The 53964-nt window shown below is 68.2% G+C and carries 47 protein-coding genes, 1 tRNA gene and 1 rRNA gene; 34 read left to right on the top strand and 15 right to left on the bottom strand.

Annotated features, from left to right (window positions below; genetic code table 11):
* Nucleotides 1–50: 50 nt before the first annotated feature.
* A 5S ribosomal RNA gene (gene rrf / locus AHIS1636_RS15845) occupies nt 51–167 on the top strand.
* A gap of 172 nt (nt 168–339) precedes the next feature.
* Here rrf and AHIS1636_RS15840 read toward each other — a convergent pair.
* Nucleotides 340–1635 carry a hypothetical protein gene (locus AHIS1636_RS15840; protein ID WP_264796806.1) on the bottom strand — a complete coding sequence of 432 codons (1296 nt, stop codon included), beginning with the start codon at nt 1633–1635 and terminating at the stop codon, nt 340–342.
* Nucleotides 1636–1662: 27 nt separating this feature from the next.
* Here AHIS1636_RS15840 and AHIS1636_RS15835 point away from each other — a divergent pair, with 27 nt between their 5' ends.
* The 10 genes from AHIS1636_RS15835 to AHIS1636_RS15790 are packed head-to-tail and all read left to right on the top strand — an operon-like array spanning nt 1663 to nt 11434.
* Nucleotides 1663–2700, top strand: coding sequence for a tetratricopeptide repeat protein (locus AHIS1636_RS15835; protein WP_264796805.1), 1038 nt, complete (start codon nt 1663–1665; stop codon nt 2698–2700).
* Nucleotides 2693–3685 carry an HAD-IIA family hydrolase gene (locus AHIS1636_RS15830; RefSeq protein WP_264796804.1) on the top strand — a complete coding sequence of 331 codons (993 nt, stop codon included), beginning with the start codon at nt 2693–2695 and terminating at the stop codon, nt 3683–3685. The genes AHIS1636_RS15835 and AHIS1636_RS15830 overlap by 8 nt, the downstream gene beginning before the upstream one ends.
* A gap of 50 nt (nt 3686–3735) precedes the next feature.
* The gene (locus tag AHIS1636_RS15825; RefSeq protein WP_264796803.1) at nt 3736–3957 is read left to right on the top strand and encodes a hypothetical protein; all 222 of its coding nucleotides are present in this window, start codon (nt 3736–3738) and stop codon (nt 3955–3957) included.
* A 6-nt stretch (nt 3958–3963) separates the two neighbouring features.
* Nucleotides 3964–4815, top strand: coding sequence for a TlyA family RNA methyltransferase (locus AHIS1636_RS15820; RefSeq protein WP_264796802.1), 852 nt, complete (start codon nt 3964–3966; stop codon nt 4813–4815).
* Nucleotides 4812–5807, top strand: a complete 996-nt coding sequence (locus AHIS1636_RS15815) for an NAD kinase (protein ID WP_264796801.1) — start codon at nt 4812–4814, stop codon at nt 5805–5807. Before AHIS1636_RS15820 ends, AHIS1636_RS15815 begins: the two co-directional genes overlap by 4 nt.
* Nucleotides 5804–7543, top strand: coding sequence for a DNA repair protein RecN (gene recN, locus AHIS1636_RS15810; protein WP_264796800.1), 1740 nt, complete (start codon nt 5804–5806; stop codon nt 7541–7543). Before AHIS1636_RS15815 ends, recN begins: the two co-directional genes overlap by 4 nt.
* Nucleotides 7540–9237 carry a CTP synthase gene (pyrG, locus tag AHIS1636_RS15805; protein WP_275116384.1) on the top strand — a complete coding sequence of 566 codons (1698 nt, stop codon included), beginning with the start codon at nt 7540–7542 and terminating at the stop codon, nt 9235–9237. The genes recN and pyrG overlap by 4 nt, the downstream gene beginning before the upstream one ends.
* A 1-nt stretch (nt 9238) precedes the next feature.
* A complete protein-coding gene (locus AHIS1636_RS15800; RefSeq protein ID WP_264796798.1) occupies nt 9239–9916 on the top strand; it encodes an NUDIX domain-containing protein in 678 nt (225 codons plus the stop codon).
* Between the two features lie 4 nt (nt 9917–9920).
* A complete protein-coding gene (gene xerD / locus AHIS1636_RS15795) occupies nt 9921–10898 on the top strand; it encodes a site-specific tyrosine recombinase XerD (protein ID WP_264796797.1) in 978 nt (325 codons plus the stop codon).
* A gap of 59 nt (nt 10899–10957) precedes the next feature.
* On the top strand, nt 10958–11434 hold the full coding sequence (locus AHIS1636_RS15790) for an 8-oxo-dGTP diphosphatase (protein ID WP_264796796.1): 477 nt from the start codon (nt 10958–10960) through the stop codon (nt 11432–11434).
* A gap of 18 nt (nt 11435–11452) precedes the next feature.
* Here AHIS1636_RS15790 and AHIS1636_RS15785 read toward each other — a convergent pair whose 3' ends face one another.
* The 4 genes from AHIS1636_RS15785 to AHIS1636_RS15770 are packed head-to-tail and all read right to left on the bottom strand — an operon-like array spanning nt 11453 to nt 15695.
* Nucleotides 11453–12595 (bottom strand): bifunctional 2-methylcitrate synthase/citrate synthase, encoded by a 1143-nt coding sequence (locus AHIS1636_RS15785; RefSeq protein ID WP_264796795.1) that lies wholly within the window; start codon nt 12593–12595, stop codon nt 11453–11455.
* Nucleotides 12592–13521 carry a methylisocitrate lyase gene (gene prpB / locus AHIS1636_RS15780; RefSeq protein WP_264796794.1) on the bottom strand — a complete coding sequence of 310 codons (930 nt, stop codon included), beginning with the start codon at nt 13519–13521 and terminating at the stop codon, nt 12592–12594. Before prpB ends, AHIS1636_RS15785 begins: the two co-directional genes overlap by 4 nt.
* Nucleotides 13522–15042: an MmgE/PrpD family protein gene (locus AHIS1636_RS15775; RefSeq protein ID WP_264796793.1), complete on the bottom strand. Its 1521-nt coding sequence runs from the start codon at nt 15040–15042 to the stop codon at nt 13522–13524. It lies immediately after the preceding gene.
* Nucleotides 15039–15695 (bottom strand): GntR family transcriptional regulator, encoded by a 657-nt coding sequence (locus AHIS1636_RS15770; RefSeq protein WP_264796810.1) that lies wholly within the window; start codon nt 15693–15695, stop codon nt 15039–15041. The genes AHIS1636_RS15775 and AHIS1636_RS15770 overlap by 4 nt, the downstream gene beginning before the upstream one ends.
* 202 nt (nt 15696–15897) lie before the next feature.
* Between AHIS1636_RS15770 and AHIS1636_RS15765 the strand changes: the two genes are divergently transcribed.
* Nucleotides 15898–17793 carry a propionyl-CoA synthetase gene (locus tag AHIS1636_RS15765; protein WP_264796792.1) on the top strand — a complete coding sequence of 632 codons (1896 nt, stop codon included), beginning with the start codon at nt 15898–15900 and terminating at the stop codon, nt 17791–17793.
* Between the two features lie 11 nt (nt 17794–17804).
* On the opposite strand, the gene AHIS1636_RS15760 is transcribed toward AHIS1636_RS15765, so the two are convergent.
* Nucleotides 17805–18518 (bottom strand): response regulator, encoded by a 714-nt coding sequence (locus tag AHIS1636_RS15760; RefSeq protein WP_264796791.1) that lies wholly within the window; start codon nt 18516–18518, stop codon nt 17805–17807.
* Nucleotides 18511–20187 (bottom strand): ATP-binding protein, encoded by a 1677-nt coding sequence (locus AHIS1636_RS15755; RefSeq protein WP_264796790.1) that lies wholly within the window; start codon nt 20185–20187, stop codon nt 18511–18513. Before AHIS1636_RS15755 ends, AHIS1636_RS15760 begins: the two co-directional genes overlap by 8 nt.
* Nucleotides 20188–20307: 120 nt before the next feature.
* Here AHIS1636_RS15755 and AHIS1636_RS15750 point away from each other — a divergent pair, with 120 nt between their 5' ends.
* The 14 genes from AHIS1636_RS15750 (at nt 20308) to AHIS1636_RS15685 (ending at nt 32535) form a co-directional block, all read left to right on the top strand.
* Nucleotides 20308–21690, top strand: a complete 1383-nt coding sequence (locus AHIS1636_RS15750; RefSeq protein ID WP_264796789.1) for a cation:dicarboxylate symporter family transporter — start codon at nt 20308–20310, stop codon at nt 21688–21690.
* Nucleotides 21691–21923: 233 nt separating this feature from the next.
* Nucleotides 21924–22805 (top strand): ParA family protein, encoded by an 882-nt coding sequence (locus tag AHIS1636_RS15745; RefSeq protein ID WP_262104205.1) that lies wholly within the window; start codon nt 21924–21926, stop codon nt 22803–22805.
* Entirely contained in the window at nt 22805–23674 is an 870-nt protein-coding gene (locus tag AHIS1636_RS15740) for a segregation and condensation protein A (protein ID WP_264796788.1), read from the top strand. The genes AHIS1636_RS15745 and AHIS1636_RS15740 overlap by 1 nt, the downstream gene beginning before the upstream one ends.
* Nucleotides 23667–24308, top strand: coding sequence for an SMC-Scp complex subunit ScpB (gene scpB / locus AHIS1636_RS15735; protein ID WP_264796787.1), 642 nt, complete (start codon nt 23667–23669; stop codon nt 24306–24308). Before AHIS1636_RS15740 ends, scpB begins: the two co-directional genes overlap by 8 nt.
* Nucleotides 24309–24341: 33 nt before the next feature.
* Nucleotides 24342–25571, top strand: coding sequence for a pseudouridine synthase (locus AHIS1636_RS15730; RefSeq protein WP_264796786.1), 1230 nt, complete (start codon nt 24342–24344; stop codon nt 25569–25571).
* 3 nt (nt 25572–25574) lie between these two features.
* On the top strand, nt 25575–26693 hold the full coding sequence (locus AHIS1636_RS15725) for a prephenate dehydrogenase (protein ID WP_264796785.1): 1119 nt from the start codon (nt 25575–25577) through the stop codon (nt 26691–26693).
* A complete protein-coding gene (gene cmk / locus AHIS1636_RS15720; protein ID WP_264796784.1) occupies nt 26690–27406 on the top strand; it encodes a (d)CMP kinase in 717 nt (238 codons plus the stop codon). Before AHIS1636_RS15725 ends, cmk begins: the two co-directional genes overlap by 4 nt.
* A gap of 106 nt (nt 27407–27512) precedes the next feature.
* The gene (der, locus tag AHIS1636_RS15715) at nt 27513–29069 is read left to right on the top strand and encodes a ribosome biogenesis GTPase Der (protein WP_264796783.1); all 1557 of its coding nucleotides are present in this window, start codon (nt 27513–27515) and stop codon (nt 29067–29069) included.
* Nucleotides 29070–29162: 93 nt separating this feature from the next.
* Nucleotides 29163–29236, top strand: a tRNA-Pro gene (locus AHIS1636_RS15710).
* Between the two features lie 240 nt (nt 29237–29476).
* A complete protein-coding gene (gene gcvH, locus AHIS1636_RS15705) occupies nt 29477–29863 on the top strand; it encodes a glycine cleavage system protein GcvH (protein ID WP_264796782.1) in 387 nt (128 codons plus the stop codon).
* Nucleotides 29864–29941: 78 nt separating this feature from the next.
* Complete coding sequence (locus AHIS1636_RS15700; protein ID WP_264796781.1) at nt 29942–30421, top strand: FHA domain-containing protein; 480 nt, start codon at nt 29942–29944, stop codon at nt 30419–30421.
* 3 nt (nt 30422–30424) lie between these two features.
* Nucleotides 30425–31174: a transcriptional regulator FtsR gene (gene ftsR, locus AHIS1636_RS15695; protein WP_373875861.1), complete on the top strand. Its 750-nt coding sequence runs from the start codon at nt 30425–30427 to the stop codon at nt 31172–31174.
* An 11-nt stretch (nt 31175–31185) separates the two neighbouring features.
* Nucleotides 31186–31686 (top strand): bifunctional nuclease family protein, encoded by a 501-nt coding sequence (locus AHIS1636_RS15690; RefSeq protein ID WP_264796780.1) that lies wholly within the window; start codon nt 31186–31188, stop codon nt 31684–31686.
* A gap of 255 nt (nt 31687–31941) precedes the next feature.
* Nucleotides 31942–32535: a MerR family transcriptional regulator gene (locus tag AHIS1636_RS15685; protein WP_275116383.1), complete on the top strand. Its 594-nt coding sequence runs from the start codon at nt 31942–31944 to the stop codon at nt 32533–32535.
* A 133-nt stretch (nt 32536–32668) separates the two neighbouring features.
* Here AHIS1636_RS15685 and AHIS1636_RS15680 read toward each other — a convergent pair whose 3' ends face one another.
* Both AHIS1636_RS15680 and AHIS1636_RS15675 read right to left on the bottom strand, forming a co-directional pair.
* Nucleotides 32669–33829, bottom strand: a complete 1161-nt coding sequence (locus AHIS1636_RS15680; RefSeq protein ID WP_264796779.1) for an IS1249 family transposase — start codon at nt 33827–33829, stop codon at nt 32669–32671.
* 117 nt (nt 33830–33946) lie between these two features.
* Complete coding sequence (locus AHIS1636_RS15675; protein ID WP_264796778.1) at nt 33947–34777, bottom strand: ParA family protein; 831 nt, start codon at nt 34775–34777, stop codon at nt 33947–33949.
* 309 nt (nt 34778–35086) lie between these two features.
* On the opposite strand from AHIS1636_RS15675, the gene AHIS1636_RS15670 reads away from it, so the two are divergent.
* The gene (locus AHIS1636_RS15670) at nt 35087–38512 is read left to right on the top strand and encodes a pyruvate carboxylase (protein WP_264796777.1); all 3426 of its coding nucleotides are present in this window, start codon (nt 35087–35089) and stop codon (nt 38510–38512) included.
* Nucleotides 38513–38529: 17 nt separating this feature from the next.
* Entirely contained in the window at nt 38530–39951 is a 1422-nt protein-coding gene (locus tag AHIS1636_RS15665) for a mycothione reductase (protein ID WP_264796776.1), read from the top strand.
* A gap of 59 nt (nt 39952–40010) precedes the next feature.
* Here AHIS1636_RS15665 and AHIS1636_RS15660 read toward each other — a convergent pair whose 3' ends face one another.
* The 3 genes from AHIS1636_RS15660 to AHIS1636_RS15650 all read right to left on the bottom strand — a co-directional run bounded on the left by AHIS1636_RS15660 (nt 40011) and on the right by AHIS1636_RS15650 (nt 43192).
* Nucleotides 40011–41819 carry an AMP-dependent synthetase/ligase gene (locus AHIS1636_RS15660; RefSeq protein ID WP_264796775.1) on the bottom strand — a complete coding sequence of 603 codons (1809 nt, stop codon included), beginning with the start codon at nt 41817–41819 and terminating at the stop codon, nt 40011–40013.
* Between the two features lie 166 nt (nt 41820–41985).
* Nucleotides 41986–42435, bottom strand: coding sequence for a hypothetical protein (locus tag AHIS1636_RS15655; RefSeq protein ID WP_264796774.1), 450 nt, complete (start codon nt 42433–42435; stop codon nt 41986–41988).
* A complete protein-coding gene (locus AHIS1636_RS15650) occupies nt 42422–43192 on the bottom strand; it encodes an alpha/beta hydrolase (RefSeq protein ID WP_373875860.1) in 771 nt (256 codons plus the stop codon). Before AHIS1636_RS15650 ends, AHIS1636_RS15655 begins: the two co-directional genes overlap by 14 nt.
* 168 nt (nt 43193–43360) lie before the next feature.
* Here AHIS1636_RS15650 and AHIS1636_RS15645 point away from each other — a divergent pair, with 168 nt between their 5' ends.
* The gene (locus tag AHIS1636_RS15645) at nt 43361–44326 is read left to right on the top strand and encodes a lysophospholipid acyltransferase family protein (protein ID WP_264796772.1); all 966 of its coding nucleotides are present in this window, start codon (nt 43361–43363) and stop codon (nt 44324–44326) included.
* 104 nt (nt 44327–44430) lie between these two features.
* The gene (locus tag AHIS1636_RS15640) at nt 44431–45813 is read left to right on the top strand and encodes a class II 3-deoxy-7-phosphoheptulonate synthase (protein ID WP_264796771.1); all 1383 of its coding nucleotides are present in this window, start codon (nt 44431–44433) and stop codon (nt 45811–45813) included.
* A gap of 29 nt (nt 45814–45842) precedes the next feature.
* Here AHIS1636_RS15640 and pknB read toward each other — a convergent pair whose 3' ends face one another.
* Both pknB and AHIS1636_RS15630 read right to left on the bottom strand, forming a co-directional pair.
* Nucleotides 45843–47849 (bottom strand): Stk1 family PASTA domain-containing Ser/Thr kinase, encoded by a 2007-nt coding sequence (gene pknB, locus AHIS1636_RS15635; RefSeq protein ID WP_264796770.1) that lies wholly within the window; start codon nt 47847–47849, stop codon nt 45843–45845.
* Between the two features lie 89 nt (nt 47850–47938).
* Nucleotides 47939–49495 carry a lytic transglycosylase domain-containing protein gene (locus tag AHIS1636_RS15630; RefSeq protein ID WP_264796769.1) on the bottom strand — a complete coding sequence of 519 codons (1557 nt, stop codon included), beginning with the start codon at nt 49493–49495 and terminating at the stop codon, nt 47939–47941.
* 220 nt (nt 49496–49715) lie between these two features.
* On the opposite strand from AHIS1636_RS15630, the gene AHIS1636_RS15625 reads away from it, so the two are divergent.
* Entirely contained in the window at nt 49716–50069 is a 354-nt protein-coding gene (locus AHIS1636_RS15625; protein WP_264796768.1) for an Rv2175c family DNA-binding protein, read from the top strand.
* A gap of 11 nt (nt 50070–50080) precedes the next feature.
* Here the strand turns inward: AHIS1636_RS15625 and AHIS1636_RS15620 are convergent, their stop codons facing one another.
* The gene (locus AHIS1636_RS15620) at nt 50081–51103 is read right to left on the bottom strand and encodes a polyprenyl synthetase family protein (protein ID WP_264796807.1); all 1023 of its coding nucleotides are present in this window, start codon (nt 51101–51103) and stop codon (nt 50081–50083) included.
* 253 nt (nt 51104–51356) lie between these two features.
* Here AHIS1636_RS15620 and dinB point away from each other — a divergent pair, with 253 nt between their 5' ends.
* The 3 genes from dinB to mraZ all read left to right on the top strand — a co-directional run bounded on the left by dinB (nt 51357) and on the right by mraZ (nt 53929).
* Nucleotides 51357–52589: a DNA polymerase IV gene (dinB, locus tag AHIS1636_RS15615; RefSeq protein WP_373875863.1), complete on the top strand. Its 1233-nt coding sequence runs from the start codon at nt 51357–51359 to the stop codon at nt 52587–52589.
* A 187-nt stretch (nt 52590–52776) separates the two neighbouring features.
* Complete coding sequence (locus tag AHIS1636_RS15610) at nt 52777–53151, top strand: SCO2097 family morphological protein (RefSeq protein ID WP_264796766.1); 375 nt, start codon at nt 52777–52779, stop codon at nt 53149–53151.
* A 346-nt stretch (nt 53152–53497) separates the two neighbouring features.
* Nucleotides 53498–53929 (top strand): division/cell wall cluster transcriptional repressor MraZ, encoded by a 432-nt coding sequence (gene mraZ / locus AHIS1636_RS15605; protein WP_264796765.1) that lies wholly within the window; start codon nt 53498–53500, stop codon nt 53927–53929.
* Nucleotides 53930–53964: the final 35 nt, after the last annotated feature.

The following is a 53964-nucleotide window of genomic DNA, read 5'->3' as shown; positions in this document are numbered from 1 at the left end:
TTCACACCCCACCCCCCGCACACCGGGGCCCGGGGAACGTGAAAACGAGTTACGGCGGTCATAGCGCGGGGGAAACGCCCGGTCCCATTCCGAACCCGGAAGCTAAGACCCGCAGCGCCGATGGTACTGCACCCGGGAGGGTGTGGGAGAGTAGGTCACCGCCGGACACAACCACCACGATGAGGGGCACCGCCAACGACGGCGGCGCCCCTCAGCGCATTTAACCACCACCCCAACACCAGCCACACATCACACGAGCCATATGCCGCTCCGGCACCGTTACGGCGTCGTACTCGATTAGAATTGTCGTGGCGCACTGCGCATATCTGATCTTTCGGATCACACCCCCAACCACAAGATGAACAGCGTATGGCGGCCGCCGGCTAGTACAGATTTCCGGCCCGCACTGAGAGGAGCTCCGGCATGGCTGATTTCCGTGCTCACGATGGACGGAACGACAAGGGCGATGCCGGCCGGGGCGGGTTTAGCAGCCGTGGAGGTTCGGCTGGTCGTTCGGGCCAGGGGTCCGGTCCCGGCAAGCGCGGAGGTGGCAGCCGCAGCGGCCAGGGCGGTCCGTACCGCGGCACCAGCAACGCCGGCGGAGACCCTCGGGGCTTCCGTTCCCGCGGCGATGGTGAAGGCCGCAAGGACGGCGGTTTCAATCAGCGGGGACCTCGCCGCGAGTATGGCGATCGTCCGCGCTACAACGACGGCTTTGATGGCGGGCGCCGTGAAGGTGGTTTCGATCGTCGGTCGGAGGGGCAGGGTCCTGACCGGAGCCGCGGCGGGGAAGGGTTCAAGCCGCGCTACCAGGATTCTGACCGCGGCCCGCGCCGGGAGGGCGGCTACGGTCGTCGTGACGAGCGCTCCGGCGATGACCGCCGCGAGCGCGGCTACGGTCGTCCTGACGAGCGCTCCGGCGGCGACCGTCGCGAGGGCGGCTACGATCGTCGGTTCGAGGGGCAGGGCTCCCACCGGCGCCGCGGAGGTGAGGGGTTCAAGCCGCGCTACCAGGACTCTGGCCGCGGCCCGCGCCGTGAAGGCGGTTACGGTCGTCGTGACGAGCGCTCCGGCGGCGACCGCCGCGAGGGCGGTTTCGACCGTCGCGAAGGTGGCTCCGACCGCCGCGAGGGCGGCTACGGGCGCCGCGACGAGCGCTCCGGCGGCGACCGGCGAGGACGTGGTTTCGACCGTCGCGACGAGCGCTCCGGCGGCGACCGGCGAGGACGTGGTTTCGACCGTCGCGACGAGCGCTCCGGCGGTGACCGCCGCGAAGGTGGATTTGACCGTCGGGAGGGCGGCTACGAGCGTCGCTCCGAGGGGCAGGGTTCTGACCGGCGCCATGGCGGCGAGGGGTTCAAGCCGCGCTACCAGGCCTCTGACCGCGGCCCGCGTCGTGAAGCTGGCTACGGTCGACGTGACGAAGCCGGCTCCGAGCGCCGTCGAGAGGGCGGCTACGGGCGCCGCGACGAGCGCTCCGGCGGCGACCGTCGCGAAGGTCGTTTCGACCGTCGCGAGGGCGGCTACGAGCGTCGCTCCGAGGGGCAGGGTTCTGACCGGCGCCGCGGAGGCGAAGAGTTCCGCGCTCGGGATGAGGGTGCCCGTGGCGACGATTCGCGGCGTGGCGGATTCCAATCCCGGCCCCGCTGGGACAGCGAGGGTGTGACCGACCGTGAAGAGCGTGGCGCCGCACGCCGGGAAGAGCCGACCCGGCACGACCTCCGCAGCTCGAACAGGCCGGATCGGCCGCGGTCTCCGGAGATCGACGACGATGTGACGGGCCAGGAACTGGACAGGTCGATCAGGGCGCAGCTGCGGACTCTGGAGTCCAAGAGCGCGGAGTGGGTCGCCAAGCATCTGGTGATGGCTGCCAGGCTCATGGACGACGAGCCGGAGCTGGCGTTCCAGCACGCCTTGGCGGCCAGCCGTCGCGGCGGCCGAATGGCGCCGGTGCGGGAGGCCGTGGGCCTGACGGCCTACGCCGCCGGACACTACGGGGAGGCGCTGCGGGAGTTCCGGACGTTCCGCCGGATCAGCGGTTCCAACATGCATCTACCGGTCATGGCCGACTGCGAACGCGGCCTCGGCAGGCCGGAGCGTGCTTTGGAGATGGCACGGTCGGAGGATGCGGCCGAGCTCGATGCAGCCGGCAAGGTTGAGCTGGCGATGGTCGTATCCGGGGCCCGCAGCGACTTGGGCCAGGCCGAGGCCGCGGTTTCCGCACTGGAGATTCCGCAGCTGGACCGCAACCGGGCCTTCTCGTTCAGCCCGCGGTTGTTCCGCGCCTACGCCGACGCCCTGGAGGCAGCCGGCCGCGGAACGGAGGCCGAGGACTGGCGCCGGCAGGCCCGCGTGGCCGAGAACGCGCTGGGCGTCGGCGAGTTCGAGGAACCCGAGATCATCGACGTGGCCGGGGACGACGAACCTGCAAAGCCTTCCCGGCGGCCCCGGGCCGAGGCAGCTGAGCCGGAGTCCGGCGGCGACGCGGCCGACGCCTTCGCCGTCGAGCCGGAGGACCTCGCGGCGGCCGACGACGCCGCGGTTGAGGAACTGCCGGACGAACTGGCGAAAGCGGACGAAGTCGACGTCGAGCCGGAGGACTTTGCGGCGGCCGAGGAGGGCGTTGAGCCTGTGGATCAGGCCGAGCCGGAGGATGAAGAGGCAGAACGAAGCGAGAGCGCCAAGCGTTCCGATGGCTGAACCGAACCTGATCGCCGGTTACGACGCGCTGCTATGCGATTTGGACGGGGTCGTCTACGCCGGGGCCGGTGCGATCGATGGGGCGACCCAGGCCTTGGAGGGGCTGGCGGCCGTCGGGGTCTCCTTGGGATACATCACCAACAACGCCTCACGCTCGGCCGAGCAGGTGGCGGCGCACCTGCGGGAGCTGGGGGCGCCGGCTGAGGCCGGGCAGGTGTTCGGCTCGGCACGGGCGGGAGCGGAGCTGCTGGCCCAGCACGTGGAGCCCGGAGCCAAAGTCCTGGTCGCAGGCAGTGAGACGTTGGCCCGCGAGGTGCAGGACAGGGGTTTCGTGACCGTCGGCTCGGCGAAGGACAAACCGGCGGCGGTGATCCAGGGCTTCGATCCGATGATCGGCTGGACAGACCTGGCCGAGGCGTCCTACGCGATCGCCGCCGGCGCCTTCTGGGTGGCCACGAATACCGACCTGACGATTCCGCGGGCGGAGGGCATCGCTCCTGGCAACGGCTCCCTAGTGGCTGCCGTCAGGGCCGCGACCGGTGCGATGCCCTTGGTTGCCGGCAAGCCCGAAGCCGCCCTGTTCCGTACCGCGGCGGCGCAACTCGGAGCCGAACGGCCCCTGGTGGTGGGGGACCGGCTTGACACGGATATCCTTGGCGGCAACAACGCCGGGATGGATACCGCCGTAGTGCTGACCGGCGTCGATACGATGGAAAGCGTGCTGGCGGCCCGGACCGCTGAGCGCCCGCGTTACCTGCTGTCAGGCCTCGGCGAGCTGTACCGGCCATATGCCGCGCCTGTGTCCACCGGCAGGGTGTTCCGTTGCGGAGGTGCCTCCGCCGAGGTCCGTGACGGGACCCTGCACCTGGCCGGAGCACCGGGCCTGGATGCGTGGCGTGCGGCGTGCGCGGCCTGGTGGGCCGCCGTTCCGGACACGGAGGAGCCCGCCGTTCCTAAGATCGAACACGGCCCGCAGCTAGACTGAACGAAGCAGACCGCCACTCATCGATCCACGTGAGGAGTTCCCGCACAACCATGGACCAGCATCAAACCGGCCCGGAGAAAGGCGGGAATGCCGACCGGGAGCAGGCAGTGGTCCACTGGCCGCGGGCGATGGGGACGACGGCGGACGACGACGTCGATGCGATCATCTCCGTGCTGCCGCAGCTGCCGGACGTCCCGGTGGCTGGACAGGCAGCGGTGTTCGAGCGCATCCACGACGAACTCCTGGCCGACCTGGAAGCCGGAGCCGACTGATTCCGTATGTCCCGACTTGACCAGGAACTTGTGGCGCGGGGGCTGGCGCGGTCGCGCACCCACGCCGCCAAACTGATCGCCGGCGGGCGGGTCAGCCGCGACGGTGCCATCCTCAACAAGGCGTCCACCTCAGTGGCGCCGGCTGACGTGCTTACCGTGGACGCAGGGTCCGGTCCGGACTACGTCAGCCGTGCCGGACACAAACTGGCGGGGGCGCTGCAGGCCTTCCCTGCGGTTTCCCCGTCCGGCCTGCGCTGCCTCGATGCCGGCGCCTCCACCGGCGGCTTTACCGATGTGCTGCTGCGCGCCGGTGCCCGCGAAGTTGCAGCGGTGGACGTCGGCCACGGCCAGATGGTCCAGCGGCTTCGCGACGATGACCGCGTCCAGGTGTTCGAGGGACTGAATGTCCGCTACCTGGATCCCGCGGAGATCGGCGGGCCGGCGGCCCTGACCGTGGCGGATCTGTCCTTCATCTCGCTGACCCTGGTGATGCAGCCGCTGAGCCGGGCCACCGTTCCCGGCGGCGATATGCTCCTGATGGTCAAGCCGCAATTCGAGGTGGGACGCGAAGCCTTGGCGAGCACCGGCGTCGTTGCTTCCGAGGACGAACGCCGCCGCGCCGTGGGGCAGGTGCTGCGCTCCGCCCTGGCCGAGGGGCTCGAGATCGAAGGCATAGCACGGAGTCCGCTGCCCGGCCAGGACGGGAACGTCGAGTTCTTCCTGTGGATCAAGGTTCCCCTGTCAGTGCGGGAGCCTAGGATCGGAGATGAGCTTGAGACGGCCGTCGGAAGGGCACTGGCCCTCTATCCGGCCGCCAGGCAGGAACCACCGCACCAACAATCGGGAGAGACAGCATGAGCAGGAAGATACTGGTCCTGGCACATACCGGCCGCAAGGACGCCATGGCTGCTTCCCAGGAGACTTGTGCGCAGCTGCATTCCTCCGGCCTGGTGCCCGTGCTGCGGCGCGCGGACGCCGAGCACTGCCGCCAGGTCTATGGCGAGCTGGCCGCACCGGTCGAGATCCTCGGCGAGGACGTGGGCCTGGACGAGATCGATCTGGGCATGGTGCTGGGCGGTGACGGAACGATCCTGCGCTCCGCCGAACTGGTCCGCGAGTCCGACGTCCCGCTGCTGGGCGTCAACCTGGGCCATGTGGGGTTCCTGGCCGAGAGCGAGCGTGCCGACCTGGCGCAGACCGTCCACTGGGTGGTGCGGCGCGAGTACACGGTCGAAGAGCGGATGACCATTGACGTGCAGGTCTGGCTGGACAAACGGAAGATCGGCCACACGTGGGCACTGAACGAGGCGACGGTGGAGAAGGCCGACCGGCAGCGGATGATCGAGGTGGTCGTCGAAGTGGACGCCCGGCCCATCAGCACGTTCGGCTGTGACGGCGTGGTGATGGCGACGCCGACGGGCTCCACGGCCTACGGCTTTTCGGCCGGCGGGCCCGTGGTCTGGCCGGAAGTCGCCGCGCTGCTCATGGTTCCGATCAGTGCGCACGCCCTGTTCGCCAAACCGCTGGTGGTGGCACCGGATTCGATCATGGCGGTGGAGGTCCTGAACCGCACGGACGCCAACGGGGTGCTGTGGTGCGACGGCCGCCGGAGCCTCGAACTGCCGCCGGGGTCCCGCGTCGAAGTGACCCGCTCGGACAAGCCGGTCCGCCTGGCGAGGACCAGCCGGACGCCGTTCTCCGAGCGGCTGGTGCGCAAATTCGAATTGCCGACGCAGGGCTGGCGCGGGCCGGTCCGGGCCGACGAAGAGCAACCGGCCACCGCCTCACTGCCGACCGTCAGGACAGTCGAGCCGCACCACATCGTGCCGGAAGGGGAGGCCAGGCCGTGATCGAAGAAATCCGCATCAGCAACCTGGGCGTCATCACCGACGCCACGCTGCCGCTGGGCAAGGGGCTCTCGGTGGTTACCGGCGAGACCGGCGCCGGCAAGACAATGGTCGTGACCGCGCTGGGCATGCTCCTGGGTGCCCGGGCGGACGCCGGAGCGGTCCGCACGGGCGCCCGGTCCGCGGTCGCTGAGGCTGTGCTCCGCTTGGCCCCGGACAGCCCCGCGCTGGCTCGGGCGGCGGAGGCCGGGGCATCCATCGAGGAGTACGACGGCGACGCGGAACTGATGCTTGTCCGCACCGTCAACGCGGACGGCCGCAGCAGGGCCCACGTAGGCGGCCGGACCGCCCCGGTCGGCACGCTCGCGGAAATCGGCGGGCAGCTCGTGGCGGTCCACGGACAGTCGGACCAGCTGCGGCTCAGGAGCCAAAGCGCCCAGCGCGAGGCCCTGGACAAGTTCGCCGGGTCCAAGCTCGCCAAACCCCTGGCGGCCTACCGAACGGCGTACGGACGCTGGCGCGAGGCCTCGGGGGAGCTGCAGACGCTTCGCAGCGAAGCCCGGGAGCGGCTCCGCGAGGCCGAGGGGCTGCAGCTGGCGCTGGAGGAGATCGACGGGGTTGACCCGCAGCCTGGCGAGGACGAGCTGCTCAAGGCCGAGGCTACCAAGCTCGCCAACGTTGAACAGCTGCGCGCGGCGGCCCTGCTGGCGCACCAGGCGCTGGTCTCCGAGGAATTCACGGAAACCGGGGACGCGACGTCGCTGGTGGACACCGCCAAGCGGACGCTGGAGCAGGTCCAGGAGGAAGACCCGGAGCTCGGCAAGGCCGCGGGACGGCTGGCCGAGGTCGGCTACATCATCGCGGACGTGGCCACGGAGCTTGCCAGCTATGGCGCCTCGCTGGACAGCGAGGGCCCGGAACGGCTCGCGGAGCTGGAGGCCCGCCGAGGCGAGCTTGCCGTCCTCGTGCGCAAATACGCGCCCTCCATCGACGAGGTCCTCGAATGGGCCGCGGTCTCCCGCGCACGGCTGGACGAACTCACCGACGACTCCAGCCGGATCGAGGCGCTGGAGTCCGAGCTGGCCACACTGGACGCGGAGCTGGCGTCGCTGTCCGGCAGCATCACGGCGGTGCGTGCCAAGGCCGCCGCCGATCTGGCCAAGAAGGTCGGCCAGGAACTCGCCGCGCTGGCCATGCCGGACGCCAAGCTGCAGATCGACGTCGAGCCGGCGGGCGAGCTCGGTCCGCACGGCGCGGACAACATCGCCTTCCTGCTCAAACCGCATCCCGGCGCGCCCGCCCGGCCCCTGGGCAAGGGCGCTTCCGGCGGCGAACTCTCGCGCGTCATGCTGGCCATCGAGGTGGTGCTGGCAGCCGTGGACCCGGTGCCGACGTTCGTGTTCGACGAGGTGGACTCCGGCGTCGGCGGCAAGGCCGCCGTCGAAATCGGCAGGAGGCTGGCCATGCTGGCCCGCTACGTGCAGGTGATCGTCGTGACGCACCTGCCCCAGGTGGCGGCGTTCGCTGACCACCACATCCGGGTCTTCAAGTCCTCGACCAAGTCCTCGACCAAGGCCACGGCCAAGGACGACGGCGTGACCGCCAGCGATGTGCGTCTGCTCACCGATGAGGAGCGCGTTACCGAGCTGGCGCGCATGCTGGCGGGCCAGGAAGAATCCGAGCTGGCCCGGGCGCACGCGCAGGAACTGATCGACGCGGCCAAGCCGCAGGAAAGGTGATAGGCTCGAATTCCGTGGTGCAGCGAACGAATTCCCGGTTTTCCAAGTCGTCCAAGACGACCAAGCATATTTTCGTCACCGGCGGTGTGGCGTCTTCTCTCGGGAAGGGTCTGACGGCGTCGAGCCTCGGTCACCTGCTCCGGGCGCGTGGCCTTTCAGTGACCATGCAAAAGCTCGATCCCTACCTGAACGTGGATCCGGGCACGATGAATCCGTTCCAGCACGGCGAGGTCTTCGTGACCGACGACGGTGCGGAGACGGACCTGGATATCGGGCACTACGAGCGGTTCCTGGACGAGAACCTCGACGGCATGGCCAACGTGACCACCGGCCAGGTGTACTCGACCGTGATCGCCAAGGAACGCCGCGGCGAATACCTCGGCGACACGGTCCAGGTCATTCCCCACATCACGGACGAGATCAAGCGCCGGATGCGCCTCCCCGCCGAGGCCAAGAAGACCCCGGACGTGATCATCACGGAGATCGGCGGCACGGTCGGGGATATCGAGTCCCAGCCCTTCCTCGAGGCGGCGCGCCAGGTCCGCCAGGACGTGGGGCGCAACAACGTCTTTTTCCTGCATGTCTCCCTGGTGCCCTACATCGGCCCGTCGCAGGAGCTGAAGACCAAGCCGACCCAGCACTCCGTGGCCGCCCTGCGGTCCATCGGCATCCAGCCGGACGCGATCGTCATCCGCTCTGACCGGGAGATCCCGGCCGCCATGCGCGACAAGATCGGCCGCATGTGCGACGTGGACCCGGACGCCGTGATCAGCTGCCCGGACGCCCCGAGCATCTACGACATACCGAAGACCCTGCACGCCCAGATGCTGGACGCGTACATCGTGCAGCACCTGGACCTGAAGTTCAAGGATGTCAACTGGTCGAAGTGGGACCGGCTGCTCGACGCCGTCCACAACCCCAAGCACGAGATCGAGATCGCCCTGGTCGGCAAGTACATCGACCTCCCGGACGCCTACCTCTCCGTGACGGAGGCCCTGCGGGCCGGCGGTTTCGCCAACCAGACCAAGGTGCGCATCCGTTGGGTCCCGTCCGATGACTGCGCCACCGAAGAGGGTGCAGCCCGCTCGCTGGCAGGCGTGCACGCGGTCTGCGTGCCCGGTGGCTTCGGCATCCGCGGCCTCGAAGGCAAGCTCGGGGCCCTGAAGTACGCCCGCGAGAAGAAGCTGCCGACCCTGGGCCTCTGCCTGGGCCTGCAGTCCATGGTGATGGAGTACGCCCGCAACGTCGTCGGGCTGGAAGGCGCTTCGTCCACCGAGTTCGACCCGGACACCAAGTACCCCGTCATCGCGACGATGGAAGAGCAGCTGGACATCGTCGAGGGCAAGGGCGACCTGGGCGGCACCATGCGCCTGGGACTCTACGACGCCGCGCTCAAGGGCGGCTCGGTCGTGGCCGAAACCTACGGCGCCACCAAGGTCGCCGAACGGCACCGGCACCGCTACGAGGTCAACAACAAGTACCGTCCCGAACTCGAGGCGGCCGGCCTGGTCTTCTCCGGCACCTCGCCGGACGGCAAGCTCGTTGAGTTCGTCGAGCTGCCGCGCAAGGTCCACCCCTACTACGTCTCCACGCAGGCGCACCCGGAGCTGAGCTCCCGGCCGACGCGGCCCCATCCGCTCTTCGCCGGACTGGTAGCGGCCGCCCTGAACAACGGCAAAAAGGCCGGAGCCTAGCATGGTTGCGGGCCAGGGGTTCGCCGACGAGCACGACCCGCGCCGGGTCATCTCGTCGGAGACGCTCTACGAGGGGCGGATCTGGAACGTCGTCAGCGATACCTTCACCCTGTCCGGGGACGACGGCGACGCGCTGGTCCGCGACTACATCGCCCATCCGGGGGCGGTCGCCATTGTGGCTTTGGACGACCAGGACCGCGTCCTGCTCCTTAAGCAGTACCGCCAGCCGGCCAGGATGTCCCTGTGGGAGGTCCCGGCCGGCTTGCTGGACGTCGAGGGCGAAGACTTCGTCGCGGCGGCGGCACGGGAACTGGCGGAAGAAGCCGACCTGACGGCTGCCCGCTGGGACGTGCTGGTGGACTTCTTCAACTCGCCGGGCTCCTCCAGCGAAGCGATCCGGATCTATCTGGCGCGGGACTTGGCCGACGTCCCCGAAGACGAACGGCATATCCGCACGGAAGAAGAGGCGGAGATCGAGCATCTCTGGGTCGATCTGGAGGAAGCCGTCGCGGCGATCCTGTCGGGCCGGCTGCATAACCCCTCGGCGGTGGCCGGCATCCTGGCCGCTGCCCAGGCCGCACGCACCGGGTTCACCGGGCTGCGTCCCGCGGATGCGCCTTGGCCGGAGCATCCGAGCCAGCGGAACGAGTTGCCCGTCCGCGCGGACGCCGACCGCTGAACCAATGGCTGCCATCGCGCCGGCCGCTGCCGCCGACGAATTCAGCGCCACCGCCGCTGGCCGCGCCGTGGCCGGCTATCTGCAGCACATGGCCGTTGAACGAGGCCTCGCCGCCAACACGCTGGCGGCGTACCGGCGCGACCTGCGGCGGTACCTGCAGTTCCTGGCGCAGCGGCAGATCGAGGCGCCGGAGCAGGTGACCCGGCACGACGTGACGGCTTTCGCCCAGGCCCTGTCCGATGGTTCGGACGGGGCCTCGGCGCTGAGCGTGCGGTCGGCGGCGCGGACCATCGTCGCGGTGCGGGGCCTGCACAAGTTCTGGGTGCTCGAAGGCATCACCGCCGGCGATCCCGCGGCGGACGTGCATCCGCCGATGCCGGGGAAGCGGCTTCCGAAGGCGATCACGGTGGATGAAGTGACCCGGATCCTCGAGTCCGTCAACACTGAGTCCGCCACCGGCCAGCGGGACCGGGCGCTGCTCGAGTTCCTCTACTCCACGGGCGCGCGGATCAGCGAGGCGGTCGGACTGGACGTGGACGACGTCGCCGCGATCGACGCGGAGGAAGGCACCGCCGTCGTACGCCTTTTCGGAAAGGGCTCCAAGGAGCGCGTGGTGCCGCTCGGGTCCTACGGCGCGAAGGCCGTCGACGACTACCTGGTGCGCGCCCGCCCGCTGCTGGCGTCCAAGGGCCGCGGCACCCCGGCCCTGTTCCTGAATGCGCGCGGCGGACGGCTGAGCCGCCAGAGCGCCTGGACGATCCTGAAGACCGCCGCCGAGAAGGCCGGGATCGACCGCGACGTTTCGCCGCACACCCTGCGGCATTCCTTCGCCACGCACCTGCTGGAGGGCGGCGCCGATGTCCGCGTGGTCCAGGAGCTGCTGGGCCATGCCTCGGTCACCACGACCCAGGTCTACACCCTGGTGACGGCCGATACCCTGCGCGAGGTCTACGCCGCGGCGCATCCGCGGGCCCTCGGCTAGCGGCAGCGCGGATTTACGGCGGGAACACGCTTGCGGGGAGCGCGGCTAGACTCGGTGCCATGAAGCCGCTCAACGTCGTCCTGTGTTTCCTGCTGCGCGAACGGGACGGGGTGCGCTCGGTGCTGCTCGGGCACAAGAAGTCGGGCTTCGGCACCGGCAAGGTGGTTGGCGTGGGCGGCAAGCTCGAGCCCGGCGAAGGGCCGATGGAGGCCGTCTGCCGCGAGGTCCTGGAAGAGACCGGGGTCATAGTCCGGCCGGAGGCGCTGGTCCCGGCCGGCAGGATCTTCTTTGATTTTCCGTACCGGCCCGAACTGAACATGGACACTCTGCTATACGTCACGCGCAGCTGGGAAGGGGAGCCGGCGGAGTCGGACGAGATCGCCCCCGAATGGTATGACGTAGAGCGGCTGCCGCTTGAACTGATGTGGCATGACGCCGGCACCTGGTTGCCGCTGGCGCTGGACGGGCACGGCCCGAACCTGCGCATCATCCTCAATGAGGACAACGCGACGGTCCGGGCCGCGGTTCCGCTCTGACGGTCGGGGAGCGGCCGGCTACAGGGCCCGCTGCTCCGGCCCGTTGTATTCGCTCAGCGGACGGATCAGGGAGTTGGCCTCCAGTTGCTCCATGATGTGCGCGGTCCACCCGGTGATCCGGGCGCAGACGAACAGCGGCGTGAACGTCGGGGTGTCGAAGCCCATCAGGTGGTAGGCGGGCCCGGCGGGGTAGTCCAGGTTGGGCTTGATGTTCTTCTTCTCCGCCATGGCGGACTCCAGCGCGGCGTACAGCTCCGCCAGGTCCGGCCGGTCGTAGTGCGCCACCATCTTGTCGAGCGCGGCCTTCATGGTCGGGACCCGCGAGTCGCCCTTCTTGTAGACCCGGTGGCCGAAGCCCATGATCTTCTTCTTGCTGGCCAGCGCGTCGTCCAGCCAGGCCTTGGCCCGCGCGGTGACGTCCGGGCCCTCCCAGCCGATCTCCTCGAAGGTGTGCATGACCGCCTCGTTGGCGCCGCCGTGCAGCGGGCCCTTGAGCGCGCCGATGGCCCCGGTGACGGCCGAGTGGAGGTCGGCGAGCGTCGAGGTGATGACCCGGGCGGTGAATGTGGAGGCGTTGAATGAATGCTCGGCGTAGAGGATCATCGAGACGTTGAAGGCGTCGACGACGTCCGGGGCAGCCTCCTCGCCGAAGGTCATGTAGAGGAAGTTCGCCGAGTAGCCCAGGTCTTCCCGCGGCTCCACGATGTCCTGCCCGCGGCGGCGGCGCTGGTCGTACGCCACCACGGCCGGGAAGGCGGCGAAGAGGTCCTTGGCCTTGGCCAGGTTGGCTTCGGGCGAGGAATCCTCGGCCTGCGGGTGCCGGGCGCCGATGACGCTGGCCGCGGTCCGGCAGACGTCCATCGGATGCGCGCTCAGCGGCAGGGTGTCGATGACGGACTTCACGACCGGGTCCAAGGCACGGCCGGCCCGCTCGTGCGCGGTGAATTCCGCCAGCTCATCCGCGGTGGGCAGCTCCGAGTGCCAGAGCAGGTAGGCCACTTCTTCGAAGCTGCACCGGGCCGCCAGGTCCTGGACCGGGTAGCCGCGGTAGAGCAGGGAATTGGTTTCCGGATTCACCTTGGAGATGCGCGTGGTATCAACGACGACGCCGGCGAGACCCTTGTGGATCTCCGGGAGTTCGGTTGCTGCTTGGGTAGTCATAGCGACTCCTTCGTCTGCGGTTGGTGCTGTCCGGGTACCTGGAAGTTGAAGACAGACGTATCGAAGTGGTTATAAGCCTCATAATCCACCAATTCGTACAATCGTGCACGCGTGAGCATGTTGCCGACCTCCTTTTCCTGGCTGCCGCTGGCCTTGATGGTCTCCAGCGTCCGTTCGGCCGCGCCCATCGCGATGCGCAGCAGCGTCACCGGATAGATGACCAGGTTCACGCCGACGGAGGCCAGTTCGTCCACCCCGAACAGGTCGCTCTTGCCGAATTCGGTCATGTTGGCCAGGATCGGGACGTCCACGGCGTCGCGGATCGCCTGGAACTCCTCGAGGGTGCGCATGGCCTCCGGGAAGATCGCGTCGGCTCCGGCATCCACCAGGGCACGGGCCCGGTCCTGGGCGGCTTCCAGGCCGTCGACGGCGCGGATGTCCGTGCGGGCCATGATAAGGAAGTTCGGGTCGCGGCGGGCATCGGCGGCGGCGCGGATGCGCTTGGATGCCGTGTCGAGGTCGACGACGTTCTTGCCGTCGAGGTGGCCGCATCGCTTCGGGTTGAACTGGTCCTCGATGTGGCACCCGGCCAGGCCGGCGTTTTCCAGTTCCTGGATGGTCCGCGCGACGTTCATGGGTTCGCCGAAGCCGGTGTCGGCGTCGACCAGGGCGGGCAGGTCCGTCATCCGGGCGATCTGCCCGGCACGGGTGGCCACTTCGGTCAGGGTGGTCAGGCCGATGTCCGGCAGGCCCAGGTCATTGGCCAGCACGGCGCCGGAAATATAGACGCCGCCGAACCCCTTCTCCTGGATCAGCCGGGCCGAGAGCGGATTGAAGGCCCCGGGGAACTGCTGGATCGTGCCGGAGCCCAAGGCGGCACGCAGTGCCGCCCTTTTCTGCTCCGGCGTGGTCTGTGAGTAGAGCATCTAGAACAGTCCCTTCGGCCCGGCCGCGAGGTCGATGACGCCCGGCGCGGCGGTGATGTTGAGCTGGTCCAGTTCGCCGGCGGCCAGTTCGGGCAGGCGCTCGACGGCGGCCAGGAAGCGGTCGATTTCGGCGTCCTCGACGAGACCGGCGGCCAGCGTCCGGAGCTTGTTCACGTACTGCTCGCGGGCGAACGGACGGGCGCCCAACGGATGGGCGTCGGCGACGGCGATCTCGTCGCGGATGACGGTGCCGTCGGCCAGCGTGATTTCCACGGAACCGCCGAAGGCCTTCTCGGCGATGTCCAGCGAGTGGTAGCGGCGGGTCCATTCCGGATCCTCTTCGGTGGTGACCTTGTGCCACAGTTCGACCGTGTCCGCCCTGCCCGCGCGCTCCGGTGCGTAGGAGTCCACATGGTGCCACGCGCCGTCCTGCAGGGCGACGGTGAAGATGTAGGGAATGGAGTGGTCCAGCGTCTCCCGGGAGGCGGTCGGATCGTACTTCTGCGGGTCGTTGGCCCCGGAACCGATGACGTAGTGGGTGTGGTGCGACGTCTTGATCTTGACGGAGGACACATTCTTCGGATCCGCCGCCTCCGGGTGCTCGCGGTGCAGCTTGCGGGCCAGGTCGATCCAGGCCTGCGCCTGGTACTCGGCGGAGTGCTCCTTGGTGTACGTGTCGAGGATGGCGCGCTTGGCTTCGCCGGCCTCCGGCAGCGGCACCTCATAGGAGGCCTCGGGCCCGTCCAGCAGCCAGGCGATGACGCCGTCTTCGCCTTCGTAGATCGGCACGGGCGAGGTCTGTCCCCGCATGGCACGGTCCACGGCTTCCACAGCCATCTTGCCGGCGAACGCGGGAGCGTGCGCCTTCCACGTGGAGATTTCGCCCTTGCGGGACTGCCGGGTCGCCGTCGTCGTATGCAAGGCCTGCCCGACGGCCTGGAAAATCGTCTCCACGTCCAGCCCAAGCAAGGTGCCGATGCCGGCCGCGGCGGACGGGCCGAGATGGGCCACGTGGTCGATCTTGTGCTTATGCAGGCAGATGGCCTTGACCAGGTCGACCTGGATCTCGTAGCCGGTGGCGATGCCGCGGACGAGGTCGCGTCCGCTGGCCCCGACGTGCTGGCCGACCGCGAGGATCGGCGGGATGTTGTCGCCCGGATGCGAGTATTCGGCCGCCAGGAAGGTGTCGTGGTAGTCCAGTTCGCGGACAGCGACGCCGTTGGCCCAGGCCGCCCATTCCGGGGAGGACTTTTCGGTGACGCCGAAGATGCCGGCGCCCTTGCCGTTGGCCGAGACCGGGTGGCTGAGCGCCTGGGAACGCGCGGCGACGATGGGTCCGCGGTTCAGCGAGGCGATGGCCACGGAGGCGTTGTCGATGATGCGGTTGATCACCATTTCGGTAACTTCGTCGGTGACCTCCACCGGGTCGACGGCGACCTTGGCGATCTTGTAGGCGAGCTGGTCCTCCCGCGGCAGGTTCTCTTCGCTGCGGTAGACGCGCACTTTGTGGTTGACGGTCATGAAGCTGTCCTCTCGGCTGTCTGCTGGGTGGATTTGAGATGTTCGAGGCTTTGGTGCAGGTGGACGGCCGTCGCCGCGGCAGCGAGCTGGCTGTCTCCGGCGGCGATCGCACCGGCGATGTTGGCGTGCTCGGTGGCGGCGGCCAGCAGGCGCAGCGGGTTGTCCTTGGCCAGACGGCGGATCCTGACCAGGTGGACCCGCAGGTTGCTCAGCGCCTGGAGCAGGTAGGGGTTCCGGATGGCCTCGTCGATCGCGGAGTCCAGGCGCGCGACGAGCTGGTAGTAGTCGTGCAGGGCCGGGTCGTCCCGGCGCAGCAGTTCGGCCGCCGAGGAAAACTCCTGCTGCAGCTTCCCGAAAACGGTCCGGTCTCCCCGGCGGGCGGCAAGCGAGGCCGCCTGGCATTCGAGAGCAGAGCGCAGTTCGAAGATTTCGGTGATGTTCTCAAGCGAAATATCCGCGACCACCACGCCGCGCCCGGTATGCGGGGCCGCCAGCCCCTCGGCGGTCAGCCGTCCCAACGCTTCCCGTAGCGGAGTGCGCGATACACCGAGGCGTTCGGCCTGTTCCACTTCGGCGAGGACCGTGCCGGGCGGCAGCCGCCACTCCACGATGTCCTCGCGCAGCGCCCAGTAGGCGCGTTCGCTGGCACGCATCCGGGCCTCCTTCGCTGCGGGATCGATTGGCTGGTGCCTCATGCTTCGATTGTATACACGAACGACGCCCGGTCAAGGCTTTCTCCGGGGTTTCTGTCCCGCTAGTCCATGTTATGTATACAAGATCTTTGACGCACCCCCGGCAGGCCCCGCTAGGATGATGTGCGTCACAGTCCTTCGTTTCGAATATTGAGGGGAAGCCATGGGATCCAGCTACCGCGCGACCTACCGGGCCAGTGTGGATGATCCGGAACAGTTCTGGCTGGGTGAAGCCGGCGCCATCGAATGGTCGAAGCCCCCGGCGCAGGCTCTGGACGGAAGCCGGGCTCCGATCTACCGGTGGTTTCCGGACGGGCAGCTCAACACCTGCGCCAATGCCCTCGACCGGCACGTGGCTGCGGGACGGGGAGCGCACACCGCGCTGGTCTACGATTCCGCGATGCTTGGCGTCCAGCGCCGGTACACCTACGATGAACTGCTGTCCGAGGTGGCGGCGTTCGCCGGGGCGTTGCGGAACCTCGGAGTCGGCCAGGGAGACCGGGTGATCATCTACATGCCGATGATCCCCGAGGCGCCGATCGCCATGCTGGCGGCGGCCCGCCTGGGGGCGGTGCATTCGGTGGTCTTCGGTGGCTTTGCACCGCGGGAGCTGGCGGCGCGGATCGATGACGCCAAGCCGGCGGCGGTCGTCACGGCAACGGGCGGCATCGAGCCCTCCCGCCGCGTGGAGTACCTGCCCGCCGTGGAAGAAGCCATCCGGATGGCGTCGCACCAGGTGCCCCACGTCGTCGTCAAGGCCCGCGAGGGCTTTGCCCATGAAGTCGGCACGTTCGGAGATGACACCACCCGCTGGCTCGACTGGGACGATCTGCAGTCCTCGGCGGAGCCGGCCGCGGCCGTGCCGGTTGCGGCCACCGACCCGCTCTACATCCTCTACACCTCCGGCACCACCGGTGCCCCGAAGGGGGTCGTCCGGGACAACGGCTCCCACGCCGTGGCGCTGGCGTGGTCGATGAAGAACATCTACGACATCGGTCCGGGGGACGTGATGTGGACGGCGTCGGACGTCGGCTGGGTGGTCGGCCACTCCTACATCGTTTACGGACCGCTGCTCGCGGGCGCGACCACGGTGCTCTATGAAGGAAAGCCGGTGGGTACCCCCGACGCAGGGGCATTCTGGCGGGTGGTCCAGGACCATGGCGTCAACGTCCTCTTTACCGCCCCGACCGCCCTCCGGGCCATCCGCAAGGCCGATCCGCAGGCCCGGCTGCTCGCGGACTATGACCGTTCCAGCCTTCGGACGCTGTTCGCCGCGGGGGAGCGGCTGGATCCGGAGACGTATGAATGGATCGCCGCCGCATTGAAGGTGCCGGTCATCGACCACTGGTGGCAAACGGAGACCGGGTGGGCGATTGCCGCGAATCCGCTCGGCCTCGAGCAGCTGCCGGTCAAGGCGGGTTCGCCCACCGTGCCCGTGCCGGGCTACCAGATCGCCATCGTCGACGGAATGGGAAATCCTGTCCCGGCCGGCACGGAAGGCAACATCGTGATCAAGCTGCCGCTGCCGCCGGGCACGCTCGCTACCCTGTGGGGCAATGACCAGCGCTTCGTGGATTCCTACCTCCGCACCTTCGACGGCTACTACGCCACGGGCGATTCGGGATACCTCGACGAGGACGGCTACCTCTTCGTGATGGGCCGTACCGACGACGTCATCAATGTTTCCGGGCACCGGCTCTCCACAGGTGCGATGGAACAGGTCGTGGCGCAGCATCCCGCGGTGGCCGAATGCGCCGTCGTCGGCGTGGCGGACGAACTCAAGGGCCAGCGGCCCAGCGGCTACGTGGTCCTGAAGGCCGGTGCCGGGGTGGACCCCGCCCAGCTGCAGAGCGAGCTCGTGTCCCTGGTCCGCAAGCAGATCGGGCCGGTGGCGGACTTCAAGGAGGTCCGCGTCGTGGCCGCGCTGCCGAAGACCCGCTCGGGCAAAATCCTGCGCAAGACGATGCGGCAGATCGCCGACGGGGGAGACTACACGGTGCCCTCGACCATCGAGGATCCCTCGGTGATCGACGATCTGGTGCGCACGATCCGGTCCTGAAGCGGCGCCGGTCAGTCCCGGCGCCAGCTGTACTCGAACTCCGGGCGTCCCCTGGTCCCGTAGCGGGGCGTGCGGACCGCCGAGTTCTGGTCCGCGAGGTGCTCGAGGTAGCGGCGCGCCGTGACGCGGGACATGCCGGTCTCGGCCGTGACTTCCACGGCGGAGACCGGCGAGTCGCGGGACTTGAGCAGGTCGACGACGCTGTTCAGGGTCTCTTCGCTGAGTCCCTTGGGAAGGGCCGTCGGGGAAGGCGCTCGCAGCTGCGCGAAGGCGCGGTCCACAGCGGCCTGGGTGGTGGAACTGCCGTGCTGCGCCAGGCTGTCCCGGAACTGGCGGTAATGGTGGAGCTTGTCGCTGAAGGCGGCGAACGTAAACGGCTTGATCAGGTACAGCGCGATGCCGGAGGAGATGGCTTTGCGGACGATCGGCAGTTCGCGCACGGCGGTCACCGCGATGACTTCGACCGGGGCGCCCGAGCCTCGGATGCGCCGGAGCACATCCAGGCCGTGCAGGTCCGGCAGGTTCATGTCCAGCAGCACGAGGTCGATGCGGGCCGCCTTGCCGGCGGCAGGTCCGCCGGAGAGCCCCAGCAGGGCAAGCGCCTCGGAGCCCGTCGAAGCGACGCCGGCCAGTTCGAAGCCGGCCAGCCTCCGGACGTACTCGGCGTGCGCGGCGGCGGCGACGGACTCGTCCTCGACGACGAGCACGCGGATCGCTTCAGCCATGCCGCGGGTCCCGGAATCCGTTGGCGGAAGACGCAGGTCCGCCCAGCGGCAGCGACACGGTGAACAGAGCCCCTTCGTCATTGTCTACGGTCAGTTCCCCGCCCATTCTAGTGACCGCCAGCCGGACGAGGGACAAGCCGACGCCGCGCTGCGCGCCGTCGCCCTTCTTTGAGCTGAAGCCCAGGGCGAAGATGTCGTCGCGCTCGCCGTCGGGCAGTCCCGGCCCGCTGTCGTGGACCTGGATCCACAGCCGGTCCTCGGTAGTGAGGAAGTCGATGGACACCTCTTTGCGCTCGCAGGCGGAAACGGCGTCGAAAGCGTTGTCCAGCAGGTTGCCCACGATGGTGACCAAGGCTTCCGGGTCCAGGCCCGCGCGGCCCGGCAGCGGCGCCCCCGAGCCTGCGCCCGGGCCGGCCGCGATGTGCAGCTCGATGCCGCGCTCGTTGGCCTGGGCCGCCTTGCCGACCAGCAGGGCGGAGATGAACGGCTCGTCGATGGCGCCGACGACGTCGTCGGTCAGCTGCTGGGACTGCTGCAGGTCGCGGGAGGCGAAATCCAGGGCGTCCTGGTGGCGGCCGAGCTCAATCAGGGACACGATCGTATGCAGGCGGTTGGAGTGCTCGTGCGTCTGCGCACGGAGGGCATCGCGGAGGGTGCGCATGGACTCCAGCTCGCCGGCGAGGGACTGGACCTCGGTGCGGTCGCGCAAGGTCGCCACCACGCCCAGGGCGGGCACGTCTAGGGACACCTCCGCCGGGCGCCTCGTCCCGCTGCGGGGAGTCGCCGCGGGATCCTGGCTGACCAGCAGCACGTGCCGGTCGGTGACGAGGACTTCATCGTGGACGGTCCGGCGCTGGAGCAGCAGCTGCTTGAGCGCCGGCGGCAGCTGGAGCGCGGCAACATCGGCCGGCGGATCCCCGGGACTGCGGACGGGCAGGTCGAGCATGCGGGCCGCCTGGTCGTTGTAGAGCACCAGCCGGCCCTCCGTGTCCACCAGCAGCATGCCTTCCCTGACCGAGTGCAGCACCGTGTCGTAGAAGACGAAGATGCGGGAGAGCTGGGCCGGCCCCCAGCCCAGCGTCACCCGGTCCAGGTAACGGCTGAGCAGCCACGACGCCAGCGACGAAACCGCCATGACGGCCAGCGCCGTGAGGATGACGAAGGGGAGCCGGGCCGCGACCGCCACGGAGACGTTGGAAACCGTGACGCCCGAGGCCACCATCCCCTTGACCTGCCCGGCCGCGTCCTTGATCGGCACGATGGCACGGATGGACGGGCCGAGCGTCCCGGCGAAGACCTCGGTCTGCGGCCGTCCGGCCAGGGCTTCGTCCACGCTGCCGATGTATTCGGCGCCAATCTGTGCCGGGTCCGGGTGCGTGAAGCGGGTGCGGTCGGGGGACATGATCGTGATGAAGTCGACGGCGGCGTCCCGCCGGATGCGCTCCGTGTACGGCTGCAGGCGCGCGGTGGGATCCGCCGACTGCACCGCGTCGAGTACGAACGGGCTATCGGCGATGGCGACGGCAACCGAAGTCATCCGCTGGCCGGCCCGGTCATAGGCCTGGTGCCGCGCGTCCAGGAACAGGAAGGTCGCGACCGCCGCCGTCAGGAGGATGAGGAACGCCAGCTGGCTGACGAGGATCCGGGAGGCAAGGCTCCAGTGCTTCATCGGTCTCCTTTTCCCTGCCACGAACAGTATGAACGCAATGGTGATCAGCGTCACTGGGCGGAGCAAGATGGTTCCAGCCCGCCGCCGGAGAGCGGCATCACACCTTCAAGGAGTAAATCATTGGCAGCGACCACGCAGGTCCCCAAGGCTGATACGAAGCCGAAGAAGGACAGAACCCACTTCCTTTACATCGCTGTCATCGTGGCAGTGGTGCTCGGTGCCGTCGTCGGCTTGGTGGCACCGGAGTTCGCGCAGTCCCTCAAGCCTGTCGGCACCGCGTTCATCGGACTGATCAAAATGATGATCGCCCCGATCATCTTCTGCACGATCGTCCTCGGCGTCGGTTCGATTGCCAAGGCCGCCACCGTCGGCAAGGTCGGCGGCCTCGCGCTGCTCTACTTCATGGTCATGTCCACCTTCGCCCTGGGCATCGGCCTCCTGGTGGGCAACCTGATCCATCCGGGCGCCGGGCTGGACATCCAGGGAACCAGCTACGAAACCGAGCCGACGGAGAGCCACGGCACCGTGGACTTCCTGCTGGGCATCATCCCCACCTCGCTGCTGTCCTCGCTGACCGAAGGCAACATCCTCCAGACGCTGTTCGTGGCCCTCATCGTCGGGTTCGCCCTGCAGAAGATGGGGCCGGCGGGGCAGCCGATCCTGCGCGGCATCGGCCATATCCAGGCCCTGGTCTTCCGCATCCTCATCATGGTGATGTGGCTGGCTCCGGTCGGCGCCTTCGGCGCGATCGCCGCGGTCGTCGGCGCCACCGGCGTCCAGGCCATCATCAGCATGGCCACCCTGATGATCGGCTTCTACATCACCTGCGTCCTGTTCATCGTCGTGGTCCTCGGCCTGATCCTGAAGGTCGTCACCGGCGTCAACATCTTCAAGCTGATGCGCTACCTGGGCCGCGAGTACCTGCTGATCTTTTCCACCTCCTCCTCGGAGGCGGCCCTGCCCCGCCTGATCGCGAAGATGGAGCACCTGGGCGTGTCCAAGCCCGTGGTCGGCGTCACCGTTCCGACCGGCTACTCCTTCAACCTGGACGGCACCGCGATCTACCTGACGATGGCTGCCTTGTTCGTCGCCACCGCCCTGGGCAAGCCGCTCGAGCTGGGCGAACAGATCTCCCTGCTGGTCTTCATGGTCATCGCCTCCAAGGGGGCGGCAGGCGTCACCGGCGCCGGCCTGGCCACCCTCGCCGGCGGCCTGCAGTCCCACCGCCCGGACCTGGTGGACGGCGTCGGGCTGATCGTCGGCATCGACCGCTTCATGTCCGAGGCCCGCGCGCTGACCAACTTCACCGGCAACGCCGTCGCTACCGTGCTGATCGGTACATGGACGAAGGAGATCGACCGGAGCCGGGTGGACGAGGTGCTCGAGCGCCGGCTGCCCTTCGACGAGCAGACCATGGAGGCCGGCCATGGCCACGCCCCGGAGCCGGTCGAGCCGGCTGCGGCTGAGCGGGAAGCGGACCGGGAGCTGGCCGGCGCACGCTGACCGGCAACCCTCAGCTACCTGCCACAACGACGGCGGTGCACCCGATTTCGGACGGGTGCACCGCCGTCGAACGTGGCAGGGGAAGCCAAACCGCGAAGTCTAAACTTTAGACCTCTACTTGAAGCTAAAGGCTCGCCGGAACCGGGCGCCACATTCGGCGGAATGCTGGGCCGTCACTGTAGCCTTGGGGGATAAATGGACAGCCAAGCAACCATGGAAGCTGGGATTGATACGTGAGTAGCGAACAGGGTTCGACGACTCTGCAGGAAGAAGCCGTCCTGGGGCCGACCGGCCGGCCGCAGACCGATTTCCCCGAACCGCCCGTGCTGACTTCACATGGCCCCGCCCGCATCGTCGCGATGGTCAACCAGAAGGGCGGGGTCGGCAAGACGACCTCGACCATCAACCTGGGAGCGGCGCTGGCGGAGGCCGGCCGCCGGGTCCTTCTGGTGGACTTCGATCCGCAGGGCGCGCTCTCGGCCGGCCTCGGGACGAACCCGCACGAGCTCGACCTGACCGTCTACAACGTCCTGATGGACCGCAAGGCGGATATCTACGAGGCGATCCAGAGCACCGAGATCGAGAACATCGACCTGCTGCCGGCCAACATCGACCTTTCCGCCGCCGAAGTCCAGCTCGTCAACGAGGTGGCCCGCGAGCAGGTCCTCGACCGGGCGCTGCGCAAGGTCAGCGACGATTACGACGTCATCCTGATCGACTGCCAGCCCTCGCTCGGCCTGCTGACCGTCAACGCCCTGACCGCTGCCCACGGCGTCGTGATCCCGCTGATCTGCGAATTCTTCGCACTGCGCGCCGTAGCGCTGCTGGTGGAGACCATCGAAAAAGTGCAGGACCGGCTCAACCCGCGGCTGCAGATCGACGGCGTCCTGGCCACCATGTACGACGCGCGGACCCTGCACAGCCGCGAGGTCATCGGCCGACTGCTGGAGGCCTTCGGCGACAAGGTGTTCGAGACCGTGATTAAGCGGACCATCAAGTTCGCGGATGCCACCGTCGCCGCCGAGCCGATCACCACCTATGCCGGCAACCATCCCGGCGCCGAGGCCTACCGCCAGCTGGCCAGGGAACTGATCTACCGCGGCGGCGCCCCGTAATGACGGCTGCGGTGCCGGCGGAGACGCCGCTGCCGGAACCCGAAACAGGCAGCCGGACCACGGGATTCGAGGTCCGGCTGGACAACTTCACCGGGCCCTTCGACCTGCTGCTGGGGCTGATTTCCAAGCACGAGATGGACATCACCGAGGTGGCCCTCGCGCGCGTCACCGACGAGTTCATCGGCTACATCCGCCGGCTCCAGGAGGCGGGCCTGGACCGCGCCCTGGATGAGGCCAGCGAGTTCCTGGTCGTCGCTGCCACCCTGCTGGACCTGAAGGCGGCACGGCTGCTGCCCGCGGGCGAGGTCGAGGATGACGAGGACATCGCCCTCCTCGAAGCCCGCGACCTGCTCTTCGCCAGGCTCCTGCAGTACCGCGCCTTCAAGCAGATCGCGGCGATGATGGGCCGGCGGCTGGAGGAGGAGGGCCTCCGCTACCCGCGGCAGGTCGGCCTGGAACCGCAGTTCGCGGCCCTGCTGCCCGAGCTTGTCTGGCGCACGCCGCCGGCCGAGTTCGCCGCCCTCGCGGCCAAGGCCCTGGAGCCCAAGGAGCCCAAACCCACCGAGGTGGGGCTGGCGCACCTGCACGCACCGCCCGTGAGCGTGAAGGAACAGGCCGGGATCATCGCCCGGCGGCTGCAGGCCGGCACGCCGCTGTCCTTCCGGGCGCTGACGGCCGACGCGGCGGACACCCTCGTGGTGGTCGCTCGGTTCCTCGCGCTGCTGGAGCTTTTCCGCGATGCGGTGATTGCCTTCGACCAGGCCGCGCCGCTTGGGGAACTGACCGTGCGCTGGGCCGGCGCCGACCGGGATTGGACGCCGGAGCGGCTGAGCGAAGAATACGAGGATGTGCAGGAGACCGATGAGTGAGGACGTGCAGCAGGCCCCGGCCGGAGCCGAAGGGCCCGGCGGGGAGGAGACCGGGGTGGAGAGCCTGCCGGGCGGTGCCCGGGCCGCTCTCGAAGCCGTCCTGATGGTCCTGGACCAGCCCGCCACGGACATCGAACTGGCCACCGCCGTCGACCTGCCCGTGGCGCGGGTCAGTGCGCTGCTGCATGAACTGCAGGAGGATTACGACGGCGGGGGCTCGCCCGGCGCGGCACCGCGCGGTTTCGAACTGCGGAAGGTGGCCGGGGGATGGCGCATCTTTTCCCGCAGCGAGTTCGCGGACATCGTGTCGGGCTTCGTGCTGGAAGGCCAGACGGCCCGCCTGACCCAGGCCGCCCTTGAGACGCTGGCCGTGATCGCGTACCGCCAGCCGGTGGCGCGCTCCCGCGTATCCGCCATTCGCGGCGTCAACGTGGACTCGGTGGTCCGGACCCTGGTGCAGCGCGGATTAATCGAGGATTCCGGTGCCGATCCGGAGACCGGAGCAGTGCTGTACCGGACCACCTCGTATTTTCTGGAAAGATTGGGTATAGGAAGTCTTTCCGAGCTCCCCGAACTGGCACCACATCTGCCGGGGCTGGAACACTTGGCAGATATCGACGAATCCGTTTATTGAGATGTACCGTTCCGCGAGTATTTAAGGACACAAATGACACAGGCGCCCCGATCCGGTTCCGGCCGCAACACCCCCCGCGGCGGCGGCAAGGGCCCGAAGCCTGGCGGCAAGCCGGCCCGCCAGCCAGGCGCCGCCGGCGGACAAGGCCGCGGCGGCCAGCATTCCTCGGGACAGGGCCGCGGCGGGAAGCCGGCCCCCGGTGCGGAACGCGGCGGTAAGCCGGCCTTCGGCTCCGAGCGCGGCGGAAAGCCGGCCCCCGGCCAGCGACGCGACGGCGCCGGCCGCCCCGGCAGCGCCGCGGGTAGCGGTAAAGCGGGCCAGGGCAAGGCGGGCCAGGGCAAGGCGGGCCAGGGCAAGGCCCGCCCCGGAAAGCCTTCAACCGGACGCAAGCCGGGAGCCAAGGCCCAGCCGGCCGGCCCGCGTCCCTTCGGCCGGGAACGGTTCGGGCAGAACCTCGGTCCTGTCCGCAACCGTCCGCGCCCCCAGCGCGCCGAAGGCGGCCAGGCCGGCGGCAGCACCGAGGGCCTGCACGACCCGAACGGCGTGCGGCTGCAGAAGGTGCTGGCACAGGCCGGCGTTGCCTCCCGCCGGGTGTGCGAGGACATGATCGCGGCCGGCCGCGTGGAAGTTGACGGCGCCGTGGTCACCGAGCTCGGCGTCCGCGTGGACCCGGCCACCGCCGTCATCCACGTCGACGGCATCCGGATCCAGACGGACGAGACGCTCGTCTATTACGTCTTCAACAAGCCCAAGGGCGTCGTCTCCACCATGGAGGACCCGGAAGGCCGGCCCTGCATCAGCGACTTCCTCAAGAAGAACAAGGACCAGCGGCTCTTCCACGTGGGCCGGCTCGACCAGGCCACGGAGGGCCTGCTCCTGTTGACCAACGACGGCGAACTGGCCAACCGCCTCACGCATCCTTCGTATGAGGTGCCCAAGACGTACCTCGTGCAGGTCCGGGGGCCGATGGCGCAGGGCGTCGGAGCGCAGATGAGGGACGGGATCGAGCTGGAGGACGGCGTCTCGCGCGTCGACTCCTTCCGGCTGGTCGATTCCACCCCCGGCCACGTGCTGGTGGAAGTCGTGCTGCACTCGGGCAAGAACCGGATCGTGCGGCGCATGTTCGACGCCGTCGGGCACCCGGTGGAGCGACTGGTGCGCACTCAGGTCGGGCCGATCCGGCTCGGCGACCAGCGGCAGGGGAGCATCCGGGCGCTGGGCCGCACCGAGTCCGGCCATTTGCTGGCTCTGGTGGGGATGTAGGCGTTGAACCCCACACACCTTAAAGCCGCCCATCTGTCCGGGCCGGTGCTGGTGATCGGCACCGGCCTGCTCGGCGCCAGCATCGGCCTGGGGTTGCGTGCCCACGGTATCGAGGTGCTGCTCTCCGATCTCTCGCCCTCCGCCCAGGCCGTCGCCCAGGACATCGGCGCCGGCCGCGTGCTCGAACCCGGACAGCAGGCTGCGCCGCAGCTCGTCGTCGTCGCTTCCCCTCCGGACGTCACCGCCCGCATAGTGTCGCAGGCCCTGCGCGACTACCCGTCCGCCGTCGTGGTCGATATTGCCAGCGTTAAAGCGTCGGTCCTGGCCGAGCTGCAGGCAGATCCCGAGCTGGGCCCGGAGGAGATGGCCCGCTACGTCGGAACCCACCCGATGGCCGGCCGGGAGAAGTCCGGCCCGGTGGCGGCGCGGGGCGAGCTGTTCACGTCCATGCCCTGGGTGCTGTGCCCGCACGATTCGACCAGCGCCGCGGCGTTGAAGACCGCGCAGGCCCTCGCCATCGACCTCGGCGCCGTCGTGTCGCGAATGTCGGTCGAGGAACATGACCAGAGCGTGGCCCTGATTTCCCACCTCCCGCAGGTGATGTCCTCGCTGCTGGCCAGCCGGCTGCAGGACACGGAGCCGCATGCGCTGGCGCTGGCCGGCCAGGGGCTGCGCGACGTGACCCGGATTGCCGCGAGCGACCCGGCGCTGTGGGTCCAGATCCTCGGGGCCAACGCTCCGCGGCTGGTCAAGATCCTGTACGGTGTCCGCGAGGACCTGAACCGGCTGATCGGCACGCTGGAACAGCCGGAGGCACCCGGGGCGCGGCTGGACCTGGCCCAGCTGATGAGCGAAGGCAATGCCGGCCAGGCCCGGATTCCGGGCAAGCACGGCGCCCCGCCGCAGTCCTTCGCCTGGCTGACCGTGCTCGTGGACGACCGGCCGGGCCAGATCGCCCGGCTGCTGACGGAGATCGGCGAGGTGGGCATCAACCTCGAGGATCTCCGCCTCGACCACTCGTCCGGGCAGGACGTGGGCATGGTGGAAATCTCGGTGCTGCCCAGCAGGCGCCAGGAACTGATCGACTACTTGGATTCGCACGGATGGAAGGTGCTGCAATGACCCCGGCTGCCACTGAGGCCGCAACTGACATGAAGACGTACCGGCTGGGCAAGCCGCTGGTGGTGGCCATCGACGGTCCCTCCGGCTCGGGGAAGTCGAGCGTCAGCCGCGAAACCGCCCGGCGCCTGCACGCCGCCTACCTCGATACCGGCGCAATGTACCGGGCGGTGACGTGGTACTGCCTCAAGACCGGCGTCGCGCTGCAGGAGGCGGCGGAGGTGGAAAAGGCCGCCCGCGAGGTGGACCTGCGGATCAGCACGCACCCGGACCATGAGCAGGTTACGGTCAGCGGAACCGATGTCACCCAAGCCATCCGCGAGCCGGAGATCTCCGGGGCTGTCAGCGCCGTCGCCACCACGCTGGGCGCCCGCGCCGAGCTGATCCGGCGGCAGCAGCAGATCATCGCGGACTCGGGCCGGCGGATCGTGGCCGAGGGCCGCGATATCACGACCGTGGTGGCTCCGGACGCCGAGGTCCGCATCCTGCTGACCGCGAGCGAGGAGGCCCGGCTTCGCCGCCGCGGGCTCCAGCTTGGCGGCACCCAGTCCGAGCAGGAGCTGCACAACCAGGTGATTGCCCGCGACGCAAAGGACTCCACCGTGGTGAACTTCAGCGAAGCGGCCGACGGCGTCTTTACCGTAGATTCCTCCGAACTGGACTTCGAAGAGACGATCGACGCCGTTCTAGAAGTCGTCCGCCGCGCAGCGCACTGACGCATTCCTTAGCGCCGGCCCGCCCCTCAGGCGGTACGCGCGACACCGCTGCGTGTTTGAATGGACACGCCAGCATACCTCCCATGCTTGACGAAGGATATTGACCATGAGTGCCACACCCACCGGCAACGGGCCCCGCGACGAGGGTTACCCCGACGGCGACTACGAGCCTGCCGGCGAGGACAGTATCGCGGAGCGCCTGGAACAGCTCGACGACGACGAGGCGGACCTGCGCGCGGAGTCGCTCCGGGCCGGTCTGGCGGACTATGAGCTCGACGAGGAGGATGCCGCCCTGCTGGCAGGCCTGGACCTGGAGCCCGAGCAGCAGGCCCCGCCCAAGCCCGATCCGGTGCTGGCGATTGTTGGACGTCCGAACGTCGGCAAGTCCACGCTGGTCAACCGCATCCTCGGCCGCCGCGAGGCCGTCGTCGAGGACACCCCGGGCGTAACCCGTGACCGCGTGTCCTATGCGGCGCACTGGAACGGCCGCAACTTCACCCTCGTCGACACCGGCGGGTGGGAGCACGACGCGAAGGGCATCCATGCCAGGGTCGCCGAGCAGGCCGAGATCGCCGCGGACATGGCGGACGCCGTGCTGCTGGTGGTCGATGCGAACGTCGGTGCCACGGCCACGGACGAGGCCGTCGTCCGGATGCTGCGGCGCAAGAAGAAGCCGGTCATCCTCGTCGCCAACAAGGTGGATGACATGGCCCAGGAGGCGGAGGCAGCGGCGCTCTGGAGCCTCGGCTTCGGCCAGCCCTACCCCGTTTCGGCCCTGCACGGACGCGGCACCGCGGACATGCTGGACGCCGTCATGGAAGTGCTGCCCGAATTCTCCGCCCACGGGGGCGTCATCCGGACGGGCGGCCCGCGCAGGGTAGCGTTGATCGGCCGCCCCAATGTCGGCAAGTCCTCCCTGCTGAACAAGCTTGCCGGCAGCGACCGCGTCGTCGTGGACTCGCTCGCGGGCACCACCCGGGACCCGGTCGACGAGATGATCGAACTGGGCGGCCGGATGTGGCGGTTCGTCGATACCGCCGGCATCCGCCGCCGCGTCCACATGCAGCACGGAGCGGACTTCTACGCCTCGCTGCGGACCCAGTCCGCGCTCGAGCGGGCCGAGGTGGCAGTAGTCCTGCTGGCCGTCGACGAAGTCCTCAGCGAGCAGGACGTGCGCATCCTGCAGACGGCCATTGATTCGGGCCGCGCCCTGGTGCTGGCCTTCAATAAGTGGGATCTCCTCGATGACGACCGGCGCCGCTATCTGGAGCGGGAGATCGAGCAGGACCTTGCGCACGTGGACTGGGCGCCCCGAGTGAACCTGTCTGCCCGCACGGGCTGGCACAAGGACCGCCTCGTGCCGGCGCTGGACCGCGCGCTCGAATCCTGGGACCGCCGTATTCCCACGGGACGGCTCAACGCCTTCCTGGGGGAGCTCGTGGCGGCACATCCGCACCCGCTGCGCGGCGGCAAGCAGCCCCGGATCCTCTTCGGCACCCAGGCCTCGACCAGGCCGCCCAAGTTCGTGCTGTTCACCACAGGATTCCTCGATCCCGGTTACCGCCGCTTTATTACGCGACGGCTGCGCGAAACCTTCGGCTTCGAGGGAACACCCATCGAGGTGAGCATGCGCGTGCGCGAAAAACGGGCGCGCAAACGCTGACCGGGACACGCGCCAGTGGTCGTGGTCAGACCTTCGCCAAAAATGCTGTACAGTATTTGAGGTGGTTCCGCCGGGATGGTCCGGAAGGAACAACGGGTTGTGGCGCAGCTTGGTAGCGCACTTGACTGGGGGTCAAGGGGTCGCAGGTTCAAATCCTGTCAACCCGACACTGGGTAAAGTCCCGGCCGCTCTTCGGAGCGGCCGGGACTTTCCGCATTCCGGGCCCGCCGAATTGCTGGCTGCCGGATTCCGGGCCGGCGGCGAGTCCGGACGGGGTGCGGGGGCGGGCACCGCGGAAGCGGCAAAGCGGCGTGTGGACGATGAACGTCTGTGCCTATACTTTCAGCGGTGGCCCCGGCCGCCGGCGCCACGGCTGTCATCCGATCCACGCGAGAAAGGCCCGACTCATGAGCAACGTTCCCGCTGAACTGCACTACACCGCCGAGCACGAATGGATCGCCAAGGCCGGCGCCGAAGGCGTCGTCCGCATCGGCATTACGGATTTTGCCCAGGACGCGCTCGGCGACGTCGTCTTCGTGCAGGTGCCGGAAGCCGGTACCAAGATCACGGCCAACGACGTGATCGGCGAGGTCGAGTCGACTAAAAGCGTCAGCGATATCTATGCCCCGGTGTCGGGCGAAGTCGTCGCCGCCAACGACGCGCTGGAGTCTGATCCCGCGCTGATCAATTCCGATCCGTACGGCGACGGCTGGCTGCTGGAAGTCCGCCTCGAGGACGCCTCGGCCGTCGAATCGCTGCTCAGTGCTTCGGAGTACGAACAGCAGGTAGGCTAGACCTACCGGAATGGGATTTTGAACGAGCAACCGGCGGCAGGCCGGTTGCTGCAACAGTGCATGGGAGGACGTTTCTTCATGGTGGGCGACGAGCGCAACGCAGCAGGTTCCGGACAGGCCGGTGGCCCCCGGGAACCTGCAGCTGAGACCACTTCCATCGGACTGCCGCCCGCAGCCACGACTTTCCAGCCCAAGCCCCGGCTCACCTTCGAGGAACAGGCTGCGGTTGACGCGCTGCCGGCGGGGTCGGCTTTGCTGATCGCGCACAGCGGGCCGAACCACGGGGCACGGTTCCTGCTGGACCAGGACGTGACCTCGGCGGGCCGGCATCCGGACGCGGACATCTTCCTGGACGACGTCACCGTTTCCCGCAAGCACGTCGAGTTCCGGCGCACCGCAACCGGCTTCACCTTGGTGGACGCCGGAAGCCTGAACGGCACCTACGTCAACAACGACCGCGTTGACAGCCTCGCCCTGCGTACGGGCAACGAAGTCCAGATCGGCAAGTTCCGCCTGACCTACTACGCCAGCGAAGCGGCGCCGAAGGGCCAGGCTTAGCCAGTGCCCGCATCGCAGCCAGCACGGCGCGGTCTCGGCTCCGGACGGGACACGTTCCGCAGGACAGTCCTCAACATCGGGGAAGTCCTGCAGGAACTCAGCAATGACTTCCCGGGGATCAGCGCGTCCAAAATCAGGTTCCTCGAGGAGAAGGGGCTGATCAGCCCGCAGCGGACTCCCGCGGGCTACCGCAAGTACTCGGCCCAGGACGTCGAGCGCCTGCGTTTCGTGCTGGCCCTCCAGCGGGACCAGTACCTCCCGCTGAAAGTCATCAAGGACTACGTGGACGCGATAGACCGCGGCGAGCGGCCCGAGGCCCTGCCCGGCGGCATGTCGCTGTCCCCGCGCATGGTCTCGGACGGGCTGGCCCAGGAACTGACCGGACGTGCCCGTTCCTTCACGCTTCCGCAGTTGCAGGAGGCTGCCGGCGTTTCGGAGGAACTGATCCGCGAGCTGCTGAGCTTCGGGCTGATCCAGGAGACCGACTCCCTCTACGACGAGCACGCGTTGAAGGTCGTCAAGGCGTGCGCGAAGCTCGGGACGCACGGCATCGAGCCCCGGCACCTGCGTCCGTTCCGGTCGGCGGCTGACCGCGAGATGGGACTGGTCGAACGGGCCGTCGCCCCTCTTTCATCCCGAAAGGATGTAGCGTCGAAGGCGCGGGCGGCCGAAGCTGCCAAAGAGATCAGCGACCTCTGCCTGAACCTGCACAGCGCCCTCGTCCACGGGCATATCGCTCGAATGGATCGCTGATCGGAGGAACCATGCTCGAAGTCGAAGTTGTCGGAGTTCGCATCGAACTGCCCTCCAACCAGCCCTTGGTCCTGCTGAAGGAGAAGGCGGGGGAACGGCACATCCCCATTTGGATCGGCGCCCCGGAGGCCAGCGCGATCGCCTTTGCCCAGCAGGGAATCAAGCCGCCGCGGCCCATGACGCACGACCTGCTGTGCAGCGTGGTCACCGAGCTCGGCCGTACCATCACGGAAGTACGGCTGGTGACGGTACAGGACACCGTCTTCTATGCGGAACTCGTATTCGACGGCGGGACCACGGTCAGTTCCCGGGCGTCGGACGCGCTGGCCGTCGCACTGCGCGTGCCCTGCCCGATCTTCTGTGCCGAGGAAGTGATGGAAGAGGCCGGGGTGCAGATCGCCGAGGCCGCCGAGGATGACGACTCCGCGGCGCCGGAGGAAAACGCCGAGAACCAGATGCGGGAGTTCAGGGAGTTCCTGGCCGACGTAGAGCCCGAGGACTTCGAAAAGTAGGGAAACGGCCCGTCGTCCGACGGCTCGGCCGCAGGTCGAAAGGACAGCTCCGGGGGCGTTCGCCAAGGTCAGGGGCACCCGACACGCCGAACCTGAAAAGGCCAGCATCTTTGACCGTCGGCGCCGGTGGTTCTAACGTCGAAGAATACAGTTCCCATTGCACCGGCGGGCGGCACGGGGCAGACTTAGATCTGACCCCTGAGTTGCCGGCGGCGCCGACTTCCCACTAGGGAACTTTCGACAAGGAGGGTTCACGTGAGTCCTAAAGGTGATGCGGGCGAGTCCCGTGCGGTGAAACCGGGTGCCGGCCTACCCGCAAGCGCCCAGGGTTTGCTGTTCACCGAGGATCTGCCGGTACTGGACGAAGACGCCGGCTACCGTGGACCCACGGCCTGCAAAGCGGCAGGCATTACTTACCGCCAGCTCGACTACTGGGCCCGGACCGGCCTCGTGGAACCCGCCGTACGCGGCGCCTCCGGCTCCGGATCCCAGCGCCTCTACAGTTTCCGGGACATCCTGGTCCTGAAGGTCGTCAAGCGGCTGCTCGACACCGGCGTCTCCCTGCAGCAGATCCGCACCGCAGTGGACCACCTGCGCGAGCGCGGCGTCGAAGACCTCGCCCAGATCACGCTCATGAGCGACGGCGCGAGTGTTTACGAATGCACCTCCGCCGACGAAGTGATCGACCTCGTCCAAGGCGGACAGGGCGTTTTCGGCATCGCCGTCGGCCGGGTCTGGCGCGAAGTCGAAGGCAGCCTGGCCCAGCTGCCGAGCGAGCATGTCGGAGACCAGCCGGAGTTCCCCGACGACGAGCTCAGCCGCCGCCGGGCCGCGCGCAAAATCAGCTAGCAGATCCGCCGGCCGCTGCCGGCATTCCAACACAAAGGGCACCCCGGCGGGGTGCCCTTTCTTTGTGCCCGGTTCGGCACGGCAGCGCAGGTCCGGGGTTATAGGCCAAATATGTGTGTCTGGGCCGGGTGTGTCATGGTCTTCCGCCCCAGCCTGAGCGGGCCCAGAGGCCTTCTTCGGCGATCGTGGCGGTGCCCAGTTCGTCGGGGCCGATCGGTTCGTCACCGGCGATCGGTGTCAGCGGCGTGAGCGTTTTGTAGTGCTCTTCGCGGATGAGGCGGTGCGGGGCCGGCGGGTTCTCGCTGCGCTGGTAGAGGTACCATTCCACGGCCCTTTGCCGGTGCTCGAGGGGCAGGCCGCGGTGGTCGCGGAGCATGCGCCGGATTCCCGCGTTGATTCCGCCCTCGATCCGGTTTGTGGTCGAGGAGATGCCCAGTCCTTCGAACTCAGGTTCCAGATAGGTGAAGAGCACCCGTTCCCGGGCGGTGCGCGCCAGCAGGTTGTAGGCGCGGCGCAGCCGGTAATGGGTGAACCACCAGGCCTGGCCGGTCCTGACGTGTTGCGGGGTCGGCCCGGATCCGCGGTAGGTCCGCTCGGCGAGGAACGTTTTGTTCGCTTCGTGCCAGGAGTTCAGGGCGCGTAGCCAGATCAATGCTTCCTCCCGGGTGCCGATCTTGGTCAGGGCCAGTGAGAGCACGCGAAGCCGCCGTCCTGCCTTGGTGCGGGGTTGCCGGGTGATCTCGGTGCGTACGTTGCGTTGGACATGGACCAGACAGCGCTGGATCCGTGTTTCCGGCCAGGCGCGTCTGAGGGCTGAACCCAGGCCGGAGCCGCCGTCGATGACGGCTACCCGCGGGGCGGGGAAGCGTTCGAGCAGCGCGGTCCAGGCGGCGGATTTCTCCGTATCGCACCACTGCCACCCGATCACCTGGTCCCCGGCGATCGCGATCAGGCAGCACCAGCCGCCACGCAGATAAATCCCGTCGAGCTGGACCTCGTCATGGATCTGCCCGGTCACGGGAATGGTCGGCGAGATATTCCAGCACCAGGCCATCCTGCGGCGCAGCGTCCGCGCTGACGCCGTTCCGGAGAGTTCCGCCTGGGAGGCCTTGCCCAGCAGCCAGCCCAGGAAGAGATTCAGGTCGTGCCGCCGTGCGACATCCGGGCGGGCGACGGCCCGCGAGGAACTCGCACCGCAGTGCCTGCACCGCCAGCGGATACTCCCCGCGCTGGTTTTACCGTTGCGTTTGAGCGGGCCGCCGCAGAGAGCACATTCACCGGAAGTATCAAGCACCCCCTACGGATATAGACCACAGAGTATGCCGACCCGGATTTAGCCGCGTGGCGACAAGGAACCAGCCGGGGCCGGACACACATTAATGACCTATAACCCCAGGTCCGGCCGGCCCGCCTAGCGGCGGAGGACACGGTTGCGCAGCCCGCCCGAATCCGTGAGGTTCTTGAGCAACTCGTCGAAGAGACCGGCGGACTGGCGGGCCGACTCGCCCGGCCAGTGGTGGATGGGGTGGGCGGCGCCCTGGATCTGCTGCCAGTTGGCCTGTTCGGCAATGGTGGGGGAGAGCAGCAGGTCCGCGAACATGGTTTTCATTTCCGCGAGCCGGTAGGCGTGTTCGTTGGATCCTGTGCGCACCCGGTTGGCGACTACCCCGGCCGTGGTCAGGTCGGGAGCGAATTCCTCCCGGAAGAGGTCGAGGGCCCGCATGGTCCGCTCGGTGCCCGCAACAGAGAACAAACTCGGCTCCGCGACCAGCAGGACATGCGTGCTCGCGGACCAGGCCATGCGTGTCAGGCCGTTCAGCGAGGGCGGGCAGTCAACCAGGACGAGGGAGTAGCCCTCCACCCGGGAGAGGACGGTCGCCAGGCGCCGCAGGTCCCGGCGGCTGAGGTCCGGACGGTCGTAGATGCCGGTGTAGGCCGAGCCGACGGCAACGTCGAGCACCTTCCGCCCGACGTTGTGTCCGCCGTTGGAGGCCGCGGTCGCGACCCATCCGCTGGATATGACGTTCGCGCCCAGATCCGCGCGTCGAGCGTTCTTGAGCAGCCGGCCGATGTCCGTCTGACGGCTCGGCCGGACGCCCAGGCCGGTCGTCGCATCGGCGTGGGGGTCAAGGTCGACGACGAGCGTGGGGATCCCTGCCGCCAGCGCCGCCGAGGCCAGGCCCAGTGTCACTGAAGTCTTGCCGACGCCGCCCTTGAGGCTGCTGATGCTCACTACTTGCACGTGTAAAACCAAAACCTAACATGTCGAGTCATGACGGCTGCGTGTTGCTTGACGGGAACGCAGGCCCTGACCTGCGGGCGCGATTGTTCCCCCACCATCATATGGTGCCACCCGGCCATAGCCTGATTCGGCGGCGGCGGACCGGTGGCCGGCCGTCCGCGGCGTGGCCGGCGTCGTTCCCCATGGCCGTTCATTACGCCCTTCATATGGGAAAATGGTGACCTGCACTACACCGGCTTGCTATTGCTGCAACCGTTACCTGAGACTTGCACCACAACCCCCGACTAACCGCGATGACGCAGGAGCGCTATGTTCTCGAAAATCCTGGTGGCCAACCGTGGCGAGATTGCCATCCGTGCCTTCCGAGCCGCCTATGAACTCGGTGCCAAGACGGTGGCCGTCTTTGCCCACGAGGACCGCAACTCGATTCATCGCCAGAAGGCCGATGAGGCGTACCTGATTGGCGAGGAAGGGCATCCCGTCCGCGCCTACCTCGACGTCAACGAAATCATCCGCGTCGCCAAGGAATCCGGCTGCGACGCGATCTATCCCGGCTACGGCTTCCTCTCCGAAAACCCGGAACTGGCCCGTGCCGCCGCGGGCGCGGGGATCGCATTCGTCGGTCCGCCGGCGGACGTGCTGGAACTGGCCGGGCACAAGGTGCGCGCACTCGACGCGGCCAAGGCCGCCGGCATCCCGACCCTGAAGTCGTCCGCACCGAGTTCCGACCAGGAGAAGCTGATCGCCGAGGCCGACGAGATCGGCTTCCCCATCTTCGTCAAGGCCGTCGCGGGCGGCGGCGGGCGCGGGATGCGCCGCGTCGACACCCGCGAGGCGCTGCCGGAGGCGCTGGCGGCGGCGATGCGCGAAGCGGATACCGCCTTTGGTGACCCGACCGTCTTCCTCGAGCAGGCCGTGCTGCGTCCGCGGCACATCGAAGTGCAGATCCTGGCGGACCAGCAGGGCCACGTCATGCACCTGTTCGAACGCGACTGTTCGCTGCAGCGCCGGCACCAGAAGGTCATTGAGATCGCGCCGGCGCCGAACCTGGATGACAACATCCGCCAGGCGCTCTACCGGGACGCGGTCAAATTCGCCGAGGCCCTGGGGTACGCCAATGCCGGAACCGTGGAGTTCCTCGTGGACACCATCGGAGAGCGGGCCGGCGAACATGTGTTCATCGAAATGAACCCGCGGATCCAGGTGGAGCACACCGTCACCGAGGAAATCACGGACGTGGACCTGGTCCAGGCCCAGCTGCGCATCGCCGCGGGGGAGTCGCTGGCCGATCTCGGGCTGAGCCAGGATAACGTCTCCATCAAGGGCGCAGCCCTGCAGTCGCGCATCACGACGGAGGATCCAAGCAACGGCTTCCGCCCCGACGTCGGCAAGATCACTGCCTACCGGTCGGCCGGCGGCGCGGGCGTCCGCCTGGACGGCGGCACGGTGTATGCGGGCGCCGAGATCAGCCCGCACTTCGACTCGATGCTGGTGAAGCTGACCTGCCGCGGGCGGGATTACGCCACCGCCGTCGCACGGGCCCGCCGCGCGCTGGCCGAATTCCGGATCCGCGGCGTCTCCACGAACATCCCGTTCCTGCAGGCCGTGCTGGATGATCCGGAGTTCGTCGCCGGCAATGTGGCCACGTCGTTCATCGACGAACGGCCGGAGCTGCTCAAGGCCAGGGTCTCCGCGGACCGCGGCACGAAGCTGCTGACCTGGCTCGCCGACGTCACCGTCAACCAGCCCAACGGGCCGCTCGCCGCCGCAACGGCTCCGGCCGACAAGCTGCCGCTGTCCGCCCGCGAGGCCTTGGAATCCACCGGCGTGCTGAAGGCTGTCCCCGCGCGGGGCAGCCGGCAGCTGCTGCAGGAACTCGGCCCGGAAAAGTTCGCCCGCGCTCTGCGCGAGCAGACGGCCCTGGCAGTAACGGATACCACGTTCCGGGACGCCCACCAGTCGCTGCTGGCGACCCGCGTACGCACCCGGGACCTGGTCACCGCGGGCCCGGCGATTTCGACACTGACTCCGGAACTGCTCTCCGTGGAGGCCTGGGGCGGGGCCACCTATGACGTGGCGCTGCGCTTCCTGGGCGAGGACCCGTGGGAGCGGCTGGCGGCGCTGCGCAAGGCCATCCCGAATATCTGCCTGCAGATGCTCCTCCGCGGCCGCAACACCGTTGGCTACACTCCGTACCCGGAGGAGGTCACCCAGGCCTTCGTCAAGGAAGCGGCAGCCACCGGCATCGACATTTTCCGGATTTTCGATGCGCTCAACGATGTCTCGCAGATGGAGCCGGCCATCCGGGCCGTCCGCGAGACCGGCACCGCCGTGGCCGAGGTGGCACTCTGCTACACCGGCAACCTGCTTGATCCGAACGAGAAGCTTTACACGCTCGACTACTACCTCGAGCTGGCCCAGCGGATCGTGGACGCGGGCGCGCATATCCTCGCCATCAAGGACATGGCCGGCCTGCTGCGCCCGGCGGCGGCAGCCAAGCTGGTGGCCGCGCTGCGCGAACGCTTCGACCTGCCCGTCCACCTGCACACGCATGACACGGCCGGCGGCCAGCTCGCGACGCTGCTCGCGGCCGTCGACGCCGGCGTGGACGCGGTCGACGTGGCCAGCGCGGCGATGGCGGGCACGACCAGCCAGCCGTCGGCCTCGGCCCTCGTGGCGGCACTGGCCAATACCGAGCGGGACACCGGAATCAGCCTCGAAGCGGTCGGCTCCCTCGAGCCGTACTGGGAAGCCGTGCGGCGGGTCTACGCGCCGTTCGAATCGGGCCTGCCCGGTCCCACCGGCCGCGTCTACCGGCACGAGATTCCCGGCGGCCAGCTCTCCAACCTGCGCCAGCAGGCCATCGCACTGGGGTTGGGCGAAAAGTTCGAGGCCATCGAGGACATGTACACCGCGGCGGACCGGATCCTCGGCCATCTGGTCAAGGTGACGCCTTCCTCCAAGGTGGTCGGCGACCTGGCCCTGCAGCTGGTCGGCGCCAACGTGTCGCCGGCGGACTTCGCGGAGAACCCGCAGAACTACGACATCCCGGACTCGGTCATCGGATTCCTCTCCGGCGAGCTTGGCGACCCGCCCGGAGGCTGGCCGGAGCCGTTCCGCACCAAGGCCCTGCAGGGCCGGAAGGTGAAGGTCCGCGACGTCGAACTGAGCCCTGAAGATTCGGCCGCGCTCCAGGCGGATTCCCCGACCCGGCGCAGCACGCTGAACCGGCTGCTGTTCGCCGGTCCCACGAAGGAGTTCCAGCACGTCCGGGAGACCTACGGCGACGTATCGGTGCTGGACACCCGGGATTACCTTTACGGTCTGCAGCGCGGTGCAGAGCACGTCATCGAGCTGGACAAGGGCGTGAAGCTGATCGCCATGCTGGGCGCCATCTCGGAGCCCGATGAGCGGGGCATGCGGACAGTGCACTGCACGCTCAATGGACAGCAGCGCAACGTTTCGGTTCGCGACCGCAGCGTGGAGTCCTCGGTCAAGGTCGCCGAGAAGGCCGATCCCGCCGTGGCAGGCCAGGTAGCCGCGCCGTTCGCCGGCGCCGTCACGCTCGTCGCCAAGACCGGCGACAGCGTCAAGGCCGGCGACACGGTGGCCACGATCGAAGCCATGAAGATGGAAGCCGGAATCACGAGCCCGGTGTCCGGCACCGTCAAGCGGCTGGCGTTCTCGGGCGTCGAGCAGGTGCAGGGCGGTGATCTGCTGCTGGTCATCGAGTAGGGCTAAACTGCATGGCTGTGACCTATTACGATCTGGCCATCATCGGCTCCGGCTCCGGCAACTCGCTCATCACCCCCTTCTGGGACAACCGGAAGGTCGCCATTATCGACGGCGGCACGTTCGGCGGCACGTGCCTCAACGTCGGGTGCATCCCGACGAAGATGTACGCCTACCCGGCCCAGCTGGCTTCCGCAGCGAAGGAAGCTGCTGGGCTGGGGGTGGAACTGACGCTGGGCAAGGTGCACTGGCGGGACATGCGGGACCGGATCTTCGGCCGGATCGACGCCATCTCCGACGGCGGGCGGCGGTACCGGGAGGAAGAGCTGGACAACGTCACGCTCTACCCCGAGCGTGTGCGGTTCACCGGACCGAAGGCACTCGTCACTGACAGCGGCCAGGCCATCGAGGCCGGACAGATCGTCATCGCCGCCGGTTCCCGGGCGGTGCTGCCCGACATCCCGGGAATCGACCTGCCGCAGGTGCACACATCGGACACGGTGATGCGGCTCCCGGACCTGCCGGACCGGGTGCTGATTGTCGGCGGCGGCTTCGTGGCGGCTGAATTCGCGGCTGTGTTCTCCTCCTTCGGCTCGCAGGTCATCCAGATCAACCGCTCGGCGCCGCTGCTGAAATCGGCGGACGCCCTGGTCTCCGAACGCTTCACGGCGGCCGCCGCCTCCCGCTGGGACGTGCGGCTGGGCTGGACGCTGGCATCGGTCCGCGAGGACGGCACCGGGGTCAAGGCGGTCATCCAAGGCGCGGAGGGCGGCCAGGAGACCATCGAGACGGACATCGTCCTCGTGGCAACGGGCCGGGTGCCGAACTCGGACACCCTCGACCTGCAAACGGCCGGCTACGACCTGGAAGCGGACGGCCGGATCGCGGTCGATAAGTGCCAGCGCGTGCTGCGCCAAGGGGAGCCTGCGGACGGCGTGTTCGCGCTCGGCGACGTGAGCAACCCGTATCAGCTCAAGCACGTTGCCAACCATGAGGCGCGGGTCGTCATGCACAACCTGGAGCACCCTGAGGACTTCCGCAGCAGCGACCACCGGTTCGTCCCCTCGGCCGTGTTCACGCAGCCGCAGATCGCCCGGGTGGGCCTGACGGAGGCCGAGGCCCGGCAGGAAGCCGAACTGAAGGGGTACGACGTCGTCACGACGGTCCAGGAGTACGGCACCACGGCCTACGGCTGGGCCATGGAGGACAGCACCGGCTTCGTCAAGCTCGTTGCCGACAGGCGCAGCGGCCAGCTGCTCGGCGCCCACATCATGGGCCACGAAGCGTCGCTGCTCATCCAGCCGCTCATCCAGGCGCTGTCCTTCGGCCTGGACGTGGCCTCCATGGCCCGGGGGCAGTACTGGATCCACCCGGCGCTGGCCGAAGTCGTCGAGAACGCCTTGCTGTCCCTCGGCATCGACGACCGGCCTGACCGGGCGTAGCCGGACCGGGTGCGGGAGGGACCGGACACAGCCGGTCCCGCCCGCGGCCTGCTGGTCCGCTAGCGGCGGGAAGCCGCGGGCGCGTAAATGTCCTCGACGATCTCCGCATAGTCCTTCATGACCTGGGCGCGCTTGATCTTCATGGACGGAGTCAGGTGGCCGGAGGCCTCGGTGAAGTCCTCGGCGATGACGCGGAACTCTTTGATCGCCTCGGCCTGCGAGACGCTCCGGTTGGCCTCGTCGATCAGGGCCCGGACCGCCTCGCGCACCTTCTCGTGCCCCGCTGCCTCCGCGGCGCTGGTGCCGGCGGGAAGCCCGTGCCTTTCAAGCCAGCCCGGCAGGGCCTCCTCATCCAGCGTGACCAGCGCGGAAATGAAGGGGCGCTGATCGCCAAGCACCACGCACTGGGACACCAGGGCATCGGCGCGGATCTGGTCTTCCAGCAGCGCCGGGATGACGTTCTTGCCGCCCGCCGTGACGATGATCTCCTTCTTGCGGCCGGTGATCTTTAGGAAGCCGTCGTCGTCGAGCTCCCCGATGTCCCCGGTACGGAACCATCCGTCGTCGAAAGCCTCCGCCGTAAGGTCCGGCCGGTTGTAGTAGCCGCGCATGACGCACACGCCCTTGGCGAGGACTTCGCCGTCGTCGGCAATGCGCACCGCGTTGCCGGGCAGCGGTGCCCCCACGGTGCCGATCTTGATGAGCTGCGGGGTGTTGACCGATACCGGGGCGGTGGTCTCGGTGAGCCCGTAGCCTTCCAGCACCAGCAGGCCGACGCCGTGGAAGAAATGGCCCAGCCGTTCGCCCAAGGGTCCGCCGCCGGAGACCGCGTGCTCGACCCGGCCGCCCATTGCCTCCCGGATCTTGTGGAAGACGAGCTTGTCGAAGAGCTTGTGCTTCAGCTGCAGCAGCAGCGGCACCTTGCCCGCGGCGTCGGCACGGGACCACGCGACTGCCGTCTCCGCCGCGGCGTGGAAGATCCTGCCCCGGCCGGCGTCCTCGGCCTTGAGCATGGAGCTGTTGTAGACCTTTTCGAAAACCCGCGGGACCGCCAGGATGAAGGTCGGTTTGTAGCTCTGCAGGTCGGGCAGCAGGTTCTTGACGTCAGGGGTATGCGCCACGGTCGCCCCGCAGGCCACGCAGAGCACCTCGATGAACCTCGCGAAGACATGGGCAAGCGGCAGGAACATGATGGTCCGGGCGCCCTCATGGGCGACGTCCGGGAGGGCCGCCGCCGCATTCTCCGCCAGTTCGGCGAAGTTCCCGTGGGTCAGTTCGCAGCCCTTCGGCCGGCCGGTGGTGCCGGAGGTATAGATGATGGTGGCGAGGTCTTCGAGGGAGGCGGCCTGGCGCCGTTCCTGGACGAGGCTGTCCTCGATGCCGGCGCCCGCCTCGCGGAGGGCGTCGAGGCCGTCGAGCTGCCATACATGCGCGACGTGCTCGAGCCCTTCGTTCCTGGCTGCCTGCCGCACGATGTCCTCGTGGCGGTCGGTTTCCACGAAGACGCCGATGGCTCCGGAATCGCCGAGGATCCAGGCAACCTGGCTCGGCGAGGACGTCTCGTAGATCGGCACCGAGACGCAACCCGCAAACCAGATGGCAAAGTCCACGAGGGACCACTCATAGCGGGTCCTGGCCATGATGCCGATACGGTCTCCCGGAGCGGCGCCGGCCGCGATCATACCCTTGGCCAGGGCCGTCACATCGGCGAGGAATTCGCTGGCGCGGATGTCCTGCCAGCCGCCGGACCCGTCAGGGCGCGAGAACAGCGTCGGATCCGAGGCCTTCGCCGCCTGCTTGACGACGAGGTCGGTGATGTTGGACTGCCTGGGCACATTGACCATGGCAGGAACGCTGTATTCGCGCACGACGGCTCCTTCGGTATCGGGCACTTACCCCCACTGAGTTCCACCTAAGCCTATAACCTAAATCACAGCGGCATACCCGCTGGTAACCTACGAAACGATAACGGCTGGCCGGGCTGGCCGACGCGCGCGCGGAGGGCGTGGATGGAAACCCCCGGGCAGGGCGTCGTCAGACCCTGGCTCCGTCGTCACCATGGTCGCGGTCGCCCGGAAGCCGGGACACCAGGTAGCTGGCCCCGGCGATGAACAGGACGACCAGGCCGGCGATGACGGCAAAGGGGGCGCTGCGCCAGAACATCGCCATCAGCAGCAGCGCGAGCGGAGCTCCGGCGGCGCCGCACCAGGCAAGCACCACCAGCGGATCGCCCGTGCCTAACGGCGCCGGTTCCGGCGGAACGAACCCCTCGTCGTCGTCCGCCGGCACGCTGAAGTCGCGTGGCCCCGCGGGGGTACCGGTGCCGGGCTGCGTTGCCCCGGGCGACGACGGCGTTTCCCCGGCAGTTGGCGGCTGCGGGTCCGCGGAAGGGGACTGCGGGTCCGGGGCGGACTCGGCTGACTCGAGCCGGGCGACGAGGTCCTGCCAGACGGCATCATCCTGGGAGGGTTCACGCTCGGACATGTGCCTGCTTCCTGCCGGCCACGGACGTGATGAAGGTGTCCGCGCGCTCGAAGATGAACTCGGCGTCGTGGTCCATGGTGGCCACGTGGTAGCTGTTGCCCAGTTCCACGACCTCCACCTCGGCCGAGCCGATCCGGCGGCGCAGCAAGTCCGTGCTGGACTGCGGCACCACGTGGTCGACGGCGGAGCGGAAGACGAGCGCGGGCGCGGTCACGCGGGGCAGCACGCCGGCCGTGTCCGCGAAGAGCAGTCCCAACTGGTGGACGGCGGCCGTCGGGGTCCGGGCGTAGGCCTGTTCGTCCATGCCCGGCTTGCTGATGTCGTTCGCGATGGAGGGGGTCGACCTAACGATGTAGCGCAGCACGCCGGCGAAACGGGCGGCCGGGTTGGCGAACGTCAGGCCGGGATTGACGGCTATGACACCGGCGACCGGGCGGCAAGCGGCCAGCCGGAGGGCGAGGGCGCCGCCCATGGACAGCCCGGCGGCGAAGACCGTGGTGCGTTCGCGGGCGAGTTCGTCATAGGCCCGTTCGACGGCGTCATACCACTGCCGCCACGGCGTGCGGGCCAGCTCCTGCCAGGTCGTGCCATGGCCGGGAAGCAGCGGCAGGCGTACCGCATATCCCTGCGCGCACAGATGCTCGGCCCAGTCCTGCAGGCTTCTCGGCGATCCGGTGAAGCCGTGGCTGAGGACGATGCCAATACGTGCATTCGGACCGTGGCCGCAGCTGGAGAACGGACCGACTGGCTCCATCATGGTCATGACTCTATCGTGACACCCGCAGCGCGTTCTTCCCATGCCGGGGAGCTCGCCGCGGGCAGCCGGTGTGCCTGCCGGGCACGCTCTCTAGAGTAAAGTCACTCAAGGTAGATGAGGTGACCGACCACGCCTGGCCGGCGCGGGCGTTCAACGGGAAGGGCTCACGTGTTCTATTGGGTGATGAAGACCATCTTCGTCGGACCGGTGGTGCGGCTGCTTTTCCGCCCCTGGATCAAAGGACTCGACAATCTGCCTGACGGGCCCGCAATCCTGGCCAGCAACCACCTTTCCTTCTCGGATTCGATCTTCCTCCCGGTTGCAGTTCCCCGGCCCGTGGTGTTCCTGGCCAAGTCCGAATACTTCACGGGCAAGGGCCTCAAGGGACGTTTGACGGCAGCCTTCTTCCGCATGACCAATCAGCTGCCGATGGACCGTTCCGGCGGCGCCGCCTCTGCCTCCTCGCTGTCCGGCGGGGTGGACGTGCTGAACGAGGGCGGGCTGCTGGGGATCTACCCCGAAGGCACGCGCAGCCCGGATGGCCGGCTGTACCGCGGCAAGACCGGTGTGGCCAAGCTGGTCCTCTCGACCGGCGTGCCCGTGGTTCCGGTAGCCATGATCGGCACGGACAAGGTCCAGCCCATCGGGCGGCGGATTCCCAACATCCGCCGGGTCGGCACGATCATCGGCAAGCCGCTCGATTTCAGCCGGTACAAGGACCTCGAGAACGACCGCTTCATCCAGCGGTCCGTCACGGACGAGATCATGTACGAAATCATGCGCCTGTCCGGCCAGGAATACGTGGACACCTACGCCAGCACCGTCAAAGCGCGGCTGGCGGCCCGGAAGTCCGGCAAGGGCGGGGCGGACGCGCGGGCAGCCGCCGCCGTCGGACTGCCCGAAACCGGGGCGGCCGGGACGCCGGGTGCCAAGGCGCCGGGGACGGTTACCATCGTGGGCAAGCCGGCTGGCGGTGCCGCCGGGCCCTCGGGCCTCCCGCCTGCCGCAGCTCCGGCCGAGGCGCCGGGCGGGGAACTTCCCGGCGGGCCGCGTCCTGGAGCGGCACCGGAAGACGCTCCGGGCCGCGAAGCTCCAGCGGACGGCGGCCCGTCATCCGCCGGACCTGCCGCCTAGCCGGAGCACCGTTGGCCTGTGCGACTGTGGGTATGTGACAGCTTCCGTGTTCAGCGTTACGCCGGGCCGCCGAACCGGCGCCGGAACCGGACTAGCATGGATACGTGACTGAACTGCCTGTAGCCCACCCGATTGCCAGCCCGCAGCCCGGAGCCGCGGAATACCCCGGCCTTGACGCGTGGCGCGATTTGCCCGTTGTCCAGCAGCCGACGTGGGCCGATAGCGAGGTCCACCGTGCCGCGGTCGCGGAGTTGTCGAGCCTGCCGCCGCTGGTCTTCGCCGGTGAGGTCGACCTCCTGCGCCAGCGCCTGGCAGACGCCGCCGAAGGCAAAGCATTCCTGCTGCAGGGCGGCGACTGCGCTGAGACCTTCGAAGGCGCCACGGCGGACAAGATCAGTGCCCGCGTCCGCACCATCCTGCAGATGGCCGTCGTCCTGACCTACGGTGCATCCCTGCCGGTCATCAAGATGGGCCGCATGGCCGGGCAGTTCGCCAAGCCCCGTTCTTCCAATGATGAGACCCGCGAGGGCGTGACCCTGCCGGCCTACCGAGGGGACATGGTGAACGGCTACGAGTTCACCCCCGAGTCCCGCGCGCACAATGCCAATCGGATGGTGCAGGCGTACCACACCTCCGCATCGACCCTGAACCTGATCCGCGCCTTCACCCAGGGCGGCTTCGCGGACCTGCGGCTGGTGCATCACTGGAACAAGGGCTTTACGGCAAACCCGGCCCACTCCCGCTACGAATCGCTCGCCCGCGAGATCGACCGCGCGGTCAAGTTCATGGACGCTTGCGGGGCGGACTTCGATGCCCTCAAGCGGGTGGAATTCTTCGCCAGCCACGAGGCGCTGGTGCTCGACTACGAGCGCGCCCTCACCCGCATCGATTCACGCACCGGCCTTCCCTACGGCACATCGGGCCACTTCCTCTGGATCGGCGAGAGGACCAGGCAGCTCGACGGCGCGCACGTGGACTTCCTCTCCCGCATCCGCAATCCCATCGGCGTCAAGCTCGGACCCACGAGCACCGCGGACGATGCCCTGCGGCTCATCGACAAGCTGGATCCGCAGCGTGAGCCCGGCCGCCTGACCTTCATCACTCGGATGGGTGCGGGCAACATCCGCGAGAAGCTCCCGGCCCTGGTCGAGAAGGTCACGGCGAGCGGCGCCAAGGTGCTGTGGGTGACCGACCCGATGCACGGCAATACGGTGACCTCGCCGAACGGCTACAAGACCCGCAATTTCGACGACGTGATCGACGAGGTGCGCGGATTCTTCGAGGTGCACCATGCCCTGGGAACCTTCCCGGGCGGCCTGCACGTCGAGATGACGGGCGACGACGTCGCCGAATGCCTCGGCGGGGCCGATCCGATCGACCAGCACGCCTTCCTGGAGCGCTACGAGTCCGTCTGCGATCCGCGCCTGAACCACATGCAGTCGCTGGAAATGGCCTTCCTGGTCGCCGGCGCGCTCGGCAAGCGCTAAGCGCTCCGAAGGCTCCCCGGGAGGCTCGGCTACACCACGGTCAGCGTGATGACCGAGCCTTCCGGAACTTCCTTGCCCGCCGGATCCTGCGCCCGGACGGTGCCGAAGAATCCGCCCAGGATCTTGTTGACCTCGACCCTGAACCCCAGGTCTTCGAGGGCACGGCGGGCGTCGTCGACCTGTTCGCCGACGAAGTCCGGCACCTCGACCATCCGGGGCCCCTTGGAGAGGGTCAGCGTCACGGTATCGCCGCGGACCACGCTGCCCTCGGCGGGACTCTGCGCGGCCACGTCTCCTTCAGCCACATCCCGGTCGAAAACCGCCTCCGGGGCGATCTCGGCCTCCAGCCCGGCCTCCTCAAGGACGGCTACTGCTTCGTCCTGGCCCAGCCCGATGACCTGCGGGACGTCGAAAGGCCGCGGTCCCTTGGATAGCGTCACGTCAACGGGCGTCCCGCGGCGCAGTTGTTCCCCGGCGGCCGGATCCTGCGCGAGCACCTGCCCTGCGGGGACCTCCTCGTCGTACGCCTCGTTGCGACCGCCCAGCGCCAGGTTCATGCCCTCCAGCCGGCTCTGCGCCTCCTGCACCGTCAGCCCGTCGAGGGCCGGAACGTCGAACAGCTCAGGTCCCTTGGAAACAATGAGCGTCAGCGTTTCGAAACGCCGGATCTGTTCCCCGGCGGGCGGCTCGGTGCCAATGGCGACGCCCTCCTCGAATTCCTCGTGGAAAGACTCCTCAAGCCGGTAGTTCAGGCCCTGGCCGTCCAGTAGCGACTGCGCCTCGCCGGCCGGTTTGCCGGATACCGCCGGAATATCGACGGCGGCGCCGGGCCCGAGTCCGAAAAACCACCCCGCGCCCGCTGCCAGGATGGCCAGCAGCGCGAGCACGATGATCCACAGCAGCCCGCGGCGCCCCGGGTTGCGCCGCAGGGAGTGTTCCGGCCGGCGCGCCTGGCGGGCCTGGTCCCGCTGCTGTGCGCGTACCTGCCGTTTCGTGGGAGCGGCGGGCGCGGGGTCGGGGACGGCCGCCTCGGGTGGCCGGGCGAGGGCCCGGGTGTGCTGGTACGACGGCGATATCACGGTCGTCCGGTTCTGGTCCCCGCGGAGCACTTCCGTGGGGTTCGGCGCTGGTACGGGCTGCTTGACGGCGGGAGCGGCGGGAGGAGCCGGTTCGCTGTGGCCGTCGAGGTCCGCGTCGCTCAACGTTGTGCGCACATGCCGCAGCTCGCCGAGCAGGGCGTTCGCGTCGATCGGCCGCTGTTCCGGGTCATGGGCGGTGCACCAGAGCACGAGTTCGTCCAGGTCCGCCGCGAGCCCGGGAACCACGGACGACGGTGCGGGGACGGAGGAGTTGACGTGCTGGAACGCAACATGGATGGGGACATCGCCGGTGAACGGCTGCCTTCCGGTCAGCATTTCGAACAGCATGATGCCGACTGAGTAGACGTCGCTGCGCGCATCGGCGGGGGAGCCGGTGACCAGTTCCGGGGAGAGGTAGGCCACGGTGCCGATCAGCGTGCCCGTATTCGAGGTGGTCGACGCCGCCTTGGCCAGGCCGAAATCGCCGATCTTGATCCGGCCGTCGGAGGACATCAGCACGTTCTCCGGCTTGACGTCGCGGTGGACGAGGCCGGCGCTGTGGGCGGCGGCCAGGCCCTCTACCACCGGATCCAGCAGTGCCAGCGCCAGGCGCGGCTTCAGGGCGCCTTTCTCCCGCAGGACGTCCCGCAGGGTGTGCCCGGGCACGTACTCCATCGCCAGATAGGCGACATTGCCGTCGAAACCCTGGTCCTGGACGCCGACGACGTGGGGGTGCGAGAGCCGCGCGGCGGACTTGGCTTCCCGGACAAAGCGTTCCAGGAAACTTGGATCCTCGGCCAGATGCGGGTACATGATCTTCAGTGCGACTTCCCGGTCGAGCCGCATATCCGTCGCCAGGTAGACCGTCGACATGCCCCCGCGGGCCAACCGTGACTGGATCAGGTAGCGCCCGTCAACCGTGGCGCCGACCATCGCGTCCGTGACATGTTCCTGCACTCTTCGATCCTATGTCCTAATGCGGCGGGGGTTCCGATCGACATTCGATCGGAACCCCCGCCGCATGTGGTCCGGTAGCGGCCGGATCCTTACCGGAAGTTCTTCATATGGGCCTTGATCGCCTTTACATAGGCCTTGGTGTCCGAGTACATGCCGTTTTTCTGCACCGAGTACTGGCCCTGGTAGTAGGACGCGATCGCCTTGTCCAGCGAGTCGCTGGTGCGGACCAGCGAGCGGATGATGGCGACGCCGGCCGTGGCGTTGTCGTACGGATCAAGCAGGTTCAGCTTGCGGCCCACCAGGTCCGAGGCCCAGTCGCCGGAGGACGGGATGACCTGCATGGCCCCGATGGCGTTGGCCGGGGAGACGGCCGTCTGCTGGAAGCCGGATTCCTGGTAGGCGTGTGCCAGTGCCAGCGCCGGATCGACGCCCATGCTGCGCGCGGTCTGCGCGATGATCGACTTCATCTGGGCCTGGCTCGGCTGCGGGGTCGAGAGCAGCAGGCGCTTGTTCTCGTTGGCCTTGGCCACCACGGCATCCGGGTACGTGTAATGAAGGAAGCTGTCCGGCACGAGCTGCCCTGCCGAAGCGGTCGACACGGAGCCGGTTCCACCGGACCCGGGCAGCTTGATCTTCTGTCCCGGGTGGATGACGGAGCTCGACTTCAGGCCGCTGGACTGAAGCAGCTTGCTCAGGGTCGTCTTGTGCTTCAGCGCGATGCCGTACAGGGTGTCCCCTGCCTTGACCGTGTAGGTCTTGGCGATTGGGGCCACGGCCGAGACGGAGGCCGCGGGGCCGGACGCCGTAGAGGCAGCCGCCGCAGTCCCGCTGACCTTGATCTTCTGGCCGGGGTAGATGACGGAGGTGGTCTTCAGGCCGTTGAGCGAGAGGATCTTGCTCAGGCCCATGTTGTGGCGGGAGGCGATACCGGACAGGGTGTCGCCGGCCCTGACCGTGTAGGTGGAGGACCGGACCGACGACGCAGTGGACGCCGCAGGCTGTGTGCCGCCGCCCGATGCGCTGCCGCTGACCTTGATTTTCTGGCCGGGGTAGATGACGGAGGTGGTCTTCAGGCCGTTGAGCGAGAGGATCTTGCTCAGGCCCATGTTGTGGCGGGAGGCGATACCGGACAGGGTGTCTCCGGCCTTGACCGTGTAGGTTCTCGACGCCGAGGAAGCCGCGGACACGGAGGCGGAACCGCCGGCGGACGAGGAACCGCCGCGCAGCTTGATCTTCTGGCCGGGGTAGATAACCGTGTTCGCCTTCAGGCCGTTGGCGCTGAGGACTTTCGATACGCTCAGCCCGTACCTGGCCGCGATGCCGCTGACGGTGTCGCCCGCCTTGACGGTGTGCGCCGCCGGCGTCGCCCGCAGGGCAGGCCGGAGCGCCGACGGAAGCTGTGCGGCAACATCCGAGGCCGGAATCATGGTCCCGCGGTTAACGGGAAGGTCCGGGCCGGCCAGTTTCGGCTGCAGGATGGCGCGGGGCGGCAGCTCGGCGGCCTGGGCAGGGGCGGCCAGGGCGGCCGAGGACAGGACGACGGCGGGAATCGCGGCGGTTGCGGCAGCCGATAGGAGCGCGCGGGAGGACTGGGCGGGAGTCCGGCTTTCGGCGCGGTTGCGAGTGAACGGGCGCTGGTCAGTCATGGACATTTCCTCATCAGTGGTCAGCGGCATCTGCCGAGGGCCCGTAGGCGTGTTGTACGTGGTGCGAATGAGTCGACTGTTATCTGTGTGAAAACTGTGACTTTTGTGAATCTACACTAAATCCGCATAACACAACAGCGGATTTCGCACGTCCAATGACGTCGGGGCGTGTCGAAGCCCGATCTGGCAGCAGGGCGCCCCGACATGGCACGCTTGTTACGTGAGTGAACTTGAAACGTTGATAACCGATTGGCTCCCGCTACCCGACGTGGCGGAACGCTTGGGGCTGCCCATTAAGAAGGTCCACAGCCTTTTGGAGGAACGCGCGCTGGTCGCCGCCCGTGTCGGGGAGCGGAGCATCAGGTCGGTTCCGGCCGAATTCCTGCTGGAGGATCGGCTCATGGACAGCCTGAAGGGGACCATCTCCGTCTTGTCGGACGCCGGCTTCAAAGACGAGGAAATCCTGCGCTGGCTCTTTACGGAGGATGACTCCTTGCCGGGGCGGCCGGTGGACGCCCTGCGGCAGGGACGCAAGACGGAGATCCGCCGGCGGGCCCAGGCTTTGGCCTGGTAGCGCACGTCCTGTCAGGACGTGCGCTGGACGGCGCGGTCGGCCAGGGCGCGCAGTGCCCCGGCCACCGTTTCCTCCACCGGCAGCGCTTCCAGCGCCGAATAAGCGTCTGAACTGAAGGCGGAAATCATCGACTCCGCTTCGGCCAGCGCCCCGCAGCCGTCGATAATAGCGCGCAGGCTGTCGACTTCGCTGTCGCCAAGATCGGGCGAGCCAAGCTTGGCCTGGATGAACTCCGCCTCTGCGGGGGAGCAGCGGTCGACGGCCAGTCCGATCAGGACCGTGCGCTTGCCTTCGCGCAGATCGTCGCCGGCGGGCTTGCCGGTCGTGGCGGGGTCACCGAAGACGCCGAGGACATCGTCGCGGATCTGGAAAGCTTCGCCGAGCGGAAGGCTGAAGGCAGAGTAGGCGGCGATCAGCTCAGGACCGGCGCCGGCAAGGGCGCCGCCGAGGCACAGCGGATGCTCGCTGGAGTACTTCGCCGACTTGTACCGCAGGATCTGCAAGGCCCGGCCTACCGCTTCCCCGGCGGGGCGCCCCGGTCCGGCAACCTCTTCCAGGACGTCGAGGTACTGCCCCGCCATGACCTCCGTGCGCATCCGGTTGAAAATCACCCGCGCGGACCCCGATGCGGCCGGGATCCCGGCGAACACCTCCTCGCTGAACGAAAGGCAGAGATCGCCGGCCAGAATGGCGGCGGCCTGCCCGAAATGGGCCGGGTCGAGTGCCCAGCCCCGCTCGGCATGGCTCAGCTCGAACCTGCGGTGCACGCTCGGCTTCCCGCGCCTCGTGGCCGAGCGGTCGATGATGTCGTCGTGGATCAGGGCGGCAGCTTGGAAGAGCTCGATGGCGACGCCGGCCTGCACGGCCTCATCTGCCAGCCGGGCACCGCCCGCCCCGCGCCAGCCCCAATAGGCAAGCAGCGCCCGTAGGCGTTTACCGCCGTCGGCCAGTTGGGCGATGGCATCCACGAGTTCGGAGGCATCGCCGGAAACTTCCTGCAGCTGGCCGCGCTGCAGGTCTAGGAACCCGGCCATGCGCTCCGCGAGCAGCTCCCGGTAGCCGTCCTGCTCCGCGGCGGCTCCGCCAACACCCGCAACGGCTTCGTCCGCGCCGGCTGCTGGGGCGGCGGGAAGGGACTGCGGATCGGGCAGCTGCAAGACATACTCCTTAGGGACGGTGCGGTACCCACCAAGTCTAGCCACGGGCCGCCCGGCACGGGCCAGCCCCGGGCGCGGCCGGCCATAGGATTAAGGGGTGGGTGCAAGCCAACGCCATGAGCGCGTCATCATGCATGTCGATATGGACGCGTTCTTCGTCTCCGTCGAATTGCTGGACCGGCCGGACCTGGTCGGCGCGCCGGTCATAGTGGGTTCGCCGACCGGCCGCTCGGTGGTGCTGTCGGCGTCCTATGAAGCGCGGCGGTATGGAGTGCGCTCGGCCATGCCCATGGCGAGGGCCCGGCAGATGTGCCCGCAGGCCGAGATCATCGCCCCGCATCACTGGAAGTACCGGGAGGCATCGGCCCGGATCATGGATATCTTCCGGACGATAACCCCCGACGTCGAGCAGCTGAGCGTTGACGAGGCCTTCCTCGACGTAACCGGGTCCATCCGCAGGCTTGGCCAGCCGCTGGAGATCGGCCGTCTGATCAGGGAGACGATCCGCGGGGAGCTCGGCATTCCCGCAACCGTCGGCATTGCCTCCAGCAAATTCGTGGCCAAAATCGCCTCGACGCATGCAAAACCGGACGGCTTGCTGCTCGTGCCGCCGGAGCGCACCGAACAGTTCCTGCATACCTTGCCGGTGGAAGCACTCTGGGGCGTGGGCGCGAAGACGAGCGCAGTCCTGGCCCGCCAGGGAATCAGGACCGTTGCGGATCTGGCCCACACGCCCGAGCAGACCCTTCGGCGGCTGTTGGGGGCGACCGGCGAGCACGTGTTCCGCCTGGCGTGGGGCATCGATGACCGGAAGGTCACGCCGGAACGGGTGGAAAAGAGCATTGGAGCGGAAGAGACCTTCGCGGACGATGTGGACGATACGACCGTGCTGGAGCGCGAACTGCTGCGCCTGGCGCATCGAACGGCGGTTCGGCTGAGGTCGGCCGGCCTCCAGTGCAGGGGAGTGGCACTGAAGCTTCGCTACGCGGACTTTACGACGTTGAGCCGGTCGCGCCGCCTGAGTGAACCGGCGGACAGCGCGCACGAGCTTTATGCCGCGGCTGCGGCCCAGCTCGCGGCGCTGGGTACGCGGCCCATGGCGGTCCGGCTCGTCGGGCTGCGCGCGGAGCAACTCGAACCCGCGGCCGGCGGATACCAGCTCAGCATCGACGGGAGCGAGGACAGCTGGCGCAACGCCGAGGCGGCCCTTGACAAGGTCAATAGCAGGTTCGGCAGCGGCGGGGTACTTCCGGCATCGCTCTTGCCGCAGCCGCACCGTCCTGGACCGGACAGGAACGGGGCCGCGGAGCCGGCGTCCCGGCCGGCGGCAGAGACCCGTTGGGGAGAGCCGAAGGGGTCCTGAACCGTCCGCGGGCCCAATCGGTTCTGCGGGCCCCTGCAATCAGGCCCTCCGGCTTTCGAATGGAGCCCCGGCAATCTATCCTTAGTAATAAGGCAAAATCGACGGAACAACACGCCTCCGGAACTCTTTGCCGAGGCTGCGCGTTTGACGATAAGCGGACGTGGGGGACGGAAAGAAGGAGACTCAGATGCCACTCTCAGAGCATGAGCAGCGGCTGCTGGATCAGCTGGAGCAGCAGTTGCATGCCGATGATCCTAAGTTTGCCAGCCACATGGAATCGGCATCCGGGCGGTCGCTGTCGACCCGCCAGATTGTGGTTGGGTCGCTTGTTGCCGTGGCCGGAATCCTCATTCTGCTCATCGGCATTTCCAGCCAGATCATTGCTCTGGGTGTGCTCGGCTTCCTGGTGATGGGTGCCGGCGTGTATTGGGCCACCAGCCGGCGTGCCGGCGGCAAGGCCGGGACGGGCGGCCGCAAGGCGTCCAAGCAGTCCAAGGGCGGCGGTTTCATGTCGTCGCTGGAAGAGAAGTGGGATGAGCGGCGCCAGGGAGACGACCGCTAGCAGACCCGCTCCAGACCCTCCACTCCGCTCCACCGGGCAGGACAACTTCAGGAAAGACCCGTCAATCGACGGGTCTTTCCTCGTTTAACCACCCGTGCCGGCTGCAACGCGGCGGCTTCCGGCCCCCTTGTTCACCCGCCATGGGCCGATTCCCTCCACTTCCCGCCACATCCCGTCCCGCCGCGTCCTTGCGGGGGAGGGGCAGCTGGCGAAATCCAAGTTTTTCCCAGTGGGAGTGTGTTTCAGGGTTGACCGGGGAGTGAAGTGGAGTAAAGTGGAGGACATCAGAGGGTAGAGGTGGTACCAGGGGGCTGACGGACTCCTCCTATCGGCAAGGGCGGTGGCTATGTTCCTCGGAACGCACACCCCCAGGCTCGATGAGAAGGGGCGCCTGATTCTTCCCGCCAAATTCCGTGAGGAACTGGCAGAAGGCCTGGTCCTGACAAGGGGCCAGGAGCGCTGCATCTACATCTTCAGCCAGCGGGAATTCGAACGGGTGCATGACGAAATGCGGAAGGCACCCATCTCGTCGCGGCAAGCCCGCGACTACATTCGGGTATTCCTGTCCGGAGCCTCTGATGAGGTACCTGATAAGCAGGGCCGGGTAACGATTCCGCCCGCGCTCCGCGCTTACGCAGGGCTGGACCGTGAACTTGCAGTGATCGGCGCCGGCACCAGGGCCGAGATCTGGGATGCCCAGGCCTGGTCCGAATACCTCACGGAGAAGGAAGCGGCCTTCTCCGACACGGACGAAGACGCAATACCCGGAATCTTCTGACACCCGTCAGTACACAGGTAAACGGCAGATTCTTG

The organism is Arthrobacter mangrovi (assembly GCF_026011795.1).
Lineage (GTDB): Bacteria > Actinomycetota > Actinomycetes > Actinomycetales > Micrococcaceae > Crystallibacter > Crystallibacter mangrovi.
The sequence above is the reverse complement of the archived record's forward strand: the minus strand, read 5'-3'. Positions and strand labels throughout refer to the sequence as shown.

Bases quoted from the DNA above. Each gene is read 5' to 3' on its own strand.
- AHIS1636_RS15775 (WP_264796793.1), bottom strand. From the start codon at position 15,042: ATGACCGTCAACCACAAAGTGCGCGTCTACCGCAGCGAAGAGAACCTG.
- AHIS1636_RS15630 (WP_264796769.1), bottom strand. From the start codon at position 49,495: ATGACTGACCAGCGCCCGTTCACTCGCAACCGCGCCGAAAGCCGGACT.
- AHIS1636_RS15650 (WP_373875860.1), bottom strand. From the start codon at position 43,192: ATGATGGAGCCAGTCGGTCCGTTCTCCAGCTGCGGCCACGGTCCGAAT.
- AHIS1636_RS15670 (WP_264796777.1), top strand. From the start codon at position 35,087: ATGTTCTCGAAAATCCTGGTGGCCAACCGTGGCGAGATTGCCATCCGT.
- AHIS1636_RS15785 (WP_264796795.1), bottom strand. From the start codon at position 12,595: ATGACTACCCAAGCAGCAACCGAACTCCCGGAGATCCACAAGGGTCTC.
- AHIS1636_RS15830 (WP_264796804.1), top strand. From the start codon at position 2,693: ATGGCTGAACCGAACCTGATCGCCGGTTACGACGCGCTGCTATGCGAT.
- AHIS1636_RS15755 (WP_264796790.1), bottom strand. From the start codon at position 20,187: ATGAAGCACTGGAGCCTTGCCTCCCGGATCCTCGTCAGCCAGCTGGCG.
- AHIS1636_RS15730 (WP_264796786.1), top strand. From the start codon at position 24,342: ATGACACAGGCGCCCCGATCCGGTTCCGGCCGCAACACCCCCCGCGGC.
- dinB (WP_373875863.1), top strand. From the start codon at position 51,357: ATGCATGTCGATATGGACGCGTTCTTCGTCTCCGTCGAATTGCTGGAC.
- AHIS1636_RS15620 (WP_264796807.1), bottom strand. From the start codon at position 51,103: ATGGCCGGGTTCCTAGACCTGCAGCGCGGCCAGCTGCAGGAAGTTTCC.
- AHIS1636_RS15655 (WP_264796774.1), bottom strand. From the start codon at position 42,435: ATGTCCGAGCGTGAACCCTCCCAGGATGATGCCGTCTGGCAGGACCTC.
- AHIS1636_RS15610 (WP_264796766.1), top strand. From the start codon at position 52,777: ATGCCACTCTCAGAGCATGAGCAGCGGCTGCTGGATCAGCTGGAGCAG.
- AHIS1636_RS15765 (WP_264796792.1), top strand. From the start codon at position 15,898: ATGGGATCCAGCTACCGCGCGACCTACCGGGCCAGTGTGGATGATCCG.
- AHIS1636_RS15800 (WP_264796798.1), top strand. From the start codon at position 9,239: ATGGTTGCGGGCCAGGGGTTCGCCGACGAGCACGACCCGCGCCGGGTC.
- AHIS1636_RS15760 (WP_264796791.1), bottom strand. From the start codon at position 18,518: ATGGCTGAAGCGATCCGCGTGCTCGTCGTCGAGGACGAGTCCGTCGCC.
- cmk (WP_264796784.1), top strand. From the start codon at position 26,690: ATGACCCCGGCTGCCACTGAGGCCGCAACTGACATGAAGACGTACCGG.
- mraZ (WP_264796765.1), top strand. From the start codon at position 53,498: ATGTTCCTCGGAACGCACACCCCCAGGCTCGATGAGAAGGGGCGCCTG.
- AHIS1636_RS15815 (WP_264796801.1), top strand. From the start codon at position 4,812: ATGAGCAGGAAGATACTGGTCCTGGCACATACCGGCCGCAAGGACGCC.
- gcvH (WP_264796782.1), top strand. From the start codon at position 29,477: ATGAGCAACGTTCCCGCTGAACTGCACTACACCGCCGAGCACGAATGG.
- AHIS1636_RS15700 (WP_264796781.1), top strand. From the start codon at position 29,942: ATGGTGGGCGACGAGCGCAACGCAGCAGGTTCCGGACAGGCCGGTGGC.
- AHIS1636_RS15820 (WP_264796802.1), top strand. From the start codon at position 3,964: ATGTCCCGACTTGACCAGGAACTTGTGGCGCGGGGGCTGGCGCGGTCG.
- scpB (WP_264796787.1), top strand. From the start codon at position 23,667: ATGAGTGAGGACGTGCAGCAGGCCCCGGCCGGAGCCGAAGGGCCCGGC.
- prpB (WP_264796794.1), bottom strand. From the start codon at position 13,521: ATGCTCTACTCACAGACCACGCCGGAGCAGAAAAGGGCGGCACTGCGT.
- AHIS1636_RS15740 (WP_264796788.1), top strand. From the start codon at position 22,805: ATGACGGCTGCGGTGCCGGCGGAGACGCCGCTGCCGGAACCCGAAACA.
- AHIS1636_RS15770 (WP_264796810.1), bottom strand. From the start codon at position 15,695: ATGCGTGCCAGCGAACGCGCCTACTGGGCGCTGCGCGAGGACATCGTG.
- der (WP_264796783.1), top strand. From the start codon at position 27,513: ATGAGTGCCACACCCACCGGCAACGGGCCCCGCGACGAGGGTTACCCC.
- AHIS1636_RS15690 (WP_264796780.1), top strand. From the start codon at position 31,186: ATGCTCGAAGTCGAAGTTGTCGGAGTTCGCATCGAACTGCCCTCCAAC.
- AHIS1636_RS15790 (WP_264796796.1), top strand. From the start codon at position 10,958: ATGAAGCCGCTCAACGTCGTCCTGTGTTTCCTGCTGCGCGAACGGGAC.
- AHIS1636_RS15825 (WP_264796803.1), top strand. From the start codon at position 3,736: ATGGACCAGCATCAAACCGGCCCGGAGAAAGGCGGGAATGCCGACCGG.
- xerD (WP_264796797.1), top strand. From the start codon at position 9,921: ATGGCTGCCATCGCGCCGGCCGCTGCCGCCGACGAATTCAGCGCCACC.